Annotated in this window: 56 protein-coding genes (1 of these 56 running past the window's edge); 32 read left to right on the top strand and 24 right to left on the bottom strand. The window is 63.2% G+C overall.

The window, feature by feature from the left end:
* Positions 1-118: 118 nt before the first annotated feature.
* The 3 genes from HHJ18_RS08545 to HHJ18_RS08555 all read right to left on the bottom strand — a co-directional run bounded on the left by HHJ18_RS08545 (position 119) and on the right by HHJ18_RS08555 (position 2,570).
* The gene (locus HHJ18_RS08545) at positions 119-697 is read right to left on the bottom strand and encodes a hypothetical protein (RefSeq protein ID WP_296913953.1); all 579 of its coding nucleotides are present in this window, start codon (positions 695-697) and stop codon (positions 119-121) included.
* Positions 698-1,047: 350 nt separating this feature from the next.
* Entirely contained in the window at positions 1,048-1,587 is a 540-nt protein-coding gene (gene msrA / locus HHJ18_RS08550) for a peptide-methionine (S)-S-oxide reductase MsrA (protein WP_296913956.1), read from the bottom strand.
* A gap of 17 nt (positions 1,588-1,604) precedes the next feature.
* Positions 1,605-2,570, bottom strand: coding sequence for a LysR substrate-binding domain-containing protein (locus HHJ18_RS08555; protein ID WP_296913959.1), 966 nt, complete (start codon positions 2,568-2,570; stop codon positions 1,605-1,607).
* Between the two features lie 118 nt (positions 2,571-2,688).
* Between HHJ18_RS08555 and HHJ18_RS08560 the strand changes: the two genes are divergently transcribed.
* The 10 genes from HHJ18_RS08560 to HHJ18_RS08605 all read left to right on the top strand — a co-directional run bounded on the left by HHJ18_RS08560 (position 2,689) and on the right by HHJ18_RS08605 (position 14,299).
* Complete coding sequence (locus HHJ18_RS08560) at positions 2,689-3,885, top strand: acyl-CoA dehydrogenase (RefSeq protein WP_296913962.1); 1,197 nt, start codon at positions 2,689-2,691, stop codon at positions 3,883-3,885.
* Positions 3,886-4,028: 143 nt separating this feature from the next.
* Complete coding sequence (locus HHJ18_RS08565; RefSeq protein WP_296913965.1) at positions 4,029-5,096, top strand: M4 family metallopeptidase; 1,068 nt, start codon at positions 4,029-4,031, stop codon at positions 5,094-5,096.
* Positions 5,097-5,107: 11 nt separating this feature from the next.
* Positions 5,108-5,425, top strand: a complete 318-nt coding sequence (locus HHJ18_RS08570) for a protealysin inhibitor emfourin (RefSeq protein ID WP_296913968.1) — start codon at positions 5,108-5,110, stop codon at positions 5,423-5,425.
* Positions 5,426-5,594: 169 nt separating this feature from the next.
* Positions 5,595-6,359 carry a YdcF family protein gene (locus HHJ18_RS08575; RefSeq protein WP_296913971.1) on the top strand — a complete coding sequence of 255 codons (765 nt, stop codon included), beginning with the start codon at positions 5,595-5,597 and terminating at the stop codon, positions 6,357-6,359.
* A gap of 91 nt (positions 6,360-6,450) precedes the next feature.
* The gene (locus tag HHJ18_RS08580) at positions 6,451-7,152 is read left to right on the top strand and encodes a TetR/AcrR family transcriptional regulator (protein ID WP_296913974.1); all 702 of its coding nucleotides are present in this window, start codon (positions 6,451-6,453) and stop codon (positions 7,150-7,152) included.
* Positions 7,149-8,336, top strand: a complete 1,188-nt coding sequence (locus tag HHJ18_RS08585) for an efflux RND transporter periplasmic adaptor subunit (RefSeq protein ID WP_296913977.1) — start codon at positions 7,149-7,151, stop codon at positions 8,334-8,336. The genes HHJ18_RS08580 and HHJ18_RS08585 overlap by 4 nt, the downstream gene beginning before the upstream one ends.
* 12 nt (positions 8,337-8,348) lie before the next feature.
* On the top strand, positions 8,349-11,696 hold the full coding sequence (locus tag HHJ18_RS08590; protein WP_296913980.1) for an efflux RND transporter permease subunit: 3,348 nt from the start codon (positions 8,349-8,351) through the stop codon (positions 11,694-11,696).
* A 64-nt stretch (positions 11,697-11,760) separates the two neighbouring features.
* On the top strand, positions 11,761-12,450 hold the full coding sequence (locus HHJ18_RS08595; RefSeq protein WP_296913984.1) for a protein-L-isoaspartate O-methyltransferase: 690 nt from the start codon (positions 11,761-11,763) through the stop codon (positions 12,448-12,450).
* A gap of 39 nt (positions 12,451-12,489) precedes the next feature.
* Positions 12,490-12,843: a rhodanese-like domain-containing protein gene (locus tag HHJ18_RS08600; protein WP_296913987.1), complete on the top strand. Its 354-nt coding sequence runs from the start codon at positions 12,490-12,492 to the stop codon at positions 12,841-12,843.
* A gap of 94 nt (positions 12,844-12,937) precedes the next feature.
* Positions 12,938-14,299, top strand: a complete 1,362-nt coding sequence (locus HHJ18_RS08605; protein ID WP_296913990.1) for a TolC family outer membrane protein — start codon at positions 12,938-12,940, stop codon at positions 14,297-14,299.
* A 242-nt stretch (positions 14,300-14,541) separates the two neighbouring features.
* On the opposite strand, the gene gspF is transcribed toward HHJ18_RS08605, so the two are convergent.
* From gspF to gspG, 11 genes are all read right to left on the bottom strand, one after another.
* Complete coding sequence (gene gspF / locus HHJ18_RS08610; RefSeq protein ID WP_296913992.1) at positions 14,542-15,786, bottom strand: type II secretion system inner membrane protein GspF; 1,245 nt, start codon at positions 15,784-15,786, stop codon at positions 14,542-14,544.
* A 45-nt stretch (positions 15,787-15,831) separates the two neighbouring features.
* Positions 15,832-17,268: a type II secretion system ATPase GspE gene (gspE, locus tag HHJ18_RS08615; RefSeq protein WP_296913995.1), complete on the bottom strand. Its 1,437-nt coding sequence runs from the start codon at positions 17,266-17,268 to the stop codon at positions 15,832-15,834.
* 24 nt (positions 17,269-17,292) lie between these two features.
* Positions 17,293-19,512, bottom strand: a complete 2,220-nt coding sequence (gspD, locus tag HHJ18_RS08620; protein WP_296913998.1) for a type II secretion system secretin GspD — start codon at positions 19,510-19,512, stop codon at positions 17,293-17,295.
* 5 nt (positions 19,513-19,517) lie between these two features.
* A complete protein-coding gene (gspN, locus tag HHJ18_RS08625) occupies positions 19,518-20,354 on the bottom strand; it encodes a type II secretion system protein N (protein ID WP_296914001.1) in 837 nt (278 codons plus the stop codon).
* 8 nt (positions 20,355-20,362) lie between these two features.
* Positions 20,363-20,872 (bottom strand): type II secretion system protein GspM, encoded by a 510-nt coding sequence (gspM, locus tag HHJ18_RS08630; protein WP_296914004.1) that lies wholly within the window; start codon positions 20,870-20,872, stop codon positions 20,363-20,365.
* The gene (gspL, locus tag HHJ18_RS08635; RefSeq protein WP_296914007.1) at positions 20,869-22,191 is read right to left on the bottom strand and encodes a type II secretion system protein GspL; all 1,323 of its coding nucleotides are present in this window, start codon (positions 22,189-22,191) and stop codon (positions 20,869-20,871) included. Before gspL ends, gspM begins: the two co-directional genes overlap by 4 nt.
* A 22-nt stretch (positions 22,192-22,213) precedes the next feature.
* The gene (gene gspK, locus HHJ18_RS08640; RefSeq protein WP_296914009.1) at positions 22,214-23,233 is read right to left on the bottom strand and encodes a type II secretion system minor pseudopilin GspK; all 1,020 of its coding nucleotides are present in this window, start codon (positions 23,231-23,233) and stop codon (positions 22,214-22,216) included.
* A complete protein-coding gene (locus tag HHJ18_RS08645) occupies positions 23,230-24,078 on the bottom strand; it encodes a prepilin-type N-terminal cleavage/methylation domain-containing protein (protein ID WP_296914011.1) in 849 nt (282 codons plus the stop codon). The genes gspK and HHJ18_RS08645 overlap by 4 nt, the downstream gene beginning before the upstream one ends.
* Positions 24,079-24,080: 2 nt before the next feature.
* Positions 24,081-24,476: a type II secretion system minor pseudopilin GspI gene (gene gspI / locus HHJ18_RS08650; protein WP_296914015.1), complete on the bottom strand. Its 396-nt coding sequence runs from the start codon at positions 24,474-24,476 to the stop codon at positions 24,081-24,083.
* Between the two features lie 3 nt (positions 24,477-24,479).
* Complete coding sequence (locus tag HHJ18_RS08655) at positions 24,480-25,079, bottom strand: prepilin-type N-terminal cleavage/methylation domain-containing protein (RefSeq protein ID WP_366558821.1); 600 nt, start codon at positions 25,077-25,079, stop codon at positions 24,480-24,482.
* Positions 25,080-25,167: 88 nt separating this feature from the next.
* Positions 25,168-25,599: a type II secretion system major pseudopilin GspG gene (gspG, locus tag HHJ18_RS08660; protein ID WP_296915148.1), complete on the bottom strand. Its 432-nt coding sequence runs from the start codon at positions 25,597-25,599 to the stop codon at positions 25,168-25,170.
* Positions 25,600-25,682: 83 nt separating this feature from the next.
* On the opposite strand from gspG, the gene HHJ18_RS08665 reads away from it, so the two are divergent.
* On the top strand, positions 25,683-26,273 hold the full coding sequence (locus tag HHJ18_RS08665; RefSeq protein WP_296914018.1) for a type II secretion system protein N: 591 nt from the start codon (positions 25,683-25,685) through the stop codon (positions 26,271-26,273).
* A 4-nt stretch (positions 26,274-26,277) separates the two neighbouring features.
* Here HHJ18_RS08665 and HHJ18_RS08670 read toward each other — a convergent pair whose 3' ends face one another.
* The 3 genes from HHJ18_RS08670 to HHJ18_RS08680 all read right to left on the bottom strand — a co-directional run bounded on the left by HHJ18_RS08670 (position 26,278) and on the right by HHJ18_RS08680 (position 30,428).
* Positions 26,278-27,648: a 3-deoxy-D-manno-octulosonic acid transferase gene (locus tag HHJ18_RS08670; protein ID WP_296914021.1), complete on the bottom strand. Its 1,371-nt coding sequence runs from the start codon at positions 27,646-27,648 to the stop codon at positions 26,278-26,280.
* An 18-nt stretch (positions 27,649-27,666) separates the two neighbouring features.
* Entirely contained in the window at positions 27,667-28,752 is a 1,086-nt protein-coding gene (waaC, locus tag HHJ18_RS08675) for a lipopolysaccharide heptosyltransferase I (protein WP_296914023.1), read from the bottom strand.
* Between the two features lie 290 nt (positions 28,753-29,042).
* Entirely contained in the window at positions 29,043-30,428 is a 1,386-nt protein-coding gene (locus HHJ18_RS08680; protein ID WP_296914026.1) for a phosphomannomutase/phosphoglucomutase, read from the bottom strand.
* A gap of 122 nt (positions 30,429-30,550) precedes the next feature.
* Between HHJ18_RS08680 and HHJ18_RS08685 the strand changes: the two genes are divergently transcribed.
* Genes HHJ18_RS08685 through HHJ18_RS08695 form a run of 3 tightly spaced genes read left to right on the top strand, consistent with a single transcriptional unit; the run spans position 30,551 to position 33,995 of the window.
* Positions 30,551-32,488 carry an AlkA N-terminal domain-containing protein gene (locus HHJ18_RS08685; protein WP_296914029.1) on the top strand — a complete coding sequence of 646 codons (1,938 nt, stop codon included), beginning with the start codon at positions 30,551-30,553 and terminating at the stop codon, positions 32,486-32,488.
* A 38-nt stretch (positions 32,489-32,526) separates the two neighbouring features.
* Entirely contained in the window at positions 32,527-33,051 is a 525-nt protein-coding gene (locus HHJ18_RS08690; protein ID WP_296914032.1) for a methylated-DNA--[protein]-cysteine S-methyltransferase, read from the top strand.
* A gap of 35 nt (positions 33,052-33,086) precedes the next feature.
* On the top strand, positions 33,087-33,995 hold the full coding sequence (locus HHJ18_RS08695) for a DMT family transporter (protein WP_296915151.1): 909 nt from the start codon (positions 33,087-33,089) through the stop codon (positions 33,993-33,995).
* A 94-nt stretch (positions 33,996-34,089) separates the two neighbouring features.
* Here HHJ18_RS08695 and modC read toward each other — a convergent pair whose 3' ends face one another.
* From modC to HHJ18_RS08715, 4 genes are read right to left on the bottom strand one after another with little or no spacing between them, the layout of a single operon-like run.
* Entirely contained in the window at positions 34,090-35,184 is a 1,095-nt protein-coding gene (gene modC, locus HHJ18_RS08700; RefSeq protein WP_296914035.1) for a molybdenum ABC transporter ATP-binding protein, read from the bottom strand.
* On the bottom strand, positions 35,181-35,858 hold the full coding sequence (gene modB / locus HHJ18_RS08705) for a molybdate ABC transporter permease subunit (RefSeq protein ID WP_296914038.1): 678 nt from the start codon (positions 35,856-35,858) through the stop codon (positions 35,181-35,183). The genes modC and modB overlap by 4 nt, the downstream gene beginning before the upstream one ends.
* A 56-nt stretch (positions 35,859-35,914) precedes the next feature.
* Positions 35,915-36,658, bottom strand: a complete 744-nt coding sequence (gene modA, locus HHJ18_RS08710; RefSeq protein ID WP_296914041.1) for a molybdate ABC transporter substrate-binding protein — start codon at positions 36,656-36,658, stop codon at positions 35,915-35,917.
* Positions 36,659-36,684: 26 nt separating this feature from the next.
* Positions 36,685-37,503, bottom strand: a complete 819-nt coding sequence (locus HHJ18_RS08715) for a TOBE domain-containing protein (protein ID WP_296914043.1) — start codon at positions 37,501-37,503, stop codon at positions 36,685-36,687.
* Between the two features lie 197 nt (positions 37,504-37,700).
* Here HHJ18_RS08715 and HHJ18_RS08720 point away from each other — a divergent pair, with 197 nt between their 5' ends.
* Positions 37,701-38,129, top strand: a complete 429-nt coding sequence (locus HHJ18_RS08720; protein WP_296914046.1) for a TOBE domain-containing protein — start codon at positions 37,701-37,703, stop codon at positions 38,127-38,129.
* 278 nt (positions 38,130-38,407) lie between these two features.
* Here HHJ18_RS08720 and HHJ18_RS08725 read toward each other — a convergent pair whose 3' ends face one another.
* A complete protein-coding gene (locus tag HHJ18_RS08725) occupies positions 38,408-39,979 on the bottom strand; it encodes a methyl-accepting chemotaxis protein (RefSeq protein ID WP_296914049.1) in 1,572 nt (523 codons plus the stop codon).
* 359 nt (positions 39,980-40,338) lie between these two features.
* Between HHJ18_RS08725 and HHJ18_RS20965 the strand changes: the two genes are divergently transcribed.
* Positions 40,339-40,458, top strand: coding sequence for a DUF6444 domain-containing protein (locus HHJ18_RS20965; RefSeq protein WP_366558832.1), 120 nt, complete (start codon positions 40,339-40,341; stop codon positions 40,456-40,458).
* Between the two features lie 44 nt (positions 40,459-40,502).
* On the opposite strand, the gene HHJ18_RS08730 is transcribed toward HHJ18_RS20965, so the two are convergent.
* Positions 40,503-41,162: a DUF1345 domain-containing protein gene (locus HHJ18_RS08730; protein WP_296914051.1), complete on the bottom strand. Its 660-nt coding sequence runs from the start codon at positions 41,160-41,162 to the stop codon at positions 40,503-40,505.
* A gap of 261 nt (positions 41,163-41,423) precedes the next feature.
* Here HHJ18_RS08730 and HHJ18_RS08735 point away from each other — a divergent pair, with 261 nt between their 5' ends.
* The 16 genes from HHJ18_RS08735 to HHJ18_RS08810 all read left to right on the top strand — a co-directional run bounded on the left by HHJ18_RS08735 (position 41,424) and on the right by HHJ18_RS08810 (position 54,269).
* Positions 41,424-42,404 carry an SNF2 helicase-associated domain-containing protein gene (locus HHJ18_RS08735; RefSeq protein ID WP_296914054.1) on the top strand — a complete coding sequence of 327 codons (981 nt, stop codon included), beginning with the start codon at positions 41,424-41,426 and terminating at the stop codon, positions 42,402-42,404.
* A gap of 14 nt (positions 42,405-42,418) precedes the next feature.
* Positions 42,419-42,670, top strand: a complete 252-nt coding sequence (locus HHJ18_RS08740) for a hypothetical protein (RefSeq protein WP_296914056.1) — start codon at positions 42,419-42,421, stop codon at positions 42,668-42,670.
* A complete protein-coding gene (locus HHJ18_RS08745) occupies positions 42,609-42,938 on the top strand; it encodes a hypothetical protein (protein ID WP_296914058.1) in 330 nt (109 codons plus the stop codon). Before HHJ18_RS08740 ends, HHJ18_RS08745 begins: the two co-directional genes overlap by 62 nt.
* 57 nt (positions 42,939-42,995) lie before the next feature.
* Positions 42,996-43,244 carry a hypothetical protein gene (locus HHJ18_RS08750; protein WP_296914061.1) on the top strand — a complete coding sequence of 83 codons (249 nt, stop codon included), beginning with the start codon at positions 42,996-42,998 and terminating at the stop codon, positions 43,242-43,244.
* Positions 43,245-43,482: 238 nt separating this feature from the next.
* On the top strand, positions 43,483-44,007 hold the full coding sequence (locus HHJ18_RS08755; protein WP_296914064.1) for a hypothetical protein: 525 nt from the start codon (positions 43,483-43,485) through the stop codon (positions 44,005-44,007).
* 181 nt (positions 44,008-44,188) lie between these two features.
* Positions 44,189-44,620, top strand: a complete 432-nt coding sequence (locus tag HHJ18_RS08760) for a hypothetical protein (RefSeq protein WP_296914066.1) — start codon at positions 44,189-44,191, stop codon at positions 44,618-44,620.
* Between the two features lie 111 nt (positions 44,621-44,731).
* Positions 44,732-45,328 carry an iron transporter gene (locus HHJ18_RS08765; RefSeq protein WP_296914068.1) on the top strand — a complete coding sequence of 199 codons (597 nt, stop codon included), beginning with the start codon at positions 44,732-44,734 and terminating at the stop codon, positions 45,326-45,328.
* A 69-nt stretch (positions 45,329-45,397) separates the two neighbouring features.
* Positions 45,398-45,670, top strand: coding sequence for a DUF2933 domain-containing protein (locus HHJ18_RS08770; protein WP_296914071.1), 273 nt, complete (start codon positions 45,398-45,400; stop codon positions 45,668-45,670).
* Positions 45,667-46,314 (top strand): isoprenylcysteine carboxylmethyltransferase family protein, encoded by a 648-nt coding sequence (locus HHJ18_RS08775; protein ID WP_296914073.1) that lies wholly within the window; start codon positions 45,667-45,669, stop codon positions 46,312-46,314. The genes HHJ18_RS08770 and HHJ18_RS08775 overlap by 4 nt, the downstream gene beginning before the upstream one ends.
* 94 nt (positions 46,315-46,408) lie before the next feature.
* Complete coding sequence (locus tag HHJ18_RS08780) at positions 46,409-46,888, top strand: hypothetical protein (protein ID WP_296914075.1); 480 nt, start codon at positions 46,409-46,411, stop codon at positions 46,886-46,888.
* Positions 46,889-47,092: 204 nt separating this feature from the next.
* The gene (locus HHJ18_RS08785) at positions 47,093-49,555 is read left to right on the top strand and encodes a heavy metal translocating P-type ATPase (RefSeq protein WP_296914079.1); all 2,463 of its coding nucleotides are present in this window, start codon (positions 47,093-47,095) and stop codon (positions 49,553-49,555) included.
* 109 nt (positions 49,556-49,664) lie between these two features.
* Positions 49,665-51,449 (top strand): DUF3141 domain-containing protein, encoded by a 1,785-nt coding sequence (locus HHJ18_RS08790; protein WP_296914082.1) that lies wholly within the window; start codon positions 49,665-49,667, stop codon positions 51,447-51,449.
* A complete protein-coding gene (locus HHJ18_RS08795) occupies positions 51,436-52,071 on the top strand; it encodes an MFS transporter (RefSeq protein WP_296914085.1) in 636 nt (211 codons plus the stop codon). The genes HHJ18_RS08790 and HHJ18_RS08795 overlap by 14 nt, the downstream gene beginning before the upstream one ends.
* A 93-nt stretch (positions 52,072-52,164) precedes the next feature.
* A complete protein-coding gene (locus HHJ18_RS08800) occupies positions 52,165-52,815 on the top strand; it encodes an MFS transporter (RefSeq protein ID WP_296914087.1) in 651 nt (216 codons plus the stop codon).
* Between the two features lie 203 nt (positions 52,816-53,018).
* A complete protein-coding gene (locus HHJ18_RS08805; protein WP_296914090.1) occupies positions 53,019-53,561 on the top strand; it encodes an SRPBCC family protein in 543 nt (180 codons plus the stop codon).
* Positions 53,562-53,612: 51 nt separating this feature from the next.
* Positions 53,613-54,269, top strand: a complete 657-nt coding sequence (locus HHJ18_RS08810; protein ID WP_296914092.1) for a DUF6629 family protein — start codon at positions 53,613-53,615, stop codon at positions 54,267-54,269.
* A gap of 113 nt (positions 54,270-54,382) precedes the next feature.
* On the opposite strand, the gene HHJ18_RS08815 is transcribed toward HHJ18_RS08810, so the two are convergent.
* Positions 54,383-55,838 carry the 3' portion of a long-chain fatty acid--CoA ligase gene (locus HHJ18_RS08815; RefSeq protein WP_296914094.1) on the bottom strand. It continues 356 nt past the right edge of the window, so the window shows 1,456 of its 1,812 coding nt (coding positions 357-1,812); its start codon lies off the right edge, out of view; it ends in the stop codon at positions 54,383-54,385.

The following is a 55,838-nucleotide window of genomic DNA, read 5'->3' on the forward strand; positions in this document are numbered from 1 at the left end:
CTCAACGCTGGGCTATGTCAGCCCAATGACGTTTGAACAACGCTGGATCGCGGCACAGCAGCAAGACAGAAAGTCCGCATAGGTAGCAGCCTATGGAGTATGGAATTCAGGGGCATGGTCAAACCCAGGCACGCACGCCAGACTCAGCTTTGCTCAAAAACCAATCGTCAAACCCTGGGTAACCGACTCTCAAACTATCAAAAAAGTCTGAGCCCAAAAGCGGGGTGAGACTATACAAGGGAACATCACCAACGTTGGGGAGCGCAACGGCGATCTGCCTATGAAGACGCAGCAAGAGATCATTTGCCGTTTGGATGGTGTAAACGCGATTTGCCAGCCCTCTAGCTTTGGCCTTGTCGTGTATGCCACGGTCCTCCGTAACGAGGGCATATGCTGCGTGCAACGAAAGTGCGTACAAAATCTCGTTGTCACGTACATCGTTGATGCGCATACCCGCCGCATTCCACGGGCATACCGGTCGAGCATCCAACTGAACATACTGGGTTAGACGCTGAAGCGTCTGATTTCTACGCTCAACATTTCTGTCCTCGCGGATATCATCTTCTGAAGCCGGGTGATACAGAAGCACATGCCCATGTAGATTTGCAAGGCGGACAAACGATGTGAGACTTGGAACCAATGGTCGTTGTGAGTCTTCCAGTGGAATCAGAATGTTTGTATCTAGCAAGAAGCGCATCTATCGGCACCTCAGCTTTGTTCGGGCATTGCGGATGCTGGCCTGAGCCATGTCGCAGACGTGCCAGCCTGCCTGCTGAAGCAGCGCGTCGACGCTGACTCTGGCTTTTTGTTCTGGCGTCATGCCTCCTCCCTTTGTAGGCCATTCCAGAGTCTGCAGGGCGAAGAAACGGCGGACTTTCCAACCGAATTGGCCTCTAGCCCCCGTTTGGTATGCGCAAGCAGCTATTATTTATATAGCAAAGGCCGGTAGCGCATGGCGCTTGCCATTGCAGAGCGCGTGGCTGCTGCCGCTTGCGCTAGTCGGCGGGAGGGGTTGCCGCGTGGAGGTTGGCGGCGGCACCCTGCCTCTCAGCCCTTTTGCAGCCGCGCAAAGGTCTTGCGGAACTTGGCCACCTTGGGCGCGGCCACGGCCATGCAGTAGCCTTGGTTCGGGTTCTTCTCAAAGAAGTCCTGGTGGTAGTCCTCGGCCGGCCAGTAATTGGCGAGCGGCAGCACTTCAGTGACGATGGGTTTGCCAAACAGCTTGTCCTGGCTCATCTGACGAATCATGTCGTCGGCCTCCTGTTTTTGCGCTGGCGTGGAGTAGTAAATGCCGCTGCGGTACTGCGTGCCGGCATCGTTGCCCTGACGGTTCAGGCTGGTCGGGTCGTGAATCAGGAAAAAGATTTCGAGAATCTCACCCAGCGTGATTTGTGCCGGGTCGAAGCTCAGCTTGACAACCTCGTTGCTGCCGGTGCGCCCGCTGCACACGTCTTCATAGCTTGGCCGTGCCGCCTGGCCGTTGCTGTAGCCGGATTCGACATCCAGCACGCCGCGCACCTGGACGTAGACGGCCTCGGTGCACCAGAAACAGCCGCCGCCCAGGGTGATGGTTTGCAGTTCGTTCATGAGAGGGTTTCCTTGCGTTACTTGACTTGTTGATCTGAGAGGTTGACTCGTTGCGGCCCAGCCAGTTCCCGTGGCTTGCGGGCAGTTTTGATTCTGGCGGCCTGGCTAGACGCCGCGCGCACCGCATCGACAAAGGTCGCCCGCGCCGCATTGTTACGCGCGGTCTTCCACAGGCAGTGCGTGTCGTAAGGCGTGGTGGCCGCGTCCAGCGGCACAAAGGCGGTGCCGGCCATGGCCGACTGGCGTAGCGCCGCCGGCACCAGCGCCACGCCCATGCCTTGCGAGACCAGCGACACCACGCTCAGCCAGTGGCGCAATTCGTAACGGATTTCCGGGTAAAAACCGGCCTCCAGGCAGATCGCCAGAATGCGCTCGTGGTAGTCGGGCGACACCGCGCGCGAGACCACGGCAAACGGCTCGCCTTGCAAGGCCTGCAGCGACAGTGACTGCTGGCGCGCCAGCGCGTGGCCGGCGGGCAGGCAGCAAACAAAAGGCTGGCTGGCGACCAGAATCTGGCTCAGCTCGGGCGGCACGCGCGTCGTGTGCACAAAGCCCAGGTCGAGCCGGTCATGCGCCAGCTCGATCAACTGCTCCTGCGAGCTGAGTTCTTTCAGCATCAAGCGCAGCAAGGGATGGCGGGCCTGAAACTGCTCGAGAATTTTGGGCAAGCCGCTAAAAAGCATGGTGCCGGCAAAACCGATGGCGAGGCTGCCGGCCATGCCCTGTCCCACGTCCCTGGCGTGGTTGGCGGCTTGCGCCGCTTGTTCAAGCAGGGCGCGCGCTGCCGGCACAAAAGCCAATCCAGCGGCCGTTAGTGCCACCTGTTTGCTGTTGCGCGTCAACAGCCGGGCGCCGACCGACGCCTCCAACTGCTGAATATTGAGCGAGAGCGGCGGCTGGGAAATCGACAGGCGGCGCGCGGCCCGGCCGAAGTGCAATTCTTCAGCCAGAACGAGAAAATAGCGCAGGTGACGAAATTCCATGTATACAAATAATATATCGTTGAATCGGCATTTGCTATTAGACAAGTATTCATGCTTGCCGAACAATAGGGCTTGAGACAAGCCCTACACTTTGCCGAACATTCCAAGGACAAGCACCATGAAAGCCAAATTCAACTGGGAAGATCCGTTCTTCCTGTCCGAGCAGCTCACAGGCGACGAGCGCGCGATAGTCGAGGCGGCGCATGCCTTCTGCCAGGAAAAACTCCAGCCGCGCGTGCTGATGGCGGCGCGCCACGAAAAGTTCGACCGCGAAATCATGAATGAATTCGGCGAAATGGGTTTCCTGGGCTCGACGATTGAAGGCTACGGCTGCGCCGGCCTCAATTACGTCAGCTACGGCCTGGTGGCGCGCGAGGTTGAGCGCGTCGACAGCGGCTACCGCAGCGCCATGAGCGTGCAATCTTCTCTGGTCATGCACCCGATCAACGCCTACGGCAACGATGCGCAACGCGAAAAATACCTGCCCAAGCTGGCCACCGGCGAATGGGTCGGCTGCTTTGGCCTGACCGAGCCGAACCACGGCTCTGACCCGGCCAGCATGCTGACGCGCGCCAAACCGGTCGATGGCGGCTTCATCATGAAGGGCTCCAAGATGTGGATCACCAACAGCCCGATCGCCGACGTGTTCGTGGTCTGGGCCAAGCTCGAAGACGCCGACGGCCAGGTCGGCGGCCAGGAAGCGATTCGCGGCTTCGTGCTGGAAAAAGGCATGAAGGGCCTGAGCGCGCCCAAGATCGAAGGAAAAATGAGCTTGCGGGCCTCGATTACCGGCGAGATCGTGATGGACGGTGTGTTTGTGCCTGAAGCCAATCTGCTGCCCAACGTCAGCGGTCTGAAAGGCCCGTTTGGCTGCCTGAACAAGGCGCGCTACGGCATTGCCTGGGGCGCGCTTGGCGCGGCTGAAGACTGCTGGTTCCGCGCCCGCCAGTACACCATGGACCGCGTGCAATTTGGCCGTCCGCTGGCGCAAACCCAGCTGATCCAGAAAAAGCTGGCCGACATGCAGACCGAAATCGCGCTGGGCCTGCAAGCCTGCCTGCGCGTCGGCCGGCTGATGGACGAAGACCGGGCGGTGCCGGAAATGATTTCGCTGATCAAGCGCAATTCCTGCGGCAAATCGCTCGACATTGCCCGCATGGCGCGCGACATGCACGGCGGCAACGGCATTCATGACGAATACCACGTCATTCGCCACATGATCAACCTGGAAACCGTCAACACCTACGAAGGCACGCATGACGTGCACGCGCTGATCCTCGGCCGCGCGCAGACCGGTTTGCAAGCCTTTTATTGATCATTTAGGCCTATAGCCCAATTAATACGGGCGCAAGTAGCTATTATTTTAATAGCACTCAAAATCCGTGGTCTCAACCGGTCAGTGAATGCAAAAGGTAACGCGGCTTTGAAGATGCCTGGGGCGGTGCTAAAAATAGAAGTATGTTGCATCACACACCGTGCAGGCACGGCCTGCACTGCATCCTGCCGCCCTATTTGCTTAGGCAGTTGGGCCAGTGCACCGAGCTGGATGTTGCGTTGTGGCTGGCCGACACGCGCCGCCAGTCACAAGCGCTGCGCGGCCTGCGCATGGGCTTTGACCCGTGGCTGGCACCCAAGATGCCGACCGCAGTGGCGGTGCCCGGCAAGGCCGGAAAAAACCGCGCCGTTTATGACGCGCAAAGCCAGGGCGTAGCCGGCCTGCCGGGCCGCCTGGTGCGCGCCGAGGGCGAGCCTTCGCAGGCCGACCCGGCGGTGGACGAGGCCTATGACCAAAGCGGCCTCACCTGGGACTTTTACAACCAGCGTTTTTCGCGCGACTCGCTCGACGATAAGGGCCTGGCGCTGGTGTCCAGTGTGCATGTCGGCAAAAACCTGAACAACGCCTTCTGGACCGGGCAGCAGATGGCTTACGGTGATGGCGACGGCAAGCTTTTTACCCGCTTTACCCGCTCGCTCGATGTGGTCGGGCACGAGTTGACGCACGGCGTGATCAGCTACAGCGCCAACCTGGTTTACCAAAACGAAAGCGGCGCCCTCAACGAGCATTTTGCTGACGTATTTGGCATGCTGACACGCCAATGGCACGAGGGCACGGAAGTCCAGAACGCCGACTGGCTGGTGGGCAAGGACATCATGGGCCCGGCCGCCACGGCGCCTGGCCTGCGCACCTTCCGCGCCGAAAAAGCCTATGAAAACGACCGCTACTTTGGCACCGACCCGCAGCCCAAGCAGCTGCGCGATCAGTACCGGGGCAGCGACGACAACGGCGGCGTGCACATCAATTCGGGCATTCCGAACCACGCATTTTTCCTGTTTGCCACGGCCTTGGGCGGCAAGGCCTGGGAGCGCGCTGGTGGCGTCTGGTACGAAAGCCTGTTGACGCTGCCGACCGAAGCGCAGTTCACCGACATGGTGCTGGCGTCAGAAAAAACGGCGGTAGAGCAACACGGCCGCGGTAGCAGCGTGCACCAGGCGCTGATGGCTGCCTGGAAGGGCGTGGGCTTCTAGGCCGGACGACCATGGACGTGATCCTGCTTATTTTTACCGAAAGCGGCGGCTTTGCCGGCCTCAAGCGCGGCTGCACCGTGGCGCCCGCCGCCTTGCCCGAGCGGCCGCTAGAAGAATTGCAAGGTTTGCTGCAGCGGTCACTCGAAACCCCGCGCCCGAGCCCCTCACCCGACCTGCAGGTTTACACACTGGAACTGGTCACGGCAAACGAGGCCAAGCAGCAAACGCACCACCGGGTGCTGCAGTATTTGGCCAGCGATGTGCCCGAAGACCTGTCCGAGCTGATCAGCTTTTTGCACGAGCACGCCGAGCCCATCGCGCTGGCGTAAGCCAGATATTTAAACGCGAACCTGTACGCGCAGCGCTTTGGCGCCTGGAGCGCGGGCTGCGCGCGTCCGATCCTGGGTTAACCTCAAACCCGGCCAACCGGTCGACCCCCCTTCGTCTGCTTTGTCGGCGGCGTCGACGACCAACTCACTGCCCTGACCGGACCCACCCATGTTTAAACCGCTGTTGAGCGCCCTGCTTCTGCCACCGCTGGCGCCCTTGCTGCTCGCCGCGCTCGGCTTGTTGCTGGCCTTGACCAGAAGGCGCGCCGGCTTGCTGCTGCTGACGCTATCGCTGGCGCTGCTCTGGTTGTTCAGCTGCCACGGCTCGGCGGTGTGGCTGGCACGCCATGCCTTGCCGCAATTTGCACCGCTGTCGGCCGCAGCGCTGCAAAGCAGCCAGGCGCAAGCCATCGTGGTGCTGGGTGGCGGCTTGCTGCCGCAGGCGCCCGAATATGGCGAGCCGCAACCGCGCGCCCAAACGGCAGCGCGGCTGCGCTATGGCGTCTGGCTGGCCCGGCAGTCTGGCTTGCCGCTGGCGTTTAGCGGCGGCGTGGGTTGGGCCGCTGAAGGCGCGCAGCAGGAGTCGGAAGCCGCAGTGGCCGCGCGCGTGGCGCAGCAAGACTATGGCGTGCCGCTGCGCTGGGCTGAGGCGCAATCGCGCGACACCGCGGGCAATGCGCGCCTGCTGGCACCGTTGCTGCAGCGTGACGGCGTGCAGCGCATTGCGCTGGTTACCGACGCCTGGCACATGCCGCGCGCGCTGGCCGCCTTTGAACGCGCCGGCCTGAGCGTGACGCCCGCGCCCATGGGCTTTGTGTTGCCGGTTGAACGTGACCTGCTGCAATGGATGCCATCGGCCTACGGCCTGCTGGCGTCGCAGCAGGTGGTGCGCGAATGGCTCGCGCTGGCCGCAGCCCGCTTTCTTGCGGTGTGAAGCAGGCGGCCTTGGTGCGCCGGGCCTACCCTAACCCAGGTTGACGCCCGCAAGCCAACTAGCTACATTACTAACCAGCCAGTCAGTAACCATGTCTTTCCCCAAATCATTTTCTGCCACCCCCGCTGTGAGCGCCGCCAAACGCGAGCGCCGCAAAGAGGCACGTCCGGGCGAGCTGCTGGACGCCGCGCTTGACCTGTTCGTAGAAAAAGGCTTTGCCGCCACCCGGGTGGAAGAAGTTGCAGCGCGCGCCGGGGTTTCCAAGGGCACGCTGTTTTTGTATTTTCAAAGCAAGGAAGAGCTGTTCAAGGCGGTGGTGCGCGAAAACATTTCCGGCCGCTTCAAGGAATGGAACGAGGAGTTTGAAGCCTTTCAAGGCAACAGCGCCGAAATGCTGGCCTACTGCTTGAGCACCTGGTGGGAACGCGTGGGCGCGACCAAGGCCTCCGGTATCACCAAGCTGATGGTGAGTGAGGCTAAAAATTTTCCGGAGATCGCAGTTTTTTACCAGAAGGAGGTGATCGCGCCCGGGGAGTCGCTGATCCGCCGCATCCTGCAGCGCGGCATCGACCGCACTGAATTCCGCGCGATGGACCTGGACTATGCGGTTTACAGCGTCGTGGCGCCCATGATTTTCCTGGTTCTGGCCAAACACTCCACGGGCGTGTGCGTTCAAGCCAATTTCGAGATGGATCCGAAAAAATACATCGCCGCGCAGCTCGCCACGATGTTGTACGGCATGAGCGTGCCTGCTGGCGACACGGCCCACAAATCAAGGAAAGCCCCCGCATGAAGCGCTGGATCAAATGGGCCGTGGCCCTTGTCGTCATCGCGCTGATCGCCACTGGGGTGATGCGTGCCCTGGCGGCGCGCAAGGCCCAGCAGCAGGCACTGGCTGCGGCCAGCGTGGCCAGGGAGTCGCGCCAGGTGGAACTCGCCGACACCGACGTCGTCAAGGCGCAGGCGCGCGAAGTAGCGCAAGGCGTGGCGGTATCGGGTTCGCTTAAGGCCGTCAACTCCGCCGTCATCAAGGCCCGCGTCGCCGGAGAACTGCAGGGCTTGAGCTTGCGCGAAGGCGATTTTGTCAAGGCCGGCCAGGTGATTGCGCGGATTGACGCAAGCGAGTACCAGTCGCGCGTGCGGCAGGCGCGCGCGCAGGCGCAATCGGCCAAGGCCCAGGTCGACGTGGTGCAGCGCCAGTACGACAACAACAAGGCGCTGGTGGACCAGGGCTTTATTTCCAGAACCGCGCTGGAATCCTCGCTGGCCAACCTGAATGCGGCGCAGGCGACTTACCGCGCGGCGCTGGCTGCGACCGAAGTTGCCTCCAAATCGGTGGAAGACACGGTGCTCAAGTCGCCCATTTCCGGCCAGCTGTCGCAGCGCCTGGCGCAGCCCGGCGAGCGCGTCGGCGTCGACGCCAGGATTGTTGAAGTGGTCGATTTAAGCCAGCTGGAACTGGAGGCCTCTTTGGGCGCGCTTGATGCCATGGCCGTGCGGGTCGGCCAGAGCGCCGAACTGCAAATTGAGGGCAGCCCGCAAACCATCAAGGCCCAGGTCGTGCGCATCAACCCAAGCGCGCAGGCCGGCAGCCGCAGCGTGTTGGCCTATCTGCGCATAGACAACCCGGGCGGCGCAGCCTTGCCGCTGCGCCAGGGCCTGTTTGTGCAGGGCTCGCTGGGCACGGCCAGCGTCCCGCTGCTGTCGCTGCCGCTCAGCGCGGTGCGCAGCGACAAGCCGGCGCCTTACGTGCAGACAGTAGAAAACGGCCAGGTCGTTCACCGAGCGGTTGAGCTTGGCGCGCGCGGCAGCGCCGACGGCCAAACGCTGGTCGCCATCAAGGGGCTGGCCGAAGGCGCGCTGGTGATTCGCGGCGAAATCGGCGCCTTGCGCGAAGGCACGCAGGTACGGTTTACGCCGATGGTCACCCCGACTACTCCGGCCCGTACAACTTCGCCCGTCAAACCGGCGCCTTGAGGCCACGCCGCCATGTGGTTCACCCAGGTCAGTCTGAAAAATCCGGTGTTCGCCACCATGGTCATGCTAGCCATCGTGGTGCTTGGCCTTTTCTCCTACCAGCGCATGCAGGTGGACCAATTCCCCAACATCGACTTTCCGGTGGTGGTGGTGACGGCCGACTACCCCGGCGCTTCGCCCGAGATTGTTGAAAGCGAAGTCACCAAGAAAATCGAGGAAGGCGTCAACTCGATTGCCGGCATCAACACGCTGACTTCGCGTAGCCTGGAAAGCCAGGCCATCGTCATCATCGAGTTTCAGCTTTATGTGGACGGGCGCAAGGCGGCTGAAGATGTGCGCGAAAAAATCGCGGCGATCCGGCCCAGCTTTCGCACCGAAGTGAAAGAGCCGCGCGTCTTGCGCTTTGACCCGAGCAGCCGCGCCATCTGGTCTATTGCGGTTATGCCAGATATGGCCCCCACGCTTGCCACTGCGTGTGCTGCGCTGCCCCCCGAGGGGGCGCGCGCTTGCTTGGAGCGGTCCGGCGCGGCGCGCCAGACCGCCCAACTCAGTGCGGTCGAACTGACCAACTGGGCTGACCAGGTGCTGAAAAAACGCCTGGAAAATGTCCGTGGCGCCGGTTCGGTCGCGCTGGTGGGCGGCACCAAGCGCGAGATCAATGTCTACCTCAATCCGCAGGCCATGGAATCACTCGGCATCAGCGCCGACCAGGTCGTCAATGCCGTGCGCAACGAGAACCAGGACCTGCCGGTGGGCGCGATCCGCTCGCTGGCGCAAGAGCGCGCAGTCAAGATCGATGCGCGCATGCAGCGGCCCGAGGACTTTGGCAAAATCATTGTGGCGCGCAAGGCCCCGGCCAGCGCCAACGGTAGCGGCAGCACCGGCGCGCCGGTGACTGTGGACCAGGTCGCGCGTATTGCCGACGGCGCCCAGGAACTCGATACGCTGGCGCTGTACAACGGCCAGCGCACTTTGCTGCTGACGGTGCAAAAAGCGCAGGACGAAAACACCATAGGCGTGGTGGACGGGCTTAACAAGGCCGTCGCCGAGATGCAGCCCCTGCTGCCGCCGGGCGTGCGGCTGGAACTGATCACCGACGGTTCGCGCCCGATACGCGTGGCGGTTGAAAACGTGCGCCGCACGCTGATAGAAGGCGCGCTGCTGACGGTGCTGATCGTCTTTTTGTTTCTCAACTCCTGGCGCTCCACCGTGATCACCGGGCTGACGCTGCCGATTTCCATCATCGGCACCTTTTTGTTCATGAACCTGTTCGGCTTCACCATCAACATGATCACGCTGATGGCGTTGTCGCTGTGCGTGGGGCTGCTGATTGACGACGCCATCGTGGTGCGCGAAAACATCGTGCGCCATGTGCAGATGGGCAAGACGCCCTATAACGCCGCGCTCGACGGCACACAGGAAATCGGCCTGGCCGTGCTGGCCACCACGTTTTCCATCGTCGCGGTGTTTTTGCCGATTGGCTTCATGGGCGGCATCATCGGCAAGTTTTTTCACGAGTTCGGCATCACCATCGTCGCGGCGGTGTTGATCTCGATGTTCGTCAGCTTCACGCTGGACCCGATGCTCTCCAGCATCTGGCACGACCCGTCGATTGAAGCGCAGGGCAAGCATCACAAGCCCGTCACTTTTTATGACAAGACCATTGGCCGCGTCACCGGCTGGTTTGACCGCGCCACCGAATCGCTGATTGAAAGCTACCAAGGCATCTTGCGCTGGTCGCTGGTGAACAAACTAACCACGCTGGCGCTCGCCGTGGTGATTTTTGCGATCAGCATCGTCATGGTGCCGCTGCTGGGCACCGAGTTTGTGCCCAAGGCCGACTTCTCGGAAACCTCGCTCAACTTTTCTACGCCGCAAGGCTCGTCGCTGGAAACCACCGAGGCCAAAGCGCGCCAGGTGGAAGCCATCGTGCGTGAGTTTCCCGAGGTGAAGTACACGCTGGTCACGCTCAACACCGGCAATGCACAGGGCAAGACATCGGCCAGCATCTATGTGCGCCTGGTCGACCGCAAGGCGCGCACGCGCAGTGCAGATGAGATGTCGGGCGTGTTGCGCGAGCGCCTGCGGCAGGTGCCAGGCATGACCGTGACGCATGTCGGCCTGCTTGACGCGGTGGGCGGCAACAAGCAGGTCGAGTTTTCGCTGCAAGGCCCGGACCTGAAGGAGCTGGAGCGCCTGAGCCGCGTCGTCAGCGACAAGATCCGGGGGATTCCCGGCCTGGTCGATCTGGACTCTAGCGTCAAGGCCGACAAGCCGGTGATTGAAATCGCGGTGCGTCGCGATGCTGCGTCGGATCTGGGGCTGTCGGCCTCGCAGATTGCGGCCGCGCTGCGCACCCTGGTGGCGGGGCAGACCGTGGGCAACTGGCGCGCTGCCGACGATCAGACTTACGACGTCAATGTGCGCCTGGCGCCCGATGCGCGCAACGCACCGCAAGACCTGGCGCGCCTGCCCTTCATGAGCAGCGCCGTCGGCAACAACGCCGACGGCTCCTCGCGCATCGTGCGGCTCAGTCAGCTGGCCAGCGTCAAGGAAAGCACCGGGCCCAACCAGATCAACCGGCGCGACCTGGTGCGCGAAGTCGCGCTCAACGGCAATGTCTACAACCGCTCGGCCGGCGAGGTGTCGAGCGACATCAAGGCGGTGCTGGACGGCTTTAATTTTCCGCCGGGTTACCGCTACCAGTTCAGCGGTTCCACCAAAAACATGGCCGAGTCCTTCGGCTATGCCGTGTCGGCCCTGGTGATGGCGATCTTGTTCATCTACATGATTCTGGCCAGCCAGTTCAAGAGCTTTTTTCAGCCGCTGGCCTTGATGACCTCGCTGCCACTGACGCTGATCGGCGTGGTGCTGTCCTTGCTGCTGTTTCGCTCTACGCTGTCAATGTTCTCCATCATCGGCATCGTCATGCTGATGGGACTGGTCACCAAGAACGCCATATTGCTGGTCGACTTTGCCATCCGCATGCGCGAAGACAGCACCGACGTGGACGGCCACCGCGTTCCCGGCATGGAACGCAGCGAAGCCTTGCTGCACGCCGCCAAAGTCAGGCTGCGCCCTATCCTGATGACCACGCTGGCGATGATTTTCGGCATGGTGCCGCTGGCCTTTGCCTTGAGTGAGGGCTCCGAGCAGCGCGCGCCCATGGGCCAGGCCGTGATCGGCGGCGTCATTACCTCTTCACTGCTGACGCTGGTCGTGGTGCCTGTGACCTACTGCTACATGGACGATCTGGCCCAGTGGTTCAAGCGCAAGTTTGGCAAGAAACTGCTTAGCACACCCGCGCTGGAGGCCAAGACCAGCCCCGCCAGCCCCGCCAGCGTCAAACCGCGCGGCTAAAATCAAGGGTTTACCTCTCATGCACGCCGCTTCTTCTCTCACTCCCCAACCAACAGGCCCCGCCATGAACTACGAACAAGCTCGCTTCAACATGATTGAGCAGCAAATACGCCCTTGGGAAGTGCTGGACAACCAGGTCCTTTCCCTACTTGCAGTGATCAGACGCGAAGATTTTGCGCCGCTGGCCCACAAGGCGCTGGCCTTTGTCGACATGGAAATTCCGCTGCCGCCGCAGCACAATGCCGGCCAGTGCATGCTGGCGCCCAAGGTTGAAGCGCGCCTGCTGCAAGACCTGGCCGTGCAAAAGCACGAAAAAGTGCTTGAAATCGGTACCGGCTCCGGCTACATGGCCGCGCTGCTGGCGCACTGCGCGCAGCAGGTCATCACGCTGGAAATCGAGCCTGCGTTGGTCGACAGCGCACGCCGCAATCTGCAAAGGGCCGGCATCTACAACGCAGAAGTGCGCCTGGCTGACGGCGCGGCCAACCTGGCTGAAGCTGTCTCCGACAACGGCCCGCTGCGCGGCCCTTTTGACGTGATTGTGCTGAGCGGCTCGGTAGCCGAGGTGCCGGCAGCGCTGCTGGACCTGCTCAAGGTCGGCGGGCGGCTGAGCGCCATCACCGGTTTTGAGCCCATGATGCGCGCCACCTTGATCACGCGCGTCAGCCAGGACGGCTGGCGCACGACGCAGGCCTGGGACACCGTGGCGCCGCGGCTGCTCAATTTTCCGGAACCATCGACATTCACTTTCTGAAACCCTGCATAAGCCGAATAAGCCGCAAAAGGTAGCTTGATGATTTCCCAACTGAATCCTTCCGATTTCGCCGCCTGGCGCGACCGCGCCACGGCAGCGGCCAGCCTTCCGCTGGTGCTTGACGTGCGCGAGCCCTGGGAGGTGCAGACCGCCTCGGTCAAGCCGGACGGCTTCACGCTGCTAACCATTCCCATGCGCGAGCTTCCGGCGCGTCTGGCCGAGTTGCAATCCAGCCACACCGATCAGCCAATCGCCTGCCTGTGCCACCACGGCATGCGCAGCCTGCAGGTCGCCAACTACCTGGCGCAAAGCGGCTTTACCCAAGTGGTCAATCTGCAAGGCGGCATTGACGCCTGGTCGCAGCAGCTCGATCCGTCGGTTCCGCGTTACTGAACGGGTTTCATTGAGGCGGACTTGAGCCGACCGCTTGATTTTTATTGGCTGATTCGTTAATTTTTTCTGATTCACTCATTCCTTCAGGACGCTCATGACCACGCCCCAGAAACTGTCGACGTCCCATTTTTCAGTTCGTCCCTTGTCGACGGCAATCGCCTTGGCGCTGGCAGCGCTTGCCCCGCTGGCACAGGCCCAGAGTCTGCTTGAACTGTACGAATCGGCCCGGGCGTTTGACGCGACCTACCAGTCGGCCAAGCTGCAGTACGACGCCAACCTGGCGCGGGCCGATCAGGCCAAGGCGGGCATCTTGCCGACGGCAGGCCTGGGCGCCGGCGTGTCGCGCACCGCTTTTGTAAACACCAGTCCGCCGATAGACCGCAGCTTCAATTCGCAAAATGCCACGCTGTCCGTGACGCAACCGCTGTACCGACCCGGCAACTGGGCCACTTACGAGCAGGGCTTCAAGCAGGTAGAGCTGGCGCGGGCCCAGCTTGAAAGTGCCGAGCAGGACCTGATCGTGCGCACCAGCCAGGCTTACTTCGACGTGCTGGCCGCGCAGGACACGCTGACCTTTGTGCAGGCGCAGAAAGCCGCCGTCAATGAGCAGCTGGCTTTCGCCAAGCGCAACTTCGAAGTGGGCACCTCGACCATCACCGACAGCCGGGAAGCGCAGGCGCGCTACGACCTGGTGCTGGCGCAGGAAATCGCCGCCGAAAACGACTTGCGCGTCAAGAAAATCGCGCTTGACCAGCTGGTTGGAAAAGCCGAATCCGCGCCCAAAGGTTTGCTGGCTCCGGTGAATCTGCCGCCACTGCTGCCGGCCGATGCCAATGCCTGGGTCCAGCAATCAGAAGCCGTCCATCCCAGCATTCGCCAGGCGCAGTCGGGGCTGGACATTGCCGAGCTGGAAGTGAAGAAAGCGGAAGCCGGCCACAAACCCACGCTGGACGCCAGCGCCAGCTACAACGTCACCAACAACCCCTCGGGTTCAGCGACTTCGACCAGCACCGCGTCCACCCGCGTCAACACGGGCAGCGTGGGCCTGCTGCTCAATGTCCCGCTGTTTGCCGGCTTTGCCACGCAAAACCGCGTCCGGGAAACGCTCTCGCTGAAAGACAAGGCGCGCAGCGACCTGGAAGGCGCGCGCCGCGCCGTGGCCCAGAGCACCCGCACCGCCTACTTCGGCGTGCTGTCGGGTCAAGGCCAGGTCAAGGCACTGGAGGCCGCCGAGCTGTCCAGCCAGAGCGCGCTGGACGCCAACAAGCTGGGCTACCAGGTCGGCGTGCGCATCAATATCGACGTGCTCAACGCGCAAAGCCAGCTGTTTCAGACCAAGCGCGACCTGGCGCAGGCGCGCTACAACGTGCTGCTGGGCGGCCTGCGCCTGCGCCAGGCCAGCGGTAGTTTGCGTCCCGAGGATTTGCAGCAGATCAATGGCTTGCTGGTCAGGTAGCCACTACCTCGCGAGCGGCGTTCAAATCTCGGGCTTAGGCATCAAATTGGCCTCTATCCCAATGAATACGGGCGTAAGCAGCTATACATTTGATAGCATTCAATCGCCCAGTCGGTAATGCGGCTTTCGGCTTTTTTCCGTTTCCAGATCATTCTTGAACGCGAAGGCAAAGGCGAAGCGACGACAGTACAGACGAACGGCTGGCGAAGCCGACAAAGTGCACGGATGATGTGGAAATGGGATTAGCGCACCAGCTGGTTGAGCTGGATGATGGGCAGCAGCACCGCCAACACGATCAGCATCACGACCACGCCCATGGCCACAATCAGCAGCGGCTCCAGGATGGTGGCGAGTTGCATGGCGCGGCGCTGCACCTCGGTGCTCAACTGCGTTGCGGCGCGCAGCAGCATGACGGCCAAAGTGCCGGTCTGCTCGCCCAAACGGGCAAACATGGGCAGCAGGCCGGGGAAACGTTTTTTAGACGCCAGCGCCGACGCCAGCGGCGCGCCTTCGCGCACCATCACCAGGGCGTCCAGCGCATCGGCGCGCATGGCGCGGTTGTGCAGCGTTTCGGCGGCGGCCTGCAAGGCCTTCAGAATGGGCACGCCGGCCGCCGCCAGCATGGCCAGGGTTGAAGCAAAGCGCGCTGCGTTGTAGCTGCGGGCCAGCTTGCCAAGAATCGGCAGCTTCAGCCAGGCAGCATCAAAACGCAGGCGAAAAGCCTCCATCGTCAAGGCGTAACGGACGCCGAATGCTATCAAAACCAGAGCAATCAAAGCCCATAAGCCGTAGCCGCGGACAAACTGGCTGATGGCCAGCATAGCCACCGTGAGCCACGGCAAGGCGCGCTTGCTGCCGGCAAAGACGTTGGCCACCTGGGGCACCACGTAGCCGACCAAAAACAGCACGATGACGAAGGCCACGCAGGTGACGATGGCCGGATACAGCGCAGCGCCTATCAGTTTGGCCTGCAGCGCCAGGCGCTCTTCCAGGTCGGTGGCCAGGCGCTCCAGCACCAGGCCCAAGTGGCCGCTTTGTTCGCCCGCGCCCACCACCGCGACATAGATGTCGGCAAACTCGCGCGGATAGTGGCCCAGCGCCTTGGCAAACCCGGAGCCGGCATTGACTTCGGCGCGCAAGGCGGCCACCAGACCGCGTTGCCGCTCATCCTCGGCCTCGTCGGCCAGCGCCGTCAGGGCCCGTTCGAGCGGCAGGCCGGCGCTGACCAAGCCGGCCAGCTGGCGTGTCCAGATCGCCAGTGCAGCGGCGTTGAAGACGCGCGAGCGCCACAGTGTCATGTTCAGCGACAGGCCTTGCGAACCGCGGCCCTGGGCGCCCGACGATCCATTGGCCACCGTATCGACCCCGAGCGGCACCAGGCCGCGGGCGCGCAACAGGCCACGCGCGCCGCGCGCGGTGTCGGCTTCGATCACGCCCTTGGCGGTGCGTCCATCGGCATCGACGGCTTCAAAGGAAAAGGCTGGCATCGGTTCAGTTCCGCTTTAGTTGCGCTTCAGTCTGGGCCCTAGTCCCTAGTCCCGGGTGACGCGCACCAGCTCTTCACGCGAAGTCACGCCAGCGGCTATCAGCCGTTCACCGTCTTCGCGCATCAGCGCCATGCCCTGGGTGATGCCGGCGCTGCGGATGTCGGCTTCGCTGGCCTGGTTGTGGATCAGCGCGCGTATCGCGACGTTGGTGACCAGCAGTTCGAACACGCCGGTGCGGCCGCTGTAGCCGCTCTGCCCACACTCGGCGCAACCGACCGGGTGGTAGCCTCCCTGCCGCAGCGGGTCGGCGCTTACCACCTCTTTGCAATGCGGGCAGAGCTTTCGCACCAGGCGCTGCGCCAGCACGCCGAGCAGCGAGGAGCTCAGTAAAAAAGGCTCCACGCCCATGTCGGTCAGGCGCGTGACGGCGCTGGCCGCGTCGTTGGTGTGCAGCGTCGCCAGCACCAGATGGCCGGTGAGCGAGGCCTGAATGGCGATTTGCGCGGTTTCAAAGTCGCGGATCTCGCCGATCATGATGATGTCCGGGTCTTGGCGCAAGATAGCGCGCAGCGCTTTGGCGAAGTCCAGGTCTATCTTCGGGTTGACCTGGGTCTGGCCGACGCCGGGCAGTTCGTATTCGATCGGGTCTTCCACCGTCATGATGTTGGCACTGGAGGCGTCCAGCTTACCCAGCGCGGCATACAACGTGGTGGTCTTGCCCGAGCCGGTCGGTCCGGTGACCAGGATGATGCCGTGCGGCTGGGAAATCAGCTCCTCAAAGCGCCTCAGGGTGTCGCCCTGCATGCCGACTGCGGGCAGCGTCAGCTTGCTCTCGCTTTTGTCGAGCAATCGCAGCACGGCGCGCTCGCCGTGCGCGCTCGGCAAGGTCGACACGCGCACGTCGACTGCGCGCGTGCCTATGCGCAGGCTGATGCGGCCGTCCTGCGGCAGGCGCTTTTCGGCGATGTCGAGCTCGGCCATGATTTTCAGGCGAGAGATCAGCGCGGCGTGCAGCGCGCGGTTGGGCTGCACCACCTCGCGCAGCGTACCGTCTACCCGAAAGCGCACGGCGGAGTGGCGCTCATAGGGCTCGATATGAATGTCGCTGGCGCCGTCGCGCGCGGCCTGCGTCAGCAAGGCGTTGAGCATGCGGATGATGGGCGCGTCGTCACTGGTCTCCAGCAGATCTTCCACCGCCGGCAGGTCCTGCATCATGCGCGACAGGTCGGCGTCGGACTCAACTTCGCTGACCACGGCGGCGGCACTCGACTCGCCCTGCGCGTAGGCGCTGCTGATGCGCTGCACCAGAGCGTTGGCATCCAGTGTCTCGACCGCCAGATTGTCCTGTGCGTGGCGGCGTACCAGTTCACTGAGCGCCTGACGGTCGCTGGCGGCGTGCAGCCACAGCGTCAGGCGGCCAGCGTCTTCGCCCAGCAAAAGCTGGTGCGTGCGGGCGAAAGCGTAGGGCAGCAGATAGCGCATGGTCAGGGCATGGTCAGGGAAGGTTTAGCGCGACGATTCCGGCGCCATCCATGGCGGCGCACCGGGCGTAGTGGGCACAACGGGGGCCGGACGCGACGGCGTTTTGGGTGGTGACTGGCCCTCGGGCGCCGTCGGCGTGCCGCGCGTTGGCGCCGACGGCAGGACCGGCGCGGTATTGACCGGAAACACTGCGCTTTGCGCCGGCTGGGTATTTTGTTGCAAGCCGCGCATCAGGTCATAGCGGTCCAGCGACAACTCGTCACTGCGCTGCGCATCGCGCACCACCACGGGACGCAGAAACACCATCAGGTTGGTCTTTTTGCGCGAACGCGTTTCGCTTTTGAACAGGTTACCAAACAGCGGAATGTCACCGACCAGCGGGACTTTGTCCTGGTTACCCGCGTACTCGTCTTGCAACAGGCCGCCTAAAACCACGATAGCGCCGTCATCAACCAGCACGTTGGACTCGATTGAGCGCTTGTTGGTGATCAGCCCGCTTGGCGAATTGACGGAATTGGCCTGCACGCTGGAGACTTCCTGGAATATCTGCAGCTTGACGGTGCCGTTCTCGCTGATCTGCGGCTTGACCCGCAGCGTCAGCCCCACGTCCTTGCGCTCTATGGTCTGAAACGGGTTGACCGCGCCGTTGTTGCCGCCACCGGTGTTGGTGAACTGACCGGTGACAAAGGGCACGTTCTGGCCAATCACGATTTTGGCCTCTTCATTGTCCAGCGTCAGCAAGTTGGGCGTCGACAAGATATTGCCGTCGCCGCTGGTTTCAAGAAAGCGCGCCAGAGCGCCCAGCACGTAAACGCCGCCTATCTTGTTCACCAAACCAAAATTCAACCCCGGGCTGGGTGGGGTGGTGAGCGTACCGCTGGCAGCACCCGTGGCGAGCGAAATTATGTTGCTGCCGCCGCTGCCGAAGTTGGTGCCCAGCAGGCCGACCGAGCTGTCGCCCTTTTTCCCCAATGCGCCCTGCCACTGGATGCCGAACTCGGCCGCCTTGTCGGCATTGACCTCGGCAATCAGGCTTTCAACAAAGACCTGGGCGCGCCGCGCGTCCAGCAGGTCGATGACGGCGCGCAACTGGCGGTACTGCGGCTCCGGCGCACTGATGATGAGCGAATTGGTTGAGGTGTCGGCCTGGATTTGGCCACCCGTTGAAGGTTGCGACGAAGTGGCAAACGAGCCCGTCGCCCCGCCGGCGCCGCCAGCACCACCACCAGCCGGCGCCGCGCCGCCCGGCGCTGCCGTGTTTGAAAGGCCGGAGAGGCCAGACAGCGCCGCCCCGCTGGCACCGCCTGAAGCGCCGGTGGCGCCCCCTGAAATGGCGGCCCGCAGCGTGGCGGCGAGCCGGCTGGCATCGGCATTTTTCAGGTAAACCACGTGGATATTGCCACTGGCACCGTTGCTGTCGCCACCGGGCTGGTCCAGTCTTTCGACCAGTGCGCGCGCCAGCGCGGTACGCGCCGGGTTGGCGGCGCGCACAATCACCGCATTGCTGCGCGGCTCTGCGATGATGGTGGTCTTGAACGAGCTATCGGACTGGCCCTGACCCGCTGCGGTGGCGGCGCCAGAATCCATCAAGCGAATCACCAGCGGCACGATGTCAGACGCGATGGCGTGCTTCAGCACAATGATTTCCATATCACTGGCATTCGGCACATCGAGCGCGGCAACGATGCGCGCCATGCGCTGCAGGTTGTCGGTGTAGTCGGTAATGATCAGCGAGTTGTTGCCAGGATTGACGTTGATGGTGTTGTTAGGACTGATCAGCGGACGCAGCACCGGCACCAGGTTGTTGGCGGTCTCGTAGTTCAGGCGAAAGATCTGCGTGGCGATCTGGTTGCCGGGTCCGCGTACCGAACTGGTGCTGACGCTGCCGCCCTGCAGCTTGGCGTCGGCTTCGGGTACTACCTTGGACAAACCGGAAGCTTCCACCACGGTAAAGCCTTGCAGCCGCAAGGCCGCCAGAAATTGATCGTAGGCAGCCGCTTTGGAGACCGGCTGGTCGGTGTTCAGATTCATGGTGCCGCGCACCCGGGGGTCTACCACCACGCTGCGCCCGGTGATCACGCCAATGGTGCGCGCCACCTCGGCAATCTCGGCATTGGCAAAGCTCAGCGTCACTTTCTCGCTGGCGCGCGGTGCCGGTGTCGCCTTTTTCTGGGCATAAACAAGGCCCGAGGGAGCCGTCAGCAGCAGGCTGACAACTATTAAAAATGAAGTAACTTTTTTCATGGGCCCTACCCTATGGTGATGACAGAGCGCGGTCCGCTGCGCCTGCCAATAATATTCAGAAAATTCGCCAGGGCGGCCTCGCGCTCCGGCGCGGCGCTGGCCTCGCCGGAAAAGCGCAGGCGTGAGCCGGCCCATTGACCACTGCCAGTCAATTGCAGACTGCCTTCAATCGTTTCGAGCTTCAGACCAACGGCGGTCCCGCCTTCCAGGCGCAGGCGGTAGCTGCCCATGGGCCGCAGTGTTGACAAGCGCGAGCTCATGTCGCGCGCTTCCAGTTCGGCGCTGCCCGCCACCTGCAGCCGGCCGGCTTTCCATTCGGCGCTAAAAGCCCTGGTTTGCAGATTCAGATTACCGCTTGGCTGAAGGGTGTTCCAGGGTGTGCCCAAGCCGGCCAGTACCGCGGCCGGCCACTGCGACTGCGCGTCCGCCAGATCGACGCGCAGACCGCTCAGCCGCGGCAGCAGGCGCAGCTGCAGCGCTTCAGGCGTGCAGCAGACGGCCAGCACCGACAACCGCAGGCCGGTCAGAGCGGGACGCAGCGTCCACTGCACCCGATCGGGCAAGGCGGCGACGTCCTGGCTGCCGGCGCCGCCGCTCAGCAGCAGCTGGGCCGACCCCTGCCAGAGCGTGCCGCGCGGCTCGGCCAGCACGATGCGCTGTCCGCTGGTGTTGTAGATGACATCAGCCAGCCAGCGCGCCGGGGCAAACAGCACCAGCGCCAGCAAAACGCCAAGCAGTGCGCCGCACCAGGCCCAGGTAGCCGCGCGTAGCGCGGGCTGTCCGGCAGGACGCGCCGGCGCGCCACGGGAGGGGCGACGCAGCGCGGAGGAGACCAGGGTCATCGCCGGCTTCATGGCGGTAACGTCAGCACGATGCTGCCGTCCCAACCCGTGCGGGCAGCGTTCAGACTTAGGCGCGCCTCTAAAGGAAGCGCCCGGGCGCTGCTGCGTGCCTGCACCAGCCACTCGGCCAGCGCGCCGGGCGCTGCGCCCTTGAGCGTCACGGTGGCGCGGTCTCCGGCTACAGCGAGTTGCGCTGTGCCGGCGAAGCGCTCCTTGACCGACAGCTCCAGTGCCTTGCGGCCGTCTTCTGCTTTGATGCGGGGGGTGGCCTGCAGACTGGCAGCCTCAGCAGCCAAGGCGCGCATGTTTTGCAATTCGGCGTCAAGGGCGCGGTGCTGTGACTCGGCCGTGCGCAAGGTTGCCAACGCCGGCGCCAGGCCGACCCACCAAAGCAGCGCCAACAGCACCACGGCCGCCGCCGAGCCCAGCAGCAGGCGCTCACGCAGCGCCAGTGCCGCCCAGACGACCTGGCCGCGCTGCAAGGCGCCGGTCAAGGCCGCCCGCGCATTGGCCTTCAAGGCTGTGCTCCGGTGGCGCTTTTGCTGACAAGTGTCACGCCCGCTTTTGCCGCAGGTTTGACGACCCAGGTCTCGCCGTCGGCCAGGCCGCTGTAGCCGGCGGCCGTCAGGCCTTTAAGCAAGGCGCCGGCTTCGGCAGGCGGCAGCTGAAAGCCCTTCAGCGTCAACTGGTTTGATACAAATTCGATAGCAGAAGGTGCCCGAACTGTCTGGGCGTTCTCTGCAACAGCACCCAGCATGGGCTCCAGGTCGCGGGGCGACACGGCGCCGCTGGCCTGGCGCATGGTGGCGACTTCGCGCTCCATCTGCACCGGCGCATCGACCACTACCGGCACCTTGGGAAATGTCTTTTGCAGCAGGCCGCGAACCTCCGCGCTTTTGGCTTGCAGCGCCGAGCGCTCTTTAAACGCCCAGGCATTGAGTCCCAGCAGATGGGCCAGCACGAGCACGCCAAGCCCCCAGCGGGCCGGTCGCCATGCGGCGCTGCCAGCCCACTGCGCCCATACCTGCGTAGCGCGCTTGAGCAGCCGGGTATTGCCAGTGGAGGCCAGGTCGAACTGCGCCAGGTCCCAGCTTGAGCGCGCGGCACTCACCAGATTTTGCGCACTGTGCTGAATCTGCACCTTGCTGGCGAGAACCTGCTCGGCCAGCGCCGCGACGGCAGGTTCGGCAAACAGCTCGATGTCGACGTTGTCCAGGCTGGCTTCGTCGGCGCTCTCCTGGTTCAGGCCCAAGGCGCCTCGGCTGGCCAGCGCCAGCGGCAGCGTCTGCACACCATCATCGGCGCAGCGTACCAGCCAGGCGCTATCAGAACTGCCAATGGCATGCAGGGTCGGCGCGTTGCCCAGCGCCAGCGGCGCGTATTCGGGCACGACGCGCGTCACCGGCCGGCCGGCCGCTTCAAAGGTGTGCAGTGCCGCATGCAGCCAGGCCCGGTCGCAAACCGCCACCCAGGCGCTGAAACCGGGTACGGCGGCCGGCGCCAGCGCAAAGTGCAGTTCCTGCGGATCGTTGAGCACGCGCTCTTCCAGCATGCCTTCGAGCGCATTGCGCAAGCGTGCGCTGTTGACCTTGGGCAACACGATGCGGTGCCACGACAGCATGCGGGCCGGCACGACAGCCACCACTTCGCCAGCGCGTGGCAACAGCGCCAACGGCGCGCTGCCGTGATCGAGCAAGCTGCTGCTGTCCGCGTCGGCATTGGCCGCGGCGCCCGCGTCCGTGCGTTGCCAGCCGGGCGCGGCGTCGGGCGACAGCGCAAAACGCCATTCCCCGCCGGCGGGCGTGGTTGATTCAAGGGCAACAATCAGCGACAGCATGTAATGTTAAGAATAAAGTTGCTCATTGTAGGGACTGCGGCCTGGCCCCCGGTGCCGTTGCGGAAGATACGTCAGGTGCAGGATCCAGAGCAGCCCGGTCACGCCACAGGGTTTTGACATTAAGGCCGTCGCGCTGCACCAGCGAACGCTCCTCGATTACCGTACTCTCCAAGCGCAGGCGACCGCGCACTTCAAAGAAACGCGTTGTAACACTGTGATTGCCGGCGGTGATAGCGCCGGGCACATCGGGAATCAAACGGCCAACCTCCTGCAAATTGCGGAAAGGGCTGCGCGCACGCTCGTCCACCAGCCGCTGGGCCTGGGCCATCCGCAAGTCAGGGGTGCTGGCATAAATCACTTCGGCGCTGGCGGTATTGAGATTGACCGGCACGCGTTCGGGCAGCACGCAGACATAAGGCCGAAGCCGCGCAATGCTTGCAGGAGACACGCCGAGCCAGGCCAGCTGCTCAATGCGCTGCGGCAACAGCGGGGCCAGTGCGGCGGAGGCATTGTCCGGGGTGCGGTCGCTGGCGTTGCGCAAATTTTCTGCCATTTTTGACAGCTCGGACTGCGGCAGGCCCAGCAGCTCGAACAAGCGGGTGAACGCCAGCAGATCGGGCGCGGACACCTTGTTGCCGGCAATCAAATTGTTGACATTCAGGTGGGACTGCATGTCCTCAATCTGACCCGACAAAAAGACATCGAGCTGGTCATCGGCACTTTCGCTGGCGCTGCTGTTCTTGTCGGCGGCCAGAAAACTGGAAAGCCGTGCTTCCTGCAGGGCCACAGCCCAGGGCTCGGACAAATAATCGGGCCCGCCGCTGCGCGCGTCCTCGCGCAGGATCAGTCGCGACCAGTCCAGCGCACCCGTCAGTATCCACGCCGCCTGCACGCGCGCGCGCTCAGCGGTTTCAATTTCCACCGCGCGCCATTGTTGCCAAAGCGCCGTCGCCGCCAGGCTGGCCACCAGCGTCACGGTGAGCATCGCCATGAGCAGCGCGGCGCCGCGCTGGCGGTTTTTAAAGCGAGCCAGGGCGTTCAAGATTTACCGCTCCGTAACCAGTCTTTCGTCACGACGCCGGTCAAGGGCTGACCAGCGGTCAGGCTCAGCACCAGCCGGATGCCGTCGGGCAAGGGCACGAGAGCGTTGCCGTTCAGCCCGGTAACCATCGGGACGTTGGCGGTAGCAGTCGTGACGGTAGTCGTGGTCGTGGACGCGCCCGAGGCAGGAACCGCCGGAACCGGAACCGCAGCAGCCAACGCCGGGTTGATACCGGTCGCACTGGCAGTGGACAGCGGGTTGCTCCAGGCATTGTTGCGGTAATAAAAAATCTGCCATTGGTCCAGCCCGAGCACGGCCACTTCGCGCTGTCTGTCAGCAGCACTGGGGCTTTGCGCCCAATTTTCCACCTGTTCCCAGGCCTCTTGCAGTTCGGCCCGGGTACGCAGCGGCGGGGACTGCCAACGCGCCCAGCTGGCCTGGCCGCCCTGCGGGCCGTCGATGACACGGCGCGCCCAGCCCACCACGCGCAAGGGGCTGCCGGCAAGGCTGGCGTCGCGCCGCGTCAGACGCAGTACCCGGCCGTCGTAGTCAATGCCGCTGACCAGCGCCGTCTCTACCACAGCGTCCAGGTCTGAGGACCACTGGCTGAGGCCGGTTTGCACGCTGACCACGCCGTCCACACGCTCGCGCATGTCGGTCTGCACGCGCGCCATGCCGTCAAGCCCGCGCCAGCTCATCAACGCCAGCAGTGCCATCACGGACAAGGCCACCAGCACCTCGATCAGCGTAAAACCGCGCGCAGGATGGCGCGCAGCACGGTGTCGAACCGATTTGCCCGCCAGGGCGCCTGCAGGGCAAGCAGTGAGCGAACCTGAAGGCCACATTTTTATAAGCGTCCCAACACGGTGGACACCACCAGCAACTGGTTGGCCGAGGCTTCGCCGCCGTCGCGCACATGGGCCTCGACGCGCCTGAAACTCGGGTTGGGGGTGGCAAAAACCGACAACGTGACGCCGAAGCCACGCCCGGCCTGCTCGCAGCTGACCACTCTGTCGCCAACGTCCGGAAACTGTTTGGACAGCCGCATCCCGACCAGCTCATTTTCCGCGCACAACTGCGCCAGCAAAGTGTCGCCCTGACGCTTGGCGTTGTGAATTAGAGCGTTGCTGGCCTGCACGCCGGCGGACAGGGCAATCGCCACAATAGCCAGTGCGACCAGGACCTCAATCAGCGTGAAACCGTGGCTTGGCGAAGTGGGCACACGCGGGCGGGTGGGGAACATGCTTCAGGGCGCCGGCGGCAACACTACAAAGGGCCGCAGACCGTCGGTGGCGATGCGCAAGCCGCGGCCTTCGTTAACCAGCGTAATGGCCTGCGCTTCGATGATGGGCTCGGGCCCGAGGATCAGGATGTGCGGATTCGGGCCCACGTCCCACTGCACGGCGCTTTGCGGGCTCTGCCAGCCCGACGGCAGCTTGTCAGCGTTGGCGCCTTCGAAAACAAAGCCCTCAGGCGTGTCGCGCCAGCGCATGACCTGACCGCTGGTACGCGAGAGCGCACGACCGGCCTCCAGCAGCGCCACCAGCCGATCACCTTCGCGCTCCAGCGCGGTCTGCGCACTGTCGCGCATGGCAAAAACCACCCCGGCCGAGCCGATGGCGATGATGCTGATGACTACCAGCAATTCGAGCAAGGTAAAGCCCGAGGCACCGCGGCGCGGCGCAATCAGCGATGACAACCCGGTGCCAAGCGTGAAGGCGGAACTTCGAGTTGCGACGCGTCCGCTTTCGCAAGCAGGAGCCGGGGAACCGGCTTCGCCGGGCCGCAGGCGCAGGCCTTGCACGCCGCACGACTGCGAGACGCAGCCGCTCTTCGTGCCGTCCAAGCCTGCGCCGGCAGGCTCGGAGCCGCGGCACTTAGCCCCCTCGGGGGGCAGCGAACCACACGCAGTGGGGAGCGTGGGGGCCAAATCCCTACTGCCAGGAGCCAAGGTCCGCATTTTTGCCTTCCCCGCCGGCTTGGCCGTCTGCGCCCAGAGACATTACATCGATCTCGCCCTTGATGCCCGGATTGAGGTATTGGTAAGGCCGGCCCCAGGGGTCGTTGGGCAGCTTTTCCAGATACGGCTTCCAGTTGGGCGGAATCGATCCGGCCGTGGGCTTGGCGATGAGTGCCTGCAGGCTTTGTTCGGCACTGGGGTAGCGCTGGTTGTCCAGCTTGTACATCTTGAGCGCATTCGTCAGGTTGTTGATGTCGGTGCGCGCGGCTGTGACGCGCGCGTCATCGGCGCGGTCCAGCACATTGGGCACGATGAGGGCAGCCAGCACGCCGATGATGACCAGCACCACCATTAGCTCGATCAGCGTGAAACCGTGTTGAACTTGCTGCCTGAGCCGTGTGGCCAAGGACTTGGGGCGGCAAAGAGCGGCAGAAAAACCGGCGCGGCTAAAAGGATTCAATATTTGCATCCTTCCATGATAATCCGGGAATGAAAAACAAATGGTCTATGCGACTGATTACCGCGCTGCTCTGGGCACTGGCCACGGCCAGCGCCGTGTACTGGGGATTGCGCTTGGGCGGGCCAGGCGCCGCACGGGCCGCACCCGCCACAATGCATGCCGCGCCTGCGGGCGACGCTTCGGCGCGGCTGGCCGCCATCGCGCGCGTGCTGGGCGACGCCCAGTCGGCAGTGGCAACTTCTGTGGACTCTGCACCCAGCCGTTTTGGACTGCTTGGGGTGGTGGCGCAAGGTAGTGGCGGCGCCGCCCTGCTGATGATTGACGGCAAGCCGGCCAAACCCTACCGCGTGGGCACCCAGCTTGAAGAGGGCCTGCTGCTGCAGTCGGTCGGACCGCGCCACGTCGTGCTGGCGGCCAGCGCCGGGGGCCCGGCGCTGCATCGGCTGGAACTGCCCGGTCCGATGGCAGCGAATTCGCCTACAGCGCCCGCCGCTCCGCTGGCCCCGCCCCAAGCCATTCCGGCGTCGCAGGCGCCCGCTATGCAACTGCCGCCCGCAGTGCAGAACCTGCAGCGCCAGCGCTCAAGCTGGCAGCCTGAGCCTGCCGCGCTTGTCGGCTAGTCCATCAAGACCCGGCCGAGCCATTCTGAAGAAAAGGCTGCAGCGCCTGAAGAGTATGCGCTGTCGCACCACGGTTGCGAGCGGCAAATGCCAGGCTGGCTGACACGGCACCGGCCCGCGCCTGCCGGTCGCCCAGCAGCTGCAGCGCCGCCTGCAGCGCCTGCGGCAGATCGGCCGCGCGCTGCGCCGCGCCAACGGTTTCGGCCTGTTCGGCGGCTTCGGCAAAATTGAAGGTGTGCGGCCCCATCACCACCGGGCAGCCGCAGGCGGCGGCTTCGATCAGGTTTTGCCCGCCCAGCGGCTCAAAGCTGCCTCCCAGCAAGGCCACTTCGCTGAGCGCGTAATACAGCGCCATCTCGCCGATCGAATCGCCCAGCCAGATGTCGGCCTGCAGTGCCTCCTCGCTGTCGGCCGGGCCAGCCAGCCAGCTGGAACGGCGCGACACGCGCAGGCCCTGCTTTTCAGCCAGCGCCTGCACTTCGTCAAAGCGCTGCGGATGACGCGGCACGACGAGGAACTGGCAGCTTGCCGGGACACTGCTTGCTACTAGATTGATAGCTGATTGCGCCCGTCTTTTCTGGGTTAGAGCCATTATTTCCTGGAAAAATAGCTCTTCTTCGCCGTCCCGCGAGCTGGCGAACATCAGCACCGGCTGCGCGCCGCTGCTTGGCGCCCTGCGGCCCAGCGCCTGCCGCCACGCCCTGCCCTGCGCCAGCTGGCCAGCGTCCGGGGTGGCGTCAAACTTCAGGTTGCCAAAGACACCGGCCACCTTGGCGCCGAGTCGGCCAAAGCGTTGCGCGTCGCCCTCGGTCTGCGCGTACACCGCCGCCAGTGCGCCGTAGGCCGGGCGCGACAGCGGCGCCATGCGCAGCGCCTGCTGCAGGGATTTGTCAGACAGCCGGCCATTGACCAGCAGCAGCGGAATAGCCAGCGCTTGGGCTGCCGCCACCGTGTTGGGCCAGACTTCAGTCTCCATCAGCAGGCCCAGCCGCGGCTTGAAGTGCTGGAAAAACCCGGCTACGGCGGCCGCGCTGTCCCACGGCTGCCAGACCTGAACATCGCCCGGCCGGATCAACCCCAGCCCCTCGGCGCGCCCGGTCGCCGTGCCATGCGTGAGCAAGATGCGCAGCCCCGGATGCTGCGCCCGCAGCGCTTCGATCAGCAAGGCCGCCGTGCGCGTTTCACCCAGCGAGACGGCATGCAGCCACACCAGCTCGGAGCACGGCTCGGCCGGCTGGCTGTAAACGCCAAAGCGCTCTTCCACCGCTTGCAGGTAGCCGGCCTCCTGCCCGCCCCGGCGCGCCAGCTTGCGGCGCAGCAGCGGCTGGCCGAACCGCATCAGCAGCGAATAGACGCCGAGGGCAAACGAGTTCATGCGGCGCTCATACGGCGCTCATGCAGCAGAGCCGGCGGCGGCCATGACAGCCCCGTTGCGCTGCTGGCAGCCCAGCCAGGCCTGCCAGACCGCATCGACCGAGGGCGTTGGCTGCGCAAATACGCTGACCTGCCGCGCTACTCCAGATTGCTTTTCAGGCGGCTGCGGCCCGGTGCGCCAGGCGGTGTCAAAGTTGTAGATCTGCACATGCGGCAAGTCCAGCGCCACGGCGATGTGGCTGACGCCGCTGTCAACGCCGATCACGCCCGCGCACTGCGCCAATGCTTTAGTCAAGGCATCGAGCGCCAGCAGCGGCCAGACCAGCACGGGCTCGCCGGATTTACCACCTTGATTGAGCCCCTGCGCAATCGCCTGACTCGTCAGCAGTTCGCTGGCGCTGCCATGCGGCAAGGCAACTTGCCAGCCCGCCGTCTGCAGGCGCAGGCCGAGCGCGACCCAGTGGGCCAGCGGCCACTCCTTGTCGGCGCGCGAGGTGCCATGGACCAAAGCTACGGCCCTGGGGCGGGCATTAGTTGCTATCGTTTCAGGAGCTGCTTGCGCCCGCCCTGCTTGGGTTACAGGCCTATTTAATCCAAAGTCTGGGGCAGACTGCAGGGCGTAGCCGAGCGCCTGCGCCGCCAGCTCGCGCGAGCGCTGCACCGCGTGAATGTGCGGCGGCATGCGCAGCGCCACGTCAGCGACCCAGCGTGTCGGCGCCTCGTAGCTAGAGCCTTCGGTTTGATTGGCCAGCGCGAAACGCCGGCCAGCGGTCGCGAGCCGCGCCAACCGCGCCACCAGTGCAGATTTCGCCAGCCCCTGCAGATCAATGACGGCGTCATAAGCGTCTTGCTGCAGCTGTGCGCGAAAGGCCCGCCATTCCTGGCGCGTTGTGGCGGCCAGCGGCGCCTTGCGCCAGCGCCTGATCTGGCAGGCAATGACGCAGTGTACGCCAGGATGCAGCGCCAGCAACGGCGCCAACGACTTTTCTACGACCCAGTCAACCTGCGCGCCGGGCAGGGCGGCGTGAATATCCTGCACGACGGGCAGGGCATGCACCACATCGCCCAAAGACGACAGCTTGACCAGAAGGATTTTGACCCCCACGCTTCCCGCTTCGCGTGGTTCGCTGCCCCCCGAAGGGGCTGGCCTTGCTTGGGGCGGCCCGGCGCAGAATCCTGAAACCCCCACGCTTCCCGCTTCGCGTGGTTCGCTGCCCCCCGAGGGGGCTGGCCTTGCTTGGGGCGGCCCGGCGCAGAATCCTGAAACCCCCACGCTTCCCGCTTCGCGTGGTTCGCTGCCCCCCGAGGGGGCTGGCCTTACTTGGGGCGGCCCGGCGCTGCGGCCGTCGGCGTCCAGAGCGGTCGATTCACCGACGGCGCGACTCACTTGGCGGCTCAATGCGCCGCAGCAGCAATCTGCGCGTCGGGCTTGACGCTGCGCAGCAGGGCCAGCATGTCGGCTTCGATGCGATGCAGCGCCTCGGGTGTGTGGCCTTCGAAGCGCAGCACCAGCACCGGCGTGGTGTTGGAGGCGCGAATCAGCCCGAAGCCGTCCGGCCAGTCGACGCGCACGCCGTCGATGGTGGAAATTTTTGCGGGCGCCGGGAAAGACGCCGCCTTGGTCAGCGCCTCCACGACGGTGTGCGGCTCGCCTTCCTTGCAGGCGACGTTGAGTTCGGGCGTGCTGAAGCTGGTCGGCAGGCTGTTGAGCAAAACCCCTGCGTCGGCCACGCGGCTGACGATTTCCAGCAGGCGCGCGCCAGCGTAGGTGCCGTCGTCAAAGCCGTACCAGCGCTCCTTGAAGAAAATGTGGCCGCTCATCTCGCCACCCAGCGGAGAGTTGACTTCCTTCATCTTGGCCTTGATCAGCGAATGGCCGGTTTTGTACATCAGCGGCACGCCGCCGGCCGCTTCGATCTCGGGCGCGAGGCGCTGCGAGCATTTCACGTCAAACAAAATCGTGCCGCCCGGCACGCGCGACAGCACGTCTTTGGCAAACAGCATCATCTGCCGGTCCGGGTAGATGTTCTGGCCGTCCTTGGTGACGATGCCGAGGCGGTCGCCGTCGCCGTCAAACGCCAGCCCCAGTTCGGCATCACCGCTTTGCAGCGCGTTGATCAGGTCCTTCAGGTTTTCCGGCTTGCTCGGGTCGGGGTGGTGATTGGGAAAGTTGCCATCGACCTCGCTGAACAGCTCGGTCACCTCGCAGCCCAGGGCGCGAAAAATTGCCGGCGCCGAGGCACCGGCAATGCCGTTGCCCGAATCAATGACGATTTTCAAAGGGCGTGCGAGCTTGATACCGGACACGATGCGATCGCGGTAGTCTTTTTCAACATTCTCCTGGCTGATGGTGCCGCCTTGCGCCGGTAGCGTCCAGCGCTCAGACTCCATCAGGGTTTTGAGCGCCTGAATCTCGTCCCCATAAATCGCGCGCCCGGACAGCACCATCTTGAAGCCGTTGTAGTCCTTGGGGTTGTGGCTGCCGGTGACCTGTATGCCCGAGCGGGCCAGCGTGTTGGCGGCAAAGTAAAGCATGGGCGTGGTGACCATGCCGACATCGACCACATCCACGCCAGCCGCCGCCAGGCCGCGCATCAAGGCCGCGCTCAGTGACGGCCCGCTGAGCCGGCCATCCCGTCCGACCGCCACGGTTTTTTCGCCCTCGGCGAGCGCCACCGTGCCAAAGGCTTTACCCAGGGCTTCGGCGGCCGCTTCGTTGATAGTCGACGGCACCACGCCGCGAATGTCGTAGGCCTTGAAAATGGAGGGGCTGTATTGCATGGGGCGGTCCTGAAAGTTGACGTTGATCGATTGTAGGGGCGCCTCCATGCCCCCGCGGCGGGCTGAATTGACAGGTCCGAAAACGGCTAGTGAGGCGCCCCGCCCGGCGTATCATTTGCGCCATGACGACCGCCAACGCCCCGCTTGCCGACAAAGACTGCTACCTCGCGCTGAAGGCGCGCGACGCACGCTTTGACGGCAGTTTTTTTACCGCTGTTACCTCCACCGGCATTTACTGCCGTCCGGTTTGCAGCGCCAAAACCCCCAAGCGCGAGAATTGCCGCTTTTTTCGCCATGCGGCGCAGGCCGAGCAGGCCGGTTTTCGCCCCTGCCTGCGCTGCCGGCCCGAGTTGGCGCCGCACTCGGTGCTGTGGTCGATTCAGGACGCGTCCTATATCCTGGCGCACCAGGCCGCCCGCCTGCTTGACGAGCCCGATAATTGGGCCCCCACGCTTGTCGCTTCGCGTACTGCGCTGCCCCCTAAGGGGGCGTTGCGCCTGCGGCCCGGCGAAGCCGGTTCCGCGGCCCCGGCTGGAAAAGATAGTGCCCCCACGCTCCCCGGGTCCCGTGGTTCGTTACCCACCGAGGGGGCGTTGCGCCTGCGGCCCGGCGGAGCCGGTTCCGCGGCCCCGGCTGGAAAAGATAGCGCCCCCACGCTCCCCGGGTCCCGTGGTTCGCTGTCCCCCGAGGGGGCTGAGTGCCGCGGCTCCGAGCCTGCCGGCGCAGGCTTGGACGGCACGAAGAACGGCTGCGTCTCGCAGTCGTGCGGCCTGCAAGGCCTGCGCCTGCGGCCCGGCGAAGCCGGTTTCTCGGCCCCGGCTGGTGAAGAAAGATTGCCAGGCGTCATTGCGGGGCTGGCCAATCGCCTGGGCGTCAGCGACCGCCATGTGCGGCGCATTTTTGAAGCGCAGTTTGGCGTCTCGCCGGTGCAATACCTGCAAACCAGACGGCTGCACAGCGCCAAGCAGTTGCTGGCCGATACCAACCTGCCGATCACGCAAGTGGCCCTGATCAGCGGCTTTGCCAGCGTGCGGCGCTTCAATGCCGCCTTCGTGGCGCACTACCAGCTCAACCCGACGCAGATGCGGCGCCAGGGCGCGGGCCAGTCCGGCGATGGCATCACGGTGCGGCTTGGCTACCGGCCGCCTTATGACGTGGCGGCGATGCTGGAATTTTTCACCCGGCATGCCATTCCCGCTATTGAATTCATAGCTGACGACACTCATGGAACCTGGGCTGGAAGGACTTTTTGCACTGAAACCGGAGGAAAACCGCAAGCCGGCTGGCTGCTGACGCGCTTTGACGAGGCGCGCTGCCAGCTGGTGCTGCGCGTCAGCGATTCACTGCGGGGCGTGTTGCCGCTGGTAATTCACCGGGTGCGCGCGCTGTTTGACCTGGACGCCGACCCGGCCGCCATCAACAGCGTGCTGCATGCAAGCTTTCCAGCGGGCGACGGACTGCGCGTGCCGGGCTCACTTGATGGCTACGAGCTGGCGGTGCGCGCGGTGCTGGGCCAGCAGATCACCGTGGCGGCGGCGCGCACAATGGCGCAGCGTTTGGTTGAGCGCTTTGGCGAGCCGATTGAAACGCCGTGGCCGCATTTGACACGGCTGTTTCCCGCGCCCGCCGTGCTGGCCAGCGCCAGCGGCGACGCGCTGGGTCAGCTCGGCATCGTCAAGCAGCGCCAGCTGGCCATTGTCGGGATTGCCCGGGCGGTGGCCGACAAGCGCCTGCAACTGCACGGCGGCGCTGACGTCCAGTCCACGTTGGCGCTACTCAAGGCCTTGCCCGGCATTGGTGACTGGACCGCGCAGTACATCGCCATGCGCGCGCTGCGCTGGCCCGATGCGTTTCCGGCCGGCGATGTCGCCTTGCAAAAAGCGCTGGGAGTGCGGGCGCTGAAAAATCCGGCCCGGCAGGCCGAGCAGGCCTCGCTGGCGTGGAAACCGTGGCGCAGCTACGCGGTGATTCGCGCCTGGAGCACGCTGGGAGCAGCGCCTATTGCTACTAAATTAATAGCTGTTAACGCCCGTCCAGTATGGCCTAGAGGCTTAAATTAACCAAAATCTAGCACATCAGAGGCACTTCAGGAAAACCCATGAAATTCGACATCTCCATCGTTCAAACCAGCGTTGCCAGCCCGCTGGGCAGCATCGTCATCGCCGCCACGGCCAAGGGTCTGGCCGGACTGTGGTTTGCTGAAAACCAGCGCTACCTGCCTACGGCGATTAGCGGGCCGGCGGCGTGGCCCGAGGATGCGGAGCACCCGCTGCTGCAGAAAGTCAGCCAGCAGCTCGGCGAATATTTCGCCGGCCAGCGCCACCATTTCGACGTGGCGCTGGACCTGAGGTGCGGCACGGCTTTTCAGCAATCGGTGTGGCAGACACTGCTGGCCATTGCGCCGGGCGAAGTCATCAGCTACGGCGAAGTCAGCCGGCGCATTGGCAATCCTAAGGCGGTGCGGGCTGTCGGCGGCGCGGTCGGGCACAACCCGGTCAGCATCATCGTGCCGTGCCATCGCGTGATGGGAACGAACGGCGCGCTGACCGGTTATGGCGGCGGGCTGAAGCGCAAAACCGCGCTGCTGCGCCTTGAAGGCGCGCTGGCGGAGGAGCTGCTTTGAGCGCCCAATCTTCCGACGCCGCTGCGCCCGCTGCCATGGCTGCGGCCCAGGCCAGCTCCAAGAGCTGGGTCAGCGATCTGATCTTGCTGGCGGCGATCTGGGGTTCGTCGTTTCTCTTCATGCGCATCGGCACGGTCGAGTTTGGTGCGCTGCCGACGGCTGGCGTGCGCGTCGCCATCGCGGCCGCTTTCCTGTTGCCGATCGTGTGGCTGCGCGGCCTGCTGCCGGTGTTACGGAAAAACTGGAAACGCATTTTCTTCATCGGCCTGCTCAACTCGGGCATTCCCTTTGCCTGTTTTGCGTTCGCGCTGCTGTCCATCAGCACCGGGCTGTCGGCCATTTTGAATGCCACGGTGCCGATGTTTGGCGCACTGGTGGCCTGGGTCTGGCTCAAAGACAAACCCAATGCCTCGCGCCTGCTGGGGCTGCTGATAGGCTTTGCCGGCGTCGCGCTGCTGGCCTGGGACAAGGCGACCTTTAAACCCGACGCCTCGGGCGTGGCACCGGGTTGGGCCGTGCTGGCCTGCCTGCTGGCCTGCCTGTGCTACGGCATTTCGGCCAGCTACACCAAGCGCTTCCTGTCCGGCTTGCCGCCGCTGGTAACGGCCGCCGGCAGCCAGATCGGTGCCACGCTGGGCCTGGCCTTGCCGGCCCTGTGGCTGTGGCCGGCGCGCATGCCGGGCGGCGCCGCCTGGCTGGCGCTGCTGGCCGTCGGCGTGTTGTGCACCGGGCTGGCCTACATCGTATTTTTTCGCCTGATTGCCAACGCCGGCCCGCAGCGTGCGCTGTCGGTGACCTTTCTGGTGCCGGTATTTGCCGTGTTGTACGGCGTGCTGTTTCTGGGCGAATCGGTGACGCCATGGATGCTGCTGTGCGCCGGCGTCATTGTCTGCGGCACGGCGCTGTCCACCGGGCTGTTGCGGCTGGGCCGGGGCAACAAGTAGTCCTCAATGGCGACCTGACGCGTCGCATCCCGCACAACCTTTCATCGCGGCACGGCGCGGCGATTAGCTCAGAAGATGCACGCTTTTTCCTCTTTCAAGCGAGTAGTGCGACAGCTTTGATCTGCGCCCAGACCGGCAGGCCGGGCCTGATCCCCAGTTCGCGCTGCGAGCGTTCAGTAATGCGGGCGAGCAAAGGCGTGAGGCCAACGCGCATCTGCACCAGCACATGGCCAGGCGTGTCGGTGGCCACGACGGCGGTGACGGTGGCGTGCAGAATATTGAGGATGCTCGAAGCCCGGGGCCGCTCCAGCGCCAAGCTGACGTCGCGGGCATGAATACGGCAGCGCAGCCGGTTCCCAAGCGCTTCCGGTCGGCGCCCGACGTGGATGCAGCCGCCGGCGAATTTGAGTTGCGTCAGATTGTCGGCCTCGTGACGCGAGACGATGGTTTCGAGCACCACGCCAGCCTCGCCGGAGAAGGCCGATGGCAGATCGGCGCGCGCCAGGGTCTCACCCAGCGGTCCGCTGGCTACCACCCGACCGCTGTCAAGCAGGACGATGTGGTCGGCCAGGCGCGCGACTTCATCCGGGGAATGGCTGACGTAGATCACCGGGATCGACAGCTCGTCGTGAAGCCTCTCCAGGTAAGGCAGGATCTCCAGCTTGCGTTTGAGGTCGAGCGCGGCCAGCGGTTCGTCCAGCAGCAACAGGCGCGGCGCCGCCAACACGGCGCGGGCTATCGCAACGCGCTGGCGCTCGCCACCGGAAAGGCTGGCCGGCATGCGTTCGAGCAGACCGGTGATACCCAGCAAGTCAGCGACGCTAGCAAGATCGAAACGCTGTTCGGCGACCGCTGCACGTTTTTTTTGCCCGCGTATTTGCCCAAATTCCATATTGCGCCGCACCGACAGATGCGCAAAAAGGCTGGCCTCCTGGAAAACGTAGCCTAGCGCGCGGCGATGCGTAGGGACAAAAATGCCGCGCTGCTCGTCCTGCCAGACTTCGTCACCGAGGGTGAACAGGCCACCCGGGGCGCGTTCCAGACCAGCGATAGCGCGCAGGCAAGTGGTTTTGCCGGACCCGGAATGACCGAAGAGGGCCGTGACGCCGTGGCCGGGGAAAACCAGATCGATATCGAGGCTGAAGTTACCCCGGTCAAGGCGAAAGCGGGCGTGGATGTCCTGGCTCATAGTGCGGCTCCCGCTGCGCGTGATTTTTGGGCGTAGAGCGCCAGCAAAACGAGGAAGCTGAAGACCACCATGCCGCCGGCCAGCCAGTGGGCCTGCACGTACTCCATGGCCTCGACGTGGTCGTAGATCTGTACCGAGACGACCCGGGTCTTGTCCGGGATGTTGCCGCCGATCATCAGCACCACACCGAATTCGCCCACCGTATGGGCGAAGGCGAGGACAGCGCCCGACAGAAAGCCTGGCCGGGCCAGCGGCACGACCACCGACCAGAAGGTGTCCCAGGGGCTGGCACGCAGCGTGGCCGCCACTTCGAGCGGACGCTCACCGATGGCCTCGAAAGCGTTCTGCACCGGCTGCACCATGAAAGGCAGGGAATAAAACACCGAGGCAATCACCAGGCCGGGAAAGGTGAAGGGCAGCAAGCCGATCCCGAGTGCTTCGGTCAATCTGCCGCCGGGGCCATTGGGCCCCAAGGCGACGAGCAGGTAGAAGCCGAGCACGGTGGGCGGTAGCACCAGCGGCAGCGCGACGACTGCGCCGATGACGCTTTTCATGCGCGAGCGCGTGCGCGCCAGCCACCAGGCGATGGGCGTGCCAATCAGCAGCAGCAGCAGCGTAACCACGCTGGCGAGTTTGAGAGTCAGCCAGATGGCGCCCAGGTCGGCATTGTCCATATCAGTCAGGCGTCAAAGAGCGGGGACTTGGCCGCAGTGGTTGTTCATAGTTCTGTTCACAGCTCGTAGCCATAAGACTTGATGATGCTGCGGGCCTTGTCCGTCTTGAGATAGTTCACAAGCGCGTTAGCTGCCGGATTGTCGCGGCCTTTGGCAAGCACTACCGCGTCCTGGCGGATGGGGGTGTAGAGTTTTCCTGGCACAACCCAGGCGGATCCGAAGGAGACCTTGCCGTCCTTGAAGACCTGTGAGAGCGCGACGAAGCCGAGTTCGGCATTACCGGTGGCGACAAACTGGTGGGTTTGCGCAATGTTCTCGCCCTGCACGAACCTGGGCTGGATGCGGTCCAGCACGCCGAGCTGCTTCATGGTTTCGATGGCAGCTGCCCCATAAGGCGCAGTCTTCGGATTGGCCAGCGCGAGGTGCTTGAAGTCACCTTTTTTCAGGACATCGCCCTGGCCATCGACATAGCCTTCTTTCGCCGACCACAGCGCCAGCTTGCCGATGGCATAGGTGAAGCCGGTGCCAGGCGTGGCCAGTAATTCCTTTTCCAACCGGGCCGGGGTTTCGTCGTCGGCCGCCAGCAAAACTTCAAAGGGTGCGCCGTTGCTGATCTGGGCGTAAAACTTGCCGGTGGCGCCAAACGAGAGCACTGCGTTGTGGCCGGTGTCTTTCTCGAATTCGGCGGCGATCTGCTTCATGGGGGCTGTGAAATTGGCGGCAACAGCGACTTGCACTTTGCCGGCGTGGGCGGAAACCGCGAGCAGCAGGGCGGAAAACAAAATGGGAAGGCGATTCATGCGATTTCTCCGCGATTACTTTGGAACTAGGCGAATAGACAAAGAATGACGGCTGAAGCATTGAAGATGGCGCAGGCCCGTTCGCCGACGGCAAGGCCCAGCTTTTCCACGCTGTCGTGGGTGACCACGGCGCAGACGGTTTTGCCACTGGGCATGACGAGGGTGATTTCGGCGTTGACCGGTCCGTTAAGGATGCGCGTCACCTCGCCCCACAGGTGATTGCGGGCGGACGTCCTCACATTGGGGTTGGTGAGCAGCAGGACAGACGACGATTTCACCAGGGCGCTGATTTCCATCCCGATCTGCAGGCCCAGGGTTTCCGCCGATTCTCGCGTGATGATGGCGACCAGTTCGTTTTGCGCGTCAAGGCGCAGCCGCACTTCAAAATCAACATCGCCTTCACGCAAGCCAATGATGGTCCCGGCAAACTGGTTGCGGGCGCTGGTCTTCATCGACATGCGCTTCAGGATTTGGCGGAATTGTTTGAAATCCCCGGCCTGGTCTTTGTTCATGCTTTCCACCAAGCGGTCGAGGGCGCCCTGGTATTCGGCGTCCAGCGCGCGGTAAAGCGCGACCACCTTGCGCCCGTAATCGGTCAGCAACGTGCCGCCGCCGTGGCGTCCGCCCACCGAGCGGATCACCAGGGGATGGTCAGCCAGGTTGTTCATGGCATCGATGGCATCCCAGGCCGCCTTGTACGAGAGCGGAACGGCCTTGGCGGCCCGGGAGATCGAGCCGTGACTTTCGATCGCTTCGAGCAGGCGTATGCGGGTGTCACCTAAAAAAGTGCCGAATTCGGTATCCACTTCAAGCTTGCCGCGCAAGCGGTGTAGGCTTTGCTCCATTGCTAACGCAGTCTTGTAAGGTATATAACGATTATTACAAAAATCCAAATTCAAGCCAGGAAGCCATGAAAAAGCTGTTCTCGCTGTGGTTGCGATCGTACATCGGGGCACTCTAAAAACAATCCACTTGGAAAAAGCTCTGTATTGATACACATATAGCGCAAATCAGGCCAACTCAGTTTTTTACGGAAATCAACATGAATGTCAGCGCACGCAATGTTTTCAAAGGCAAGATCACGGGTCTCGTAGATGGCGCAGTGAATGCGGAAGTCGAACTCACCACGGCGAGCGGCGACCAAATCATCGCCATCATCACGGCGGGCAGTGTCAAGTCGCTGGGCCTGGCGGTCGGCAAGGAAGCCGTCGCCTATGTCAAGGCACCGTGGGTCATGGTGCTGGTCGGCGACGCCGATGTCCGCTTTTCGGCCCGTAACCAGTACACCGGCCAGGTGACAAGCCTCGTCAAGGGTGGGGTCAACGCCGAGATCGGCATCGAGTTGCCAGGCGGTACGGTCATTCATGCCGTCATCACCAACGACGCTGTGCTTGAACTGGGACTGAAGCAAGGCGTGACGGCTACGGCTTTAATCAAGGCCAGCCATGTGGTGCTGGGTGTGCCTGCCTGATCACTGCGCAAAGAGCATGACAAGGCGTCCAGAAAACGCATTGTCACAAGGATTAAAAAAAATCAGCAGTTTATACGGGCTACGCGGCATTGGTGGCTGGCATAGGCAGCGAAACCCGCCGTCCGGTCATGGTGATCGTCAATGGCAGCAGCAGGTTGTCTGCCGCGAGCTTTTCCTGGCATCCGGTCCGGGCGCCCGTTTTTTGCACCGACCGGAAATGAATGAATGAATTTTGCAGCAAGGTGCCTGCATGACTCAAAACGGGCGTGCTTGCATGTTCAGCAAAGTTTGAACACCGCCACTGTCTCCACCAAATCCTGCGCCTGCAAATTCAGGTTGGTAGCCGCTGCGGCCATCTCCTCCACCAGTGCCGCATTCTGCTGCGTGACCTGGTCCATCTGAGTGACGGCTTCAACGACTTGCGACACGCCGGTGCTTTGCTCAGTGCTGGCCACACTGATTTCGCCCATGATGTCGGTGACGCGCCGTATGCTGGTGACCACTTCCTGCATGGTTCTGCCGGCCTTGTCCACCAGCACGGTTCCCAACTCCACACGCTCCGTACTGGCGCTGATCAGGGCCTTGATTTCTTTTGCCGCCTCTGCGGAACGACCCGCCAGAGCGCGCACTTCGGTGGCGACCACCGCAAAACCTCGCCCCTGCTCACCAGCGCGCGCCGCTTCCACCGCTGCGTTGAGCGCGAGGATGTTGGTTTGAAAGGCAATGCCTTCGATCACGCTGATGATGGCGGAGATCTTGTGGGACGATTCATTGATGCCTTTCATGGTCTGCACCACTTGCGCCACCACCTCACCGCCTCGCGAGGCCACGGTCGAGGCACTCACGGCCAGCTGATTAGCCTGGCGCGCGCTGTCGGCGTTTTGCTTGACAGTGGAATCGAGTTCTTCCATCGACGCCGCCGTCTGCTCCAGTGCGCTGGCCTGGTGTTGCGTGCGCGCCGACAAATCGTTATTGCTCTGGGCGATTTGGGTGCCGGCAGTCGCCACACCTTCAGAGCCCCTGCGCACATTGCCCACGACCCTGGCCAGGCTCTCTTGCATGTACTTGAGTTGCGCCATCATGCTTTGGGTGTCGCCGGCTTTCAAGGTGATGCGCTGGCTGAGGTCGCCCTGGGCCACGCTTTGCGCCAGGCGGGCGGCCTCCATCGGTTCAGCACCGAGCTGACTCAGCGAGCGACGGACAATCAGGCCAATCACCAAAAACAACACGATCTGCAAGAGCCCCTGGCCAATCCAGATCCAGGTGTTCATTTTCCTGATGCTGGCCAAATCGTCGCGGATGTCGACGGTCACGCTGGCCGCACCGAGAACCGAACCCTCGTCCACACCGTGGCATTCGAGGCATTTGGAAGTGCGAAATTCTTTCATGGCGATGAAAGGAAGCACTGCTCTGAGTGAAGCTTCGCTGCCGCGGGTGAGCTTGAACTGTGGCTTGCCGCTGGCGAGCACACTGCGGTCCATATCGTCTATGGGCTGCTCCTGGGGCAGCCCCTCGCCAAACTCTTCAACCATTCCTTTGCCGCGGACAACCCGGAGCTCCTTGAGCTTGTCGGAAACACCCATTTTCTGGATGAAAAGTGCCCGTGCCACGGGGTCGCTGATGACATCTTTGTCGCCCAGCTTGGTCACCATCAGAGTGTTCAAGCCATTGATTGCGCCGTCTGCAATCGCAGTCGTACGCTCTTCTGCGGCCAACAAGGTTCTGTGCTCGAACTGAGCCGTCAACCATTGCTGAGCGGCGAGAAGAATGACAATCAGGAATCCCTGTATGAGAAGCTGCAACTTCAGCTGCAATCCAATCCCACGCCACAAGCCGGTAATTCTGTTCATTGTCGAATTCTTCTGTCGAAACTACATTGGCTGCTCCCAGTCGAGCGACCGTAAATGCCACGCTCTCTCCGAGGGGTGATTGCCCTGGGCTGACCAGGAAGAGCACTGAATAAGGAACCAGTCGGACTACTTCATGCGCGTCTTGACGGTCGCCAGCACGCTACAAAATAAATAGCATGCAGCGCTCATTATACGGGGGCTAGAGGCCTAAAGCATACTGATTCTCGGAATTGCTCAGGCCCTCTGAACAGTATGCGAAAGTGATAGCAGTGACGCTCGGCCCGTCCAGCCCAACGATCTCAGCCACGCGCAAAAAATACCAATTGATGGTTGCGTCGTTTGCACCGGTTCAATCGCTCATGGCCCAGCAGGCAGTATTTATGCAACGCATCACACAGCTTGAAGGCCGACTGGCACTGAACAGCAAGAATTCCAGCAATTCGCCCTCGCGCAGCCCGCACCGCCGTATGCGTACTTAGGTGTTACGACGCGCTTTCATGTCTTTAAATTTCCGGGTGCAGTCCTACTGCAGCAAGCCAGCCACCACATTGATGCTGAGCGCTAGTACCAGCATGTTGAAGCCAAAGGACAGCACGCTGTGCACCAGCGTGAGATGTCGCATCTCGCGCGAGGTCACCTGCACATCGGAGACTTGCGAGGTCATGCCGACCACATGGGCGTAATACAGAAAATCGAAATAGTCCGGATCGAGTCCGCCGGGGAACTGCAGGCCAGGCCCATCGGGCTCATTACGCATTTCTTCCTGGTAATAGCGGTGTGCGTAGTGAAACGTAAACATCGTCTGGATAAAGAACCAGGAGGCAGCCAGCGCCGCCACCGCCAGTGCAATATGCAGCACGCGCTCGGTGCCTGAAAGATCGCGCGACTGTTGCATCATGACGGTAATGGCCACGACGCAGGCGGCCGTTGCCAGCAGCATCAGCATGAGCAGCACGGCGCTCGGCTCATCCTGCGCCTGAGCCCGCTCACGCGTGCGTTTGGCGTCAAAGCCCAGGCACAGCCACCAGGCCAGCATCAGGTAAAAGGCAACCCCGACACACCAGCCCAGCAGTCCGCGAAACTGCCAGCCGGTCGGCAGCGGCAGCGCGGCCGTCGCCAAGCCAGCGAGCAACCCATAAATCAGACGCTGGGGACCGCTGGTTTCGGAAAGATGTTGGCGCATGATGAACATTGTGGCCTCAAGCAGCGCCGGTCAATAATTCAGGCCAAAAATTTGTCCGACTATGCGCCCGCCATGCCTTCCCAGAAAAAACAAAAAACCAGATCGATCAGGAACTGATGCGCTAGCATGCATCTGCGCGAAGATGGGAAGACTGCGCCTCGCGAATGCCGCTGAACCGACTGGACATGGGCACATTGAACGCTCCCGATAACTTGACGCTGCAGCTGACGCCGCGCGGCCACCTGCTGGCACTTCCGCAGGATGACGCACCGGCTCGACGAAGAAGTGCGCCAGCGGCTGCCCCAGGCTTTTGCACCGGGCGCCGGCCCTGGCTTGCTGCACCTGGGAGCGACGGAAATCGGCCGCATTTTGCCGCCGGCATGGGCCTGGTGGCGCGATCTGGCCGCGCGCTATGTCACTGCCTTGTGCGCCACGCCTGAGGGCGGCGAGATCGGGGTCGTTACGCCGGGCAGCGATGGCGGCCGCAGCCGGTCGCAGCTGTTGTCGCTACTGCTGCCGGTGAAGCGCGCAGCAGAGCACTGCGCGTGGCTGCGCAAGCCGGTGGACGACGGAGGCATTGACCACCCTTTGCGCTGGACCGCGGCAGAGGCCTATCGTTTCCTGGGCGACCTGGCCCAGCCGGAGGCCGCCGGCATCGTCGTGCGCACGCCCAGCGCCTGGCGCAGTGGCCGACCGGCGCGCCCGGTGGTCAAGGCCAGCGTGGGTGAGCGGGCACCGTCGCTGCTGGGCCGGGACGCGCTGCTCGATTTCAAGGTGGAGGTATCGCTGGAAGGCGAGTTGTTGGGTGCGGCCGAGCTCAGCGAACTGCTCAAACGTGGCGATGGTTTTCAATTGCTGCGCGGCCGCTGGGTTGAGGTCAATCGTCAGGCGATTGACCGGTTGCTGCAGCGCTTTGAAGGCATAGCCAAGGCGGCCGCAGACAATGGCCTGCCCTTTGCCGAGGCCATGCGTCTGCTGGCCGGCGCATCACCTGACGCGGTTGGCGACCCGCTTGATGCCGACTGGTCGGAGCTGGTGGCCGGACCGTGGCTGGCCGAGACCTTGCAGGGCTTGCGCCAGCCCGAAGGCCTGGCCCAGATCAGTCGCGGTGCGGATCTCAAGGCGACGCTGCGACCCTACCAGCAGGCGGCCTGCGCTGGTTGCACCTGCTCAGCAAACTTGGGCTGGGCGCTTGCTCTCGATCTGGTCAAGCTCGATATTCATGCCGCACAGCAAAACTGACCAGGAGACGCTACGTGAGCTTTTACGGATACGAATGGAAACCCTATGCTTCGGTCGCCAAGCGGCGGGAAAAAACCGAAAAGGCTGCTGCTAGGGCGAAGAAAGGCGGTGCCAACATGGCGCCTGTCGCATCTTTTCGCGGCGCCATAGCCAAGACCCTCTGGGGCAAGGCCTGGGGCGACAACCTGGAGCGTTACAGCGACTATGCCAACCGCCAACCGCCTACCGCGCGGCCGCACCTATGTGCGCAACGGCCCGGTGATTGACCTGCAGATCATGGACGGCGAGGTGCGGGCGCAGGTGATGGGTTCTAGCCTTTACCAAGTCACCGTCAGCGTGACAACGGTGGCTGAGCAGCACTGGAAAACCATCTGCACCGATTGTTCAGGCTCCATCGCATCGTTGGTGGAACTGTTGCAGGGCAAGCTCTCCAGCGCCGTGATGGAGCGCATCTGCAAATCCGGCATCGGCCTTTTTTCGGCACCGAAGGAAATCAGCTTCAGTTGCAGTTGCCCGGATTCGGCAGCTATGTGAAAGCATGTCGCGGCCGTGCTTTAGGGCGTTGGCGCGCGACTGGACCAGCAACCTGAAGTGCACTTCAACTTGCGCCGGGTCAATGCGCAGGAGCTGGTCAATCAGGCGGCTGACAGTCTGCCGCAAGCCGGAAAGGGACCGATCACGGGCAAGGTACTGGACGCCGCGCTGCTGGCCGATATGTTTGGCCTCGAGATGGCCGAAGTGGCTCCACCGGTCAGGCCGGCAGCCGCGCGGCGGCCGGCGAAGAAGGCGGCCAAGCCGAAGACCGCCGCCCGCAAGCCAGCGCGAGCGCGAAAACGGTGAAACTTGCGCCGGGCAAGGAGGCGGTTGTCCTTTAAAGCGTCGGTCAAAGTAACTATCGCCCTGAGCGAGCCAAGCGCCGGCAAGCCTGCTGAGCTTAAAACCAGCAGCCAGACGGCGAACTCGCCCGCCATGCCGAGCGCCCAGGCTGGCACAGCCAAGCTTGCCAAGGTTCGGCCGAGAATCAAGTCGCGATAAGCGCCTACAGGGATGGTCAGGCCGGGAGCGGTTTCGTTCCCTCTTGGTTGACGAAAATCAATCTTTTGGCGCCGGTGTTCACTATACTTTTCTGAACCCATCGCGGACTTTAACTATCTTGAAGCCTATCTTTAACCCCAGCGTCAATCGCAACACCACATTCCTGGTGTTGCTGGCGTGGTTGTTTACCTTGATTTCCGGGCTTGCGAATGCTTGTCCACCGGAAATCGGCGCAAGCTACCACCAGGGCGCCCTGGTGGCGAATTCCTCTGAAACAGTGGCAGCCTCCAGGATTTCCTCGGAACATGGGGAAGCCGTTGCCGACCACGACATCGGGTCAGGCGCCTCCAAGGCGTCATGTTTGCAAGTTTTCGACGACACATCGCAGGCTTTGCCCCAACAGCGATTTGCCTTCGACCTGTCCGATTCCGGTCTGGCGCCTTTCATTGCACTGGTCTGGAACGCAGCGGCGGCCTCCGTCGTTCCTGCACCCAACCGGGTAGGAGCCCTGCAGCCTCCCGCACCCCGGCAACCCATCAGGGTCCGCTTCTCGCGACTCGCGCTTTAGCGCCCTTTCAACGCTATTTACCCGGCGCGTTGGGGCACTGCCCGATTTGCTCTCGCTTTCCCCATCCGGCCTGACCCTGTACCTGTGCCGGGAAGAATCGGGCACCACACCTCGTATGCGGGTGCCGCGCATCCAACGCACGTTCTTTCAGTTCGACAACAGCTCACCCAAGGAATCGCACATGAAACACATTGCCTCACTTCCGCTCGCACTTGCCATCGCTGCCAGCGGCGCCTCAGCATGGGGCGCCAGCCACACCCAGCAGGACGCCCATCACCCCGCCGGCAGCGCCTCCGCGCCAAAGGCGAAGGCCATGCCCGACAAATCCAACCCCGCGATGGCTCGCACCGACGCTCAGATCAAGGCCATGCAGGAGATGCACGACAAGATGATGGCGGCCAAGACCCCCGAGGAACGCAATGCGCTGATGACCGAGCACATGAAAACCATGCAAAACGGCATGGCCATGATGAGCGGCATGTCCTCGGGAGCCATGGCTGGCATGCCGGGCGACGCGAATATGCGCAACCAGATGATGGAAAAGCGCATGGACATGATGCAGACCATGATGCAGATGATGATGGACCGTCTGCCGGCTGCGCCGGCGAAATGACCGGCAGCCGTTATGGCGCCGCTGCGCAGGGGAATTGCACTGACCATCCGGATTGCGCGCGGCACACCTTGAGCCTCTTGCGGCCTTGTTTGACTTAACTGGAGAAATATTTTGAAAAAATCGTTTCCGTTTCTGTTAGCAGGACTTGCCGCGGCCCTGGCATTCGCCAACGCAGCCCACGGCGCCGAGCCTAAGGTAAAGGTGCTGACGCCCGCCGAAGACGCGACGCAAAAAACCGTGTTGATAGGCCGCGCGCTTGGCAACAACATGACCATCGTGTTTGAGATCGAGCCGGCCAAGGCGATGTGGATGCCGATGGGCAAATCGGGCCAATGGATGGAACACGCACCGGGACCCAACGAGCGCTTTCACGTTGAAGTGAAACCGGTCGATCCGGCCTCCAACACGCGCATCCCCTACGCCAACGTCAAGTTTGCTGCGACCAACAAGGACAACGGCAAAAAGGTGCAGGCGCAACTGCACCCGATGTGGGGTGGTAGCGGCCTGCACTACACGGTCAACAGCGCGCTGGCCGGCGACGGCGTTTACGAGGCCCGCATTACCGTGGGCGTGCCTACATTTGCCCGCGATATGAAGAGCAAGGAGCTGTGGTCCAAACCCACCACGGCAAACTTTCACTTCAAGCTGGCGGGCGGCAAGCTGATCGAGGTCACCGAACCCGCAGAGGAAATGCCGGTCAAGAAGTAAGCAAGCGTTCTTCGCCGGACTGCCTAGTTGCCTGACTCGTTGAACGATGCCCTACTTCTGGAGAATTTAATGAACCACGACCATTCCCGGCACGACTCCGGGCCGAAAGGCTTCTGGGGCTCTCGCTATTCGATCGGCTTAATCGTTTTGGGCGCCATTGCCGCTTACTTTCTGCTCAGCGAGCACCGCGCCCACTTCTTTGGCGCGCTGCCCTTCCTGCTGCTGCTGGCTTGCCCGCTGATACACGTCTTCATGCACCACGGACATGGCGGACACGGTGGTCAGCAACGCCCGGATACGTCCACGCCGCCGCAGCCACCCAAGACCGGAGAGCAGCCATGAACGATACCCCCGCCTACGGCCTGTGGATGTTGGTCGTCTTCAATTCGGCCATTTTTCTGATGTTCGCGTTCAGTTTCTTCAAACCGCAGACGGCTCGCGACTGGCGAACCTTCGGCGCCTTCGCGGCCTTCATCGTCGCGCTGTTCGTCGAGATGTACGGCTTTCCGCTGTCCATCTACCTGTTGTCGGGCTGGCTGCAGACCAAGTACCCGAACCTAGACCTGCTGTCTCACAACAGCGGTCACCTGTGGTCGACGCTGCTTGGCGAAAAAGGCGACCCACACTTCGGAGCGCTGCACATCGCCAGCTATGTCTTCCTGGGCTTCGGCTTCTACCTGCTGTCCAGCGCCTGGAATGTGCTGTACCACGCACAGCGCGGCAAAAGCCTGGCCATGACAGGCCCCTATGCGCGAATTCGCCATCCGCAGTACGTGGCCTTCGTGCTGATATTGCTTGGATTTTTGCTGCAGTGGCCGACGTTGCTGACCCTGCTGATGTTCCCGATCCTGTTGCTGATGTACGGGCGGCTGGCCATCACGGAAGAGGCGAATATGCGCAAGCAGTTCGGTGCGCAATTCGATGCCTATGCGGCGCGCACGCCACGCTTCGTACCGTCACTGCGCAACGAGGCCTCGTCCACCTGATGTAGTGCGGCTCGCCGACGGCGCGTTGCCGCGACAAGCCTGTACCGCGCAAAGAACTACGGACCGGCACCTGTCCCCCCAAACGAGATCAAGCATGTCAGCAAACAAGCCCATAGCTACGATTACGGCGTCAACGAAGATAGGGACGGGGCTTCGACCCTACTCAGCAACGCTTCTGGCGCTCGGCGGCATCATCCTCATGATCCTCGGGCTGTACTTCGTCTTCCTGCGCCCCCCCTTGCTGCCCGAAGATCCGCGTTTCATGGGGACTACGCTGGAGGAGGTTCAGGCGAGCGCGCCGGGTCTGCAAATCTGGCTTCGCCGCGTATTCTGGGTGATGGGCGGCTACATGTTCACCACCGGCCTGTTGACCTGCTACGTGGCCGTCACTTCCTTTCGCGCCCGGGTTCGGGGCGTTCCAGTCGTGGTGGCGCTCTCTGGCTTGACCTCCATCGGGTTGATGGCGATGGTGAACTTCATCATCGCCTCGGATTTCAAGTGGCTGCTTCTGTCCTTCGTCCTCCCCTGGGCACTGGCGCTGGCACTCTATTGGATCGAAGGGAGTGACTCATGAAGCGAGAACCTCTACCCCCAGCCAGCCATGATTCTCGACTGATCTGCAGTGCTTGTGTCGGCCAAGTGCAGCGCACTGCAGAAAATAGAAAGCGCCGACGATTTTCAAGTGTCGTTGTGCCCAGACATCGCGTTCGGGTTCACGCCCCGATGACATAGCCGCCAAACAGCTGGCGCGTTAAAACTCACATTTCAAGGAACAAGCATGAAAACAAGCACCGTCGAAGTCGGCGAACTGGTCTCTACCCTGAGCGCGGCCGGCGTGACTCGTCAACTCGCCACGCTGCCGGGCGTGCACCACGCCGATGTGAACTATGTCGCCGGCAGCGCCACCGTGCATTACGACGAAGCGCAGACCTCGCTGCAGGCAATCCGGCAGCGCGTCATCGATTGCGGCTACCACTGCCGCGGTGAACTCGTTCCCGCCCATGTCTGCGATCCCATGGACCGGAAGATAACTGGGGCTGCGCACACCGGCCATGCGGCACATGCAGCGCACGGCGGCCAGAAAGGTGGGGCTAAAACCACGGCACCGGGGCACGATGCCCACGCGGATCACGGGAAACCCAACACACAGAGGGAAAACGGCGACGCGTCCGCCCAGCCAATGAGCGACATGATGCACGACATGGGCCATGGACCCGGCATGTCGATGCAGGGCATGGCCAACGACATGCGCAAGCGCTTCTTCGTGGCGGTGCTGTTCGCGATTCCCGTCTTCCTGTACTCGCCAATGGGCAGCATGTTCGGCGACTTCGCGGTTCCGTTCGGCCTCGATCGCAAGCTGTTCCTCTTCCTTGTCGCGACCGGTGCCATTGCCTATCCGGGCTGGCCCTTCTTCATTGCCGCCTGGCGCGCTGCGCGCAACAAGGTGGCCAACATGGCGACCCTGGTGGCGCTCTCGGTAGGCACCGGCTACGTCTTCAGCGTGGGCGCCACCTTCTTTTACGAGGGCGAGGTGTTCTACGAGGCGGCAGCTGTCCTGCTGGTCTTCATCCTGCTCGGGCATTGGCTGGAGATGCGCGCGCGCGCCGGTGCCTCAGACGCCATCCGCGCCTTGATGGACCTGGCTCCGCCCATGGCCACCGTGCTGCGCGGCGGCGTCGAAACCAAGGTGCCGACCGCGGAGGTGCTAGCCGGCGAGACGGTCATCATCAAGCCGGGCGACAAGATACCGGTCGACGGCGAGATCATCGAAGGCGGCTCGCAGGTCGACGAGTCCATGCTGACGGGGGAATCGATGCCGGTTAAAAAGATCGTCGGAGATTCCGTCATCGGCGCCACCATCAATAAGAGCGGCAGCTTTCGCTACAAGGCTACCAAGGTCGGTGCGGACACGGCACTGGCCCAAATCGTCAAGCTGGTCCAGGAAGCCCAGAACTCCAAGGCGCCGGGTCAGTTGCTGGCCGACCAGGCCTCGCAATGGCTGGTGCTGGCCGCCATCGCCATCGGTCTGCTGACCTTCGCCGTCTGGTTCTGGGTCATGGGCCAACCGCTGCTGTTTGCGCTGACGCTGACGATCACGGTGTTCGTGATAGCCTGCCCCGACGCGCTCGGGCTGGCCACGCCAATGGCGATCATGGTCGGCACCGGACTGGGGGCCATGAACGGCATCCTGTTCAAGAACGCGGCTGCACTGGAGAACGCCACCAAGCTCACGGTCATCGTCTTCGACAAGACCGGCACGCTGACGCTGGGCCAGCCCGATGTGGTCGAGATGGTCGCCGCGCCCGGCGTGACCGAGGCACAACTACTCGCCACTGCGGCAGGCGTCGAGAAGTTCTCCGAGCATCCGCTGGCGCTGGCGGTGCTCAAGCGGGCTGGCAGCACGCTGACCGAAGTCGCAACGGAATTTACCAACATCGATGGCCAGGGTGCCCGCGCCACGATAGGCGGCGAAGTGGTACTGCTGGGCAATCTCAAGCTGATGCAGTCCGAAAACGTCGCTCTGGAGACGCTGGCCGCAGAGGCCACCAGGCTCCAGGCTGGCGGCCGCACCGTAGTGCATGTCGCCCGCGCCGGCAAGCTCATCGGCCTGATCGCCATCGCCGATGCGGTGCGGCCGACCTCCAAGGCAACGATTGCCAAGCTGCAGGAGCGCGGCGTGAAGGTGGCGATGATCACCGGCGACAACCAGGCGACGGCCGAGCGCATCGGCAAGGAACTCGGCATCGACATCGTGCTGGCCGACGTGCTGCCGGGGCAGAAGGCGTCCAAGATCAAGGAGTTGCAGGCCCAGGGCCACAAGGTCGGCATGGTCGGCGACGGCATCAACGACGCGCCGGCCCTGACCCAGGCCGATGTCGGCTTTGCGATCGGCGCCGGCACCGACGTGGCGATGGAAAGCGCGCAGGTCATTTTGATGAAGAGCGACCCGTACGACGTGGTCGGCGCCATCGAGCTGTCGCGCGCCACCCTGCGCAAGATGCACCAGAACCTGTGGTGGGCGGTCGGCTACAACGTGATCGCCTTCCCGCTGGCGGCTGGCGTCTTCTACCCCTTCACGCTGTCGCCAGAGATCGCGGCGCTTTCGATGTCGGGCAGCTCGGCCGTGGTGGCCATCAACGCGTTGCTGCTCAAGCGCACCAAGCTCGCTGGCATCAAGAGTGCACGGCCGAAAACTGCAGCGTCAGCCGACGCACCGGTTTCCCCGGAAGTGTCGGCCTGAGCGAAGCAACATCTTTGTGGCAAATTAAGGATAAGCAATAAGTATGGCAAGCAAACACCTTAGGACGCAGCCCGAAGGGACTGCCACCATAGCACCTCAATCATCGCCCGTGACTGCAACGAAGGCTGCTAGCGTCGCGCCCGTCGCGCCCGTCGCGCCCGTCGAGCAAAAGGCGGACACAACGCTCGATATCGATGCGGCCTGGAGCGACGCGTGGCGGTATTACGTTGACTCTGTACAGCGCAGCGTGCTCTTTCTCGACGTGTTGCGCGAACGGGGCGACATCATGCTGGCGCACGAAAGAGCTGGTCAGCCGCCCTTGCTAGACTTCGATCACGAACTGGTGCTTGACGCGCGTACGTTTGACAATCCCGCCAACTACGCGCTGCTGCGCATCACGCGTTGCGGCCCCACGCACGCGAGCGACTTCGAACGGCAAGACCTGCGGCCGATACTGGTCATTGACCCGCGTGCCGGCCACGGCCCCGGCATAGGCGGCTTCAAGCACGACTCGGAAGTGGGTGTCGCCCTGCATCTGGGCCACCCGACCTATTTTGCGAGCTTCCTCCCCGAACCCTGCCCCGGCCAGACGCTCACCGACGTGATCCATGCGCTGCGTGCCTTCGTAAAAGAAATCGCGCGCCGCCACTGCGGCTTGGCGCCAGTGCTGTACGGCAATTGCCAGGGCGGTTGGGCCGTGGCGCTGCTGGCTGCCGACTGCGAGGGCCTGGACGGCCCAGCCGTGCTTAACGGCTCCCCGCTGTCTTACTGGGCGGGTGCCGAGGACGTGAACCCGATGCGTCTGGCCGGCGGCTTGCTGGGCGGCGAGTGGCTCACCCACTTCATCGCGGATCTTGGTGGCGGGCGGCTCGACGGGGCCTGGCTGGTGCAAAACTTCGAGGGCCTGAATCCGGCCAACACCTGGTGGCAGAAAAACTACAACCTGTACGCGAACGTTGATACAGAGAGCGAACGCTTCCTCGAATTCGAGCGCTGGTGGTCGAGCTACTTCTTTCTCAGCCGTGAAGAGATCCTCACCACCGTTGAGAACCTGTTTATTGGCAACCGGCTCGAGCGAGGCCAGATCCAGCTCGACCCTTGCGTGATGGCGTCGCAGCCAGCCTGCATCGTCGACCTGAAGCACATCCGCAATCCGTTGGTGATTTTCGCCTCCAGCGGCGACAACATCACACCACCGCACCAGGCGCTGGCCTGGCTGCCGGCGATCTACCCCAACACCGAAGCCCTGAAAGCCGCCGGCCAGCGCATCGTCTACCTGCTGAACCCGCATGTAGGGCACCTAGGTATTTTCGTGTCAGCCACCGTTGCTCAGCACGAGCACCGCGCCATCCTGGAAAACGTCGAGGGCTTCAAGGATCTGGCGCCCGGTCTGTATGAGATGAAGATCGGCGAGCCGGTAGAAGGCCATCCGGTGCGCGGGGCGGGCAAACGAGCTGGCCGCGACACGGTGTCCGCGCGGCACAAGGTCTGGTTCGAAGACCGAGGCATTGAGAACTTGCAGTACAACTACCCGCGCAAGGCCTTCGAAAAAGTGGCGGCGGTATCCGAATGGAACGAGTTGGTGTATCGCACTTGGGTCAGCCCGTGGATCACGTGGAGCGCCAACCCGGTGTCGGCATTCATGCAGAAGTGGGGGCACCCGATGCGCCTGCAGCGCTACCTGTTTTCGCCGCAGATCACGCCTGCGATGGCCTCGGTGACGCTTGCCGCAGCATGGGCCCGGGAGAACCGGCAGCCTGCAGCCGAAGACAACCCGTGGCGGTTGCGCGAAAAGGCTGCAGGCAACTCGATTGTCGGGTCGCTCGAGCAATGGCGCGTGCAGCGCGACGCTGCCGAGGAGCATATGTTCACGATGTTGTATGGACAGTCATGAACGCGCGCACCACGATCAACGCTATTCAATGGGCGTCAGTGAGTCGGCCGGTTCGCGCCCGCAAGTGCGAGCGGGAGGCGTGATGTCGACCGCGCCGGCCATCCCGGTTGGCATACCCGCACCGCCAGCCCTTCGCCCGATGCAGCTGGCATTTCTCGCCGCTGCCGTGTTTATCGTGTCGGTCGGCTACGGCGGGCTACTGCCCGTGCTACCTGCCTGGCTGGCGCTGCAAATACCGCAAGCGGATGCTGCGGAGGTGGCGCGGCATGTAGGCTTTTTAAGTGGCGCCTACGCGGCCGGTGTACTGGTAGGCGCTCCGCTCTGGGGAATGGTCTCCGACCGCGTGGGACGCCCCAAGATACTCATGGCGGGCATGGTCGGCTATGTCGCGAGCATGTTGCTGCTGCTCGTGCCGGCGATGGATAGCCTGTCGGCCATCTATGCGCTGCGCGCTGCGGCCGGGCTGTGCGTGGCAGCTGTGGTGCCGGTCGTGTCGGCGCTCGTGGCGGAGCACACGCCGCAGGCGCTGAGGGCGCGGCGCTTTGCCTGGTTGAGCGCGGCCTCGCTGGTCGGCTTTTTTTTTGGGCCGGCGCTGAACGCGCTGGCTGAACGCGCTGGCTGACGGCCTGGCCGGATGGCTAGACAATGGTGGTGCCAGGCACCCCAGTCAGCGAGCATTGTCATCGTGCTATCTGCCGCGTTAGCGGCCGTTATCATGCCAGGCCTCGCCCGAACACTGCCGATACGCCAGGCGCAGCTACCCGATTCCGACGTCGCAACGACCGGGCAGCAGGGCATGTCCGCCCTGCTTTGGCTCAGCGGCGTGGTTATGTTTGTGCTGTCCGGTTTTGAGCTCGGCATCGTGTTGCAAGGGCAGCAGCACGCCAACCTCACGACCCAGCAGATCGCGCTGATGTTCGTAGAATGCAGCCTGGTGATGCTGGTGATCAACGCCGTGCTGTTCTTCACGTCGCTGCTCGACAAGGTGCCTGCGCGCGTCGTGATTGCGTTCGGGCTGTTGATCGGCATGGCAGGTTTGGCGGTCATGGCGCTGCACCGCACCGACAGCTGGATGTATCTGGGCGTCAGCCTGACATCGGCGGGAACGGGGCTGGTCCTGCCGGTCATTACTTTTCTTGCGGCCGGGGCTGCGCACCAGAAGCTGGGCGCCACGATGGGCGGACTCGCGGCGGCGGCCGGCTTTGGGCAGACGCTAGGTTCGGCGGCCGGTGGCTGGCTGTTCGGATCGCTCGCTCAGCGCAGCTTCGGCTGGCTCGCCCTGCCTCTGGTCATCACGCTGTTCATGCTGCTGGCGCGACCCCGATGGTGCGCCCGACAGCCGGCGCGCGGTGGCAACGGCGCGTGAGCGGCCTAGGGGTAGGTAATTGCGATAAATTACCAGGCAAGCCGATTGTTTTACGACCAGGAAATTGTTTCGTCCACGGTCAACGGCTTCGATGGTCGATACGACACCGATGGCCAAGATGGGACTCATTGACCACGGCGTGATGGACAGAAAAATCGCCTTGTACGTCGAGGACTGTTGCCTATTACTCGGGAAAACCTGACATGAAAAATCAGACATTGCTGCCAAAGCACTTCGAAACCCTAGTTGCGGTCAACGCGCCCCCAACAGAGATTTTCGAATTTCTCGACGACCATCGTCGGCTGTCTGCCCATATGACTAAGCCCTCCTGGATGATGGTGGGATCTCCCATGACCATTGGCATGCACGAGAAGCAAGGTCGTACGGTCGGCTCAAAGATTACCCTCAGCGGCAGCATATTGGGTCTGTCACTCGAAGTCGAAGTGTTGGTTACCAAATATGACTATCCCTACTCCAAAACATGGAAAATCGGCGGTTCGCCGCATGTACGCGACAGGGGTCCCCATCGCATGGGCTTTTGCTGTCTCCCCGGCAAGACGGGTCGCAACTGCGCGTCCTTATCGACTATGCGCCACCCAGCGAAGGCGCTTCCCGCCTGCTGGGCCGCCTGTTCTGCAAGTCGTACGCACGGTGATGTACCGGCCGCATGGCGCGCGACGCCACGATGCACTTTCATAAGAGACGGGGCCATTCGCGAGGCATTCGCTTCTTCGAACCAGCCATGATCCGCAGGTAACCAGGTCTTCAACCAACGCGACGCCGTTCACATCCACATCATGTGTTTCTCCGCAACTGCAAGTTTTGTAGCCGGTACAGTTCTGGTTGTACTGGGAGTGGCGACCTTGCGCGCGACACGGCGACGGGCGGAGATCCCGTTCGCGGCTATCCCGCTGCTGTTCGGACTCCAGCAGCTTGTTGAGGGCACTTTGTGGTTGTCATTTAGCTTCGACGCCCCGCAACTCAACGTAGCGATGACGTACCTGTTTTCAATGTTCTCGCATGTGCTATGGCCGATGTTCGTGCCGTTCTCGATCGGTTTGCTTGAAGCCGTACCATGGCGTCGCAAGGCGATCTGGGGATTCCAGGGGATCGGGCTTCTCGTTGGCCTGTACCTGCTCTACATGATCATCGAATTTCCCGTGGCCTCGGTGGCAGCAGCGAACATCGTGTACGTCTCGCCCCATTTCTACAAGATCCCGGTGATGCTGCTCTACCTGGCCGCGACATGCATCGGCTGCTTCTTTTCGAGTATCGTCACGATCAGGTTCTTCGGGGTGTTCGCGCTTTTCCTGTTCGGGATCGCCTATGGGTTTTTTGCCGTCGCGCTGTTCTCCGTTTGGTGCTTCTTTGCCGCTGTATTGAGTTCCATCATCTACATTCACTTCAGGTTCAGCCGAACGTGGCCTGCACGTCGACTCAACGGGGCCATATGACATAGCTGCTGCAACCAACGACCCATTCGGCCTTGAAGGGTGCCGCCAAGAGCGGGTTTTCCAATGGGCCCGATGAACGGGGCCGAGCTCTCTGGCGGAAGAAATGCGCGTGGTCAGCGCTGGTAGAGCCGCTCGATCTCGGCGGCGAAATGCGCCGCCAGGTTCTGCCGCTTGAGCTTGAGCGTCGGGGTGATCAGCGTGTTCTCTATGGTCCAGGGTTCGAGTGTGAGGCCCACTGCCCGGGGCTGGGCATGTTGCGGAAACGCGCGCGTGAGCTCGCGAACGCGTTGCAATACCGCCGCCCGCGCGCTGGGCGCCTGCAGACTCGCCAGCTCATACGGATTGAGCTTCAGCGCGCCGGCCAGGCGCTCCCAGCCAGCGCGACTCAGCACCACGATGCAGGCGATAAACGGCCGGTTGTCGCCGAAGGCGTAGGTCTGTTCATACAGCGGATCGGTCGCGATGGCGAGTTCCAGGTCAGCCGGCGCGGCCTTCTGGCCGGTGGACGTGACAATGATTTCTTTCAGGCGGCCCAGGATTCGAATGCGCCCGTCCTCGATCGCGGCCTGGTCACCGGTGTGCAGCCAGCCATCGACGAAGGCTGCAGCGGTTTCTAGCTCGCCCTTCCAGTAGCCGCGCATCACGCTGCGGCCGCGCACCTGCAATTCCTGGTGCTCGCCGATGCGCACTTGCACGCCCGCCAGCGGGCGGCCGACGGTGGCCGGGTCGTTGTCATCCAGCGCATTGCCCGAAACGATGGGCGAAGTCTCGGTCATGCCGTAGCCCTGCAAAACAGGCAACCCCAGCCCGAGAAAGCAGTGCGCGATGGTCGGCGACAGTGGCGCACCACCGCTCACGGCCAGGCGCAGCCGGCCGCCGAACTGCGCCGCCAGCGGCCGCGCCACCAGGCGCTGAAGTAGCGGCCACATCAGCTCGTCCAGCAGCGCAGGTGCGCTGTCTTGCACGGGCAGCCGGCGCGCGCGGCAAAAGCGCCGCCATCCGACCGCCTGCGCCCGTTCAAACAACCATGACTTCAGCGCCGAGCCGGCCAGCAGCTCCTGCAGCTTGCCGTAAACACGCTCATAGATGCGCGGCACCGAGATCAGGATGGTGGGCCGCACGGTCTTCAAATCCTCGGACAGCTGCGCGACCGAGCGCGCATGCGCCACGCAGCAGCCGGCGAAAATCGGCAGGTAGTAGCCAGCGGTGCGTTCGAAGGTGTGCGACAGCGGCAGAAAGGACAGGAACAGGTCGTCGGGCCGCGGTGCCACGCGCTTGAACGTGGCCTTGACGTTTTCCAGCACGTTGTCGTGGCTCAGCATCACGCCCTTGGGCATTCCCGTCGTGCCCGATGTGTAGACCAGCGCGGCCAGTTCATCGGGCGCAGGCGGCCGCCGGGTTTGCACAACTTCGGTGGCCTCCTCGCTTTGCGCCAGCCAGTCGGCCAGCAAGGTCACCGGCACGCTTGCAGCAGCTTCCGGGCTATCCGCCGCCTTGCTGACGACCACCACCTGGCGCAGCCAAGGCAACGCCACGCCGGTGGCGGCGATGGCCTGCCACTGCGCGTCG

It is taken from the genome of Polaromonas sp. (assembly GCF_012927455.1).
Lineage (GTDB): Bacteria > Pseudomonadota > Gammaproteobacteria > Burkholderiales > Burkholderiaceae_C > Polaromonas.

Excerpts from the sequence above, each read along its gene's own strand:
- HHJ18_RS08545 (WP_296913953.1), bottom strand. The coding sequence starts at position 697 with ATGCGCTTCTTGCTAGATACAAACATTCTGATTCCACTGGAAGACTCA.
- msrA (WP_296913956.1), bottom strand. The coding sequence starts at position 1,587 with ATGAACGAACTGCAAACCATCACCCTGGGCGGCGGCTGTTTCTGGTGC.
- HHJ18_RS08555 (WP_296913959.1), bottom strand. The coding sequence starts at position 2,570 with ATGGAATTTCGTCACCTGCGCTATTTTCTCGTTCTGGCTGAAGAATTG.
- HHJ18_RS08560 (WP_296913962.1), top strand. The coding sequence starts at position 2,689 with ATGAAAGCCAAATTCAACTGGGAAGATCCGTTCTTCCTGTCCGAGCAG.
- HHJ18_RS08565 (WP_296913965.1), top strand. The coding sequence starts at position 4,029 with ATGTTGCATCACACACCGTGCAGGCACGGCCTGCACTGCATCCTGCCG.
- HHJ18_RS08570 (WP_296913968.1), top strand. The coding sequence starts at position 5,108 with ATGGACGTGATCCTGCTTATTTTTACCGAAAGCGGCGGCTTTGCCGGC.
- HHJ18_RS08575 (WP_296913971.1), top strand. The coding sequence starts at position 5,595 with ATGTTTAAACCGCTGTTGAGCGCCCTGCTTCTGCCACCGCTGGCGCCC.
- HHJ18_RS08580 (WP_296913974.1), top strand. The coding sequence starts at position 6,451 with ATGTCTTTCCCCAAATCATTTTCTGCCACCCCCGCTGTGAGCGCCGCC.
- HHJ18_RS08585 (WP_296913977.1), top strand. The coding sequence starts at position 7,149 with ATGAAGCGCTGGATCAAATGGGCCGTGGCCCTTGTCGTCATCGCGCTG.
- HHJ18_RS08590 (WP_296913980.1), top strand. The coding sequence starts at position 8,349 with ATGTGGTTCACCCAGGTCAGTCTGAAAAATCCGGTGTTCGCCACCATG.
- HHJ18_RS08595 (WP_296913984.1), top strand. The coding sequence starts at position 11,761 with ATGAACTACGAACAAGCTCGCTTCAACATGATTGAGCAGCAAATACGC.
- HHJ18_RS08600 (WP_296913987.1), top strand. The coding sequence starts at position 12,490 with ATGATTTCCCAACTGAATCCTTCCGATTTCGCCGCCTGGCGCGACCGC.
- HHJ18_RS08605 (WP_296913990.1), top strand. The coding sequence starts at position 12,938 with ATGACCACGCCCCAGAAACTGTCGACGTCCCATTTTTCAGTTCGTCCC.
- gspF (WP_296913992.1), bottom strand. The coding sequence starts at position 15,786 with ATGCCAGCCTTTTCCTTTGAAGCCGTCGATGCCGATGGACGCACCGCC.
- gspE (WP_296913995.1), bottom strand. The coding sequence starts at position 17,268 with ATGCGCTATCTGCTGCCCTACGCTTTCGCCCGCACGCACCAGCTTTTG.
- gspD (WP_296913998.1), bottom strand. The coding sequence starts at position 19,512 with ATGAAAAAAGTTACTTCATTTTTAATAGTTGTCAGCCTGCTGCTGACG.
- gspN (WP_296914001.1), bottom strand. The coding sequence starts at position 20,354 with ATGACCCTGGTCTCCTCCGCGCTGCGTCGCCCCTCCCGTGGCGCGCCG.
- gspL (WP_296914007.1), bottom strand. The coding sequence starts at position 22,191 with ATGCTGTCGCTGATTGTTGCCCTTGAATCAACCACGCCCGCCGGCGGG.
- HHJ18_RS08645 (WP_296914011.1), bottom strand. The coding sequence starts at position 24,078 with ATGTGGCCTTCAGGTTCGCTCACTGCTTGCCCTGCAGGCGCCCTGGCG.
- gspI (WP_296914015.1), bottom strand. The coding sequence starts at position 24,476 with ATGTTCCCCACCCGCCCGCGTGTGCCCACTTCGCCAAGCCACGGTTTC.
- HHJ18_RS08665 (WP_296914018.1), top strand. The coding sequence starts at position 25,683 with ATGAAAAACAAATGGTCTATGCGACTGATTACCGCGCTGCTCTGGGCA.
- HHJ18_RS08670 (WP_296914021.1), bottom strand. The coding sequence starts at position 27,648 with ATGAACTCGTTTGCCCTCGGCGTCTATTCGCTGCTGATGCGGTTCGGC.
- HHJ18_RS08680 (WP_296914026.1), bottom strand. The coding sequence starts at position 30,428 with ATGCAATACAGCCCCTCCATTTTCAAGGCCTACGACATTCGCGGCGTG.
- HHJ18_RS08685 (WP_296914029.1), top strand. The coding sequence starts at position 30,551 with ATGACGACCGCCAACGCCCCGCTTGCCGACAAAGACTGCTACCTCGCG.
- HHJ18_RS08690 (WP_296914032.1), top strand. The coding sequence starts at position 32,527 with ATGAAATTCGACATCTCCATCGTTCAAACCAGCGTTGCCAGCCCGCTG.
- HHJ18_RS08695 (WP_296915151.1), top strand. The coding sequence starts at position 33,087 with ATGGCTGCGGCCCAGGCCAGCTCCAAGAGCTGGGTCAGCGATCTGATC.
- modC (WP_296914035.1), bottom strand. The coding sequence starts at position 35,184 with ATGAGCCAGGACATCCACGCCCGCTTTCGCCTTGACCGGGGTAACTTC.
- modB (WP_296914038.1), bottom strand. The coding sequence starts at position 35,858 with ATGGACAATGCCGACCTGGGCGCCATCTGGCTGACTCTCAAACTCGCC.
- modA (WP_296914041.1), bottom strand. The coding sequence starts at position 36,658 with ATGAATCGCCTTCCCATTTTGTTTTCCGCCCTGCTGCTCGCGGTTTCC.
- HHJ18_RS08715 (WP_296914043.1), bottom strand. The coding sequence starts at position 37,503 with ATGGAGCAAAGCCTACACCGCTTGCGCGGCAAGCTTGAAGTGGATACC.
- HHJ18_RS08720 (WP_296914046.1), top strand. The coding sequence starts at position 37,701 with ATGAATGTCAGCGCACGCAATGTTTTCAAAGGCAAGATCACGGGTCTC.
- HHJ18_RS08725 (WP_296914049.1), bottom strand. The coding sequence starts at position 39,979 with ATGAACAGAATTACCGGCTTGTGGCGTGGGATTGGATTGCAGCTGAAG.
- HHJ18_RS20965 (WP_366558832.1), top strand. The coding sequence starts at position 40,339 with ATGGCCCAGCAGGCAGTATTTATGCAACGCATCACACAGCTTGAAGGC.
- HHJ18_RS08730 (WP_296914051.1), bottom strand. The coding sequence starts at position 41,162 with ATGCGCCAACATCTTTCCGAAACCAGCGGTCCCCAGCGTCTGATTTAT.
- HHJ18_RS08735 (WP_296914054.1), top strand. The coding sequence starts at position 41,424 with ATGACGCACCGGCTCGACGAAGAAGTGCGCCAGCGGCTGCCCCAGGCT.
- HHJ18_RS08745 (WP_296914058.1), top strand. The coding sequence starts at position 42,609 with ATGCCAACCGCCAACCGCCTACCGCGCGGCCGCACCTATGTGCGCAAC.
- HHJ18_RS08760 (WP_296914066.1), top strand. The coding sequence starts at position 44,189 with ATGAAACACATTGCCTCACTTCCGCTCGCACTTGCCATCGCTGCCAGC.
- HHJ18_RS08770 (WP_296914071.1), top strand. The coding sequence starts at position 45,398 with ATGAACCACGACCATTCCCGGCACGACTCCGGGCCGAAAGGCTTCTGG.
- HHJ18_RS08775 (WP_296914073.1), top strand. The coding sequence starts at position 45,667 with ATGAACGATACCCCCGCCTACGGCCTGTGGATGTTGGTCGTCTTCAAT.
- HHJ18_RS08780 (WP_296914075.1), top strand. The coding sequence starts at position 46,409 with ATGTCAGCAAACAAGCCCATAGCTACGATTACGGCGTCAACGAAGATA.
- HHJ18_RS08785 (WP_296914079.1), top strand. The coding sequence starts at position 47,093 with ATGAAAACAAGCACCGTCGAAGTCGGCGAACTGGTCTCTACCCTGAGC.
- HHJ18_RS08795 (WP_296914085.1), top strand. The coding sequence starts at position 51,436 with ATGGACAGTCATGAACGCGCGCACCACGATCAACGCTATTCAATGGGC.
- HHJ18_RS08800 (WP_296914087.1), top strand. The coding sequence starts at position 52,165 with ATGCCAGGCCTCGCCCGAACACTGCCGATACGCCAGGCGCAGCTACCC.
- HHJ18_RS08805 (WP_296914090.1), top strand. The coding sequence starts at position 53,019 with ATGAAAAATCAGACATTGCTGCCAAAGCACTTCGAAACCCTAGTTGCG.
- HHJ18_RS08810 (WP_296914092.1), top strand. The coding sequence starts at position 53,613 with ATGTGTTTCTCCGCAACTGCAAGTTTTGTAGCCGGTACAGTTCTGGTT.